Below are 56,893 nucleotides of genomic sequence, written 5' to 3' on the forward strand. Positions count from 1 at the left end.
CTGTTGGACGAGGCCGGATACACCTCCGTTGTCGCGACCAACGTCGAGCAGGAGTATTGCGCGGAGCTGAGCCCCGGTGACCACGTCACCGCGCATTTCACCATCGAAGCGATCTCGCCGTTCAAACAGACGGCTCTCGGTCACGGGTGCTTCATCACTCTGTTCAAGAAGTACGTGGACCAGGACGGAAAGACGCTGGTCGAAGAGCGCTTTCGACTGCTCAGATTCAAACCAGATGCCCAGACAGATACCAAGCCCGAAGCCCAGGAGGTAATCGCATGAGCGAGACTGGCTCCCGCCACACCGCGGTGCCGAGACTCACCGTCACCGACGACAACGATTTCTTCTTCTCCGCGGCCAAAGAGGGTCGCCTCGAGATCCAACGGTGTGCGGATTGCAAGACTCTGCGCCACCCGCCAGCGCCCGCCTGCCCGGAATGCCGCTCGTTCAGTTGGGACACAGTCGAATCCACGCGGCGATGCACGTTGCACAGCTTCACGGTCATCCATCACCCGAAGGATCTTGCTTTCGAGTACCCACTCGCCGTCGGACTCGTCGATCTCGAAGAAGGCACGCGTCTGGTTGCCGACATCGCGGGGATCGATCACGAGGAACTCGAATTCGGCATGGAACTCGAAGTGACCTTCTCCGAGCACGCTCACGGCGAGATGCTGCCGCAACTGAGGCGACGGGGTTCGGTGCAATGACGAAACTGATTGACTGCGAAGTGGGTTCGGTCCTCCCCAGCCTCGAATTGCCGTTGGATCGAACGCTGATCGTCGCCACCGCGATCTCTTCTCAGGATTTCGAGGACGTGCATCACGATCCGGGCAAGGCACGGGATCGCGGAACTCCCGACATCTTCATGAGTATCAACACCACCAACGGGCTCATCGACCGCTACATCACCGACTGGTCCGGCCCGGCGTCACGGATCGTCAAAACATCACTACGGCTTGGTGTTCCGAACTTCCCCGGAGACACCATGACATTCACCGGCAAGGTCACCGCCACAGACGGCCGGGCGCTCACCGTGACGGTTCTCGGGAAAAACGCCCGCGGAACACACGTGACGGCCGACGTGACTCTCGAACCGGTGGAAAGGGTAATCGCATGACACGAGGATTTTCGAGGCAAGCAGCCATCGCCGGAATCGGCGCCACCGAGTTCTCCAAGAACTCCGGCCGCAGCGAATGGCAGTTGGCGTGCGAATCCGTGATCGCCGCACTCGACGACGCTCACATCGAGGCAGAAGAGGTGAACGGATTTGCGCTGTTCACCATGGAGAACAATCCTGAGATTGCGGTCGCACGCGCCCTCGGGATCCCGGAATTGACGTTCTTCAGTCGAATTCCACACGGCGGCGGCGGTGCCTGCGCACCGGTTCAACAAGCAGCGCTTGCCGTCTCCAGCGGAGTTGCCGACGTTGTGGTCGTCTACCGTGCCTTCAACGAAAGATCAGGTCACCGATTCGGCGCCGGCCCGCCACCTTTTGCGTACAACGCGTCGACGGACCAGGAGTATCGGAACTGGATCAACCCGTACGGGCTTCTGACCCCGGCGCAGCAGGAAGCCTTCCTCGCCAAGCTGTACATGCACAAGTACGGGGCAACAAGCGCCGACTTCGGCCAGATCTCGGTCCTCTCACGCAAGCATGCGGCGAACAACCCCAAGGCCTGGTTCTACGAACGCCCGATCACTATCGAGGACCATCAGAACTCACGCATGATCGCCGATCCCATCCGCCTGCTCGACTGCTGCCAGGAAAGTGACGGCGGACAGGCGCTGGTGATCGTCAGTGCGGAGCGCGCCCGCGACCTGCCGCACAAACCTGCGGTCATCAGTGGCGCTGCGCAAGGTGTAGGTCCGCAACAGATTTCGATGAGCAGCTACTACCGAGACGACATCGACAGCATGCCGGAAGTCGAACTCGTGGCGCGCCAACTGTGGGACCAGGCCGGTATCGGGCCGGACGACATCGATGCCGCAATTCTCTACGACGCTTTCACCCCGATGGTTCTGCTTCAACTCGAGGAGTACGGATTCTGCGGTCGGGGCGAGGCAAAAGACTTCATCTCCGACGGCAATCTCGAGCTGGACGGTCGCCTGCCGATCAACACCCACGGCGGTCAACTCGGTGAGGGATACATCCACGGCGTCAACGGTATTGCCGAAGGTGTTCGCCTGATCCGCGGCACCTCCACCAATCAACCGACCAAAACTCTGGACAACGTGCTCGTGACCGGCGGCTCTCCCGTCCCGCACAGTGCGCTCGTCCTCTCGGCAGATCGCTGAATCTGCCGCCTATTCGAGAAAGCAGGAACAAGATGAGCGAGCGGATCACCTACGCCAGGGCCACCCACGGCGAGGAAGAAATACAGGCTGTTGTCGACGTCTTGCGCAGCGGGCATCAAGGATTGCGCATCGGCAAGAACGTCTTCGAGATGGAAGAACGTATCGCGGCCTTGGCCGGCAAGAAGTTCGGCGTCATGTGCAACTCGGGATCCTCGGGTTTGTACTTGGCAGTCGAGCTGCTCGGACTGCCTGCCGGCAGTGAGATCATCACGTCGCCGTTGACGTTCTCCACCGACATCGCACCGATCGTGCGTGCCGGTCTGGTGCCGGTGTTCGTGGACGTGGAACCCAACACGTTCAACGTCGACGTCACCAAGATCGAGGCAATGGTCACCGAGAAGACCGGTGCCATCCTGATGCCGAACCTCGCCGGCAACTGCCCGGACTGGGACGTCATTCGTGATATCGCTGATCGCCATGGACTCAAGGTGATCGAGGATTCGTGTGACGCGATCGGCGCCACGCTCCGCGGTACTCCCACCGGGTCTCGGGCGGACATCGTCGTCACCAGTTTCTCGATGGCACACATCATCACGTGCGCGGGAACCGGTGGAATGGTGTGCGTCGACGACGAAGCCAGCCGTGACAAGGCGTTGCTGCTTCGCCGCTGGGGCCGTCGTAGCGAGCCGAACCTGTTCGGCAGTACCAAGTCCGGCCGAGTCTTCCGTGAAGAACTCGACGGCGTCGACTACGACAACGACTTCATCTTCGAGCTCATGTCGTGGAACTTCGAGCCCTCCGAACTTGGCGCAGCTTACGGCGTCGTGCAGCTCGACAAGCTGGAACAGAACTACAAGACGCGTAAGGCAACATTTGCGGCCTTCTCGGCGGCATACGGCGCCCATCCTGAATTCTTCACGACGCCGGTAGAACTCGACGGTCTCGACACGGCGTGGCTGTGTTACCCGGTGATGATCAACGAGAACGCCCCCTTCACGCGCAGCGACCTGCAGGAAGCCATCGAGGCCGACGGCATCGACACCCGAACCGTGTGGAGCGGCAACGTCACTCGTCACCCCATGATGAACAACATCGAATTTCGCCAGCCGGCCGAAGGTTTGCCGGAAGCGGACGCAGTTTTTGCCCGCGGCATGACACTCGGCATGAGCCACGGTTTGCGTGACGACGAAGTTGCTCGGATTGCGGAGAGCATCAATCGCTTCGCCGCGAAGTGGAAGTAGCATGACCGATCGCTTCGAAGGACGCCGAGCGCTTGTCACCGGTTCCAGCCGCGGAATCGGTGCAGGCGTCGCAGAGAGGCTGGCAGCGGAAGGCGCTGACGTCGCTCTCGTGGCCCGGACGCTCGGTGCACACGCAACCCTGCCGGGCAGTCTCGAAGAGACTGCGGCTCGAATTGCCAAGTACGGAAACAAAGTCGAGATAGTTGTCGCAGATCTGACGGACGAGCAGCAGCGCGACACCGTTGTGCCGCTGGCGATCGAGAAGCTTGGCGGGACGATCGACATCCTGGTGAACAACGCGGCAGCGGCGATCTATCAGCCGCTCTCGGATTACCCACTGCGGCGGCGACGGTTGATGTTCGAGGCAAATGTCCATGCACCGCTCGATCTGATGCAAGCCGTGGTGCCGGGGATGGTGGCAAACGGATACGGCTGGATCGTGAACGTGTCCAGTGGCACCGTCAAGCCGTGGCATGGCCCGCCGTTCACGTGGGTCGAACCGGGAACTGCCATGACCGTGTACGGCGCGTCCAAAGCAGCGCTCAACAGGATGAGCAACGGCATGGGCGTGGAACTCTACGGCCAGGGGGTTCGCGTCAACACGGTTCAACCGCGGGCAGCGGTGCTCAGTGAGGGCGCCAGAGTCCTGGTCGGTGAGACTATCCGGCCGGATCAGGTCGAATCTATGGAAGAAATGGTGGAAGCGGTCACAGCGCTGTGTGATTGCGACACCGAGTTCACCGCGCGCTCGAGCGTCAGCTTGGACCTGATCGACGAGTGGTCCCTGACCGTGCGTGGTCTGGACGGCGCAGCATTACCGGAGAACCCAGCATTACGAACCGAGGAGTTGGCATGAAGCCCGTCATCGTGGACGCAGCACGAACGCCGTTCGGCAAGCGTGAGGGTTGGCTGTCCGGAGTCCACGCGGCGGAACTGTTGGGTTATGCGCAGAAAGGCGTGCTGGATCGGGTGGGCGTGGATCCTGGCGCGGTCGACCAGGTCATCGGCGGCTGTGTGACGCCTCTCGGTGAGCAGTTCGGAAACATCGTGCGTACGTCCTGGATGCATGCGGGCCTTCCGTTGGAAGCGGGCTGCACCACGATCGACGCGCAGTGCGGAACCGCGCAGCAATCGGTGCAGTTGATTGCCGGGCAGATTGCCATCGGTGCAGTCGACGTGGGTGTGGCGTGCGGTGTGGAACTGATGTCGCGGGCACCACTCACCTACAAGGTGGGTACCGGCCTCGGAACACCACGTCCGGAGTCGTGGTCACTCGATACCGTCGACCAGTACACCGCAGCGGATCGGATTGCTGTCAAGCGCGGTTTCAGCCGCGAGGATCTCGACTCCTTCGGGCTGCGCTCGCAGCAGCGAGCCGCAGCAGCATGGGAGGCAGGACGCTTCGACTCGCACATCATCGATGTGGTCGCTCCGGGCTCTGACGCTCCGGTTCATCGGGATCAGGGTCTGCGCGAATCGAGTCTCGAAGGACTCGCGAAACTGCGGACCGTTCAAGAGGGCGGATTGCACACCGCTGGAACGTCTTCGCAGGTCTCGGACGGTGCGAGTGCCGCTCTGCTGATGTCCGAGGATCGAGCCAGGATGCTCGGGGTGCGGCCGCGGGCAAAGATATTGGCGCAGTGCGTCATTGGCGGAGACATCGAGTTCATGCTCGACGGTCCCGTGGACGCGGCAAACATCGTGTTCGGCCGCACCGGTCTGACGATCGACGACATCGACCTGTTCGAGGTCAACGAGGCATTTGCTTCGGTACCGATGTCGTTCGCGCAGGTTCACGGCGTCGATCCCGAATTGCTGAACGTCAACGGTGGTGCAATCGCGCTGGGCCACCCGGCCGGTGCAACCGGAATCAGACTGTTGGCCAATGTCATCGACGAACTGGAGCGCCGGGACAAGTCCATCGCACTGATCGCGATCTGCGCGTCCGCCGCAACAACCTGCCTGATTCTCGAACGCATCTGACAAGAACCGAAGATTGAGGAACCTGCCATGGCACTGCCCCTGCTCGAAGATCACCGTGACCTGGCGGAAGCGGTAGCCGCATTCGCGAACCGCTTCGGTGGAATCGCCGATACGCGGAGCAACGTCAAGCGGTACGCCGCCGGTGATCGGCCGGACTCGTGGGATGGATTGGTCCGTCAGGGACTGCACGCAGTGCACCTGCCGGAGCAGTACGGCGGTGACGGGGCAGGGCTTGCCGAACTGGCGGTGGTAGTCGAGCAATTGGGTGATGCGCTTTACCCGGGGCCGTACGTTCCGACGGTCATCGCCAGTGGGATCCTCGCGAAAGCTGCCGGCCCGGCTGCGGAATCAATGCTGATCGAATTGGCCACCGGCGCAACCGGAGCAGTCTGCACCGGCGTGGGATTGCGCGCGGCTCGCAGCGATGCAGGGTGGACCGTGAGCGGTTCTGCCGACCCGGCTCTAGGTCTGCCCGGAGCCGATGTCGTTCTTGTGCAAGCGAACAGCGAAGACGGCGAGTTGTGGTTCCGGCTCGAGCAGTCGTCTTCCGCTGCGGTGGAGGTCGAAGACGGAGTGGATCTGACACGCTCGATCGGGACGCTGACGTTGACCGATCACAAGGTCGACGCTGGGCTGATCGTCGAGGGTCTCCAGGCGCACCGAGTCGAACTGATCGTCAACACGGTGTTGGCTGCGGAGGCGAGCGGTATCGCCGGGTGGGCGCTACGCACCGCGGTCGACTACGTGAAGTCCCGGCAGCAGTTCGGCCGTCCGGTCGGAAGCTTCCAGGCAGTTCAGCACAAGGCGGCCATGATGCTGGTCCGCTCCGAGATTGCCTGTGCCGCAGCGTGGGACGCAGCTCGGTCCGAAGAGCACGGCGAGGATCAGCAGAGACTTGTCTCGGCTCAAGCTGCGTTGGCCGCTTTGCCCGTCGGCATCGAGAACGCCCTCGAATGTGTCACGTTGCTCGGCGGAATCGGATTCACTTGGGAGCATGACGCGCATCTGTACTGGCGCCGGGCAATCAGTATCGCTGCGGTGGCGGGTTCCGAGGTGAAGTGGGCACACACGTTGGGAGACCGGTCTGCCGATTCGGAACGGGATTTCTCCTTTGTAGACCCGGACATGCTGCCTGAACTACGAGAGCAGGTTCGCAGGGTTCTGGACGAGGTTGCGCTGCTGCCCGACGACGGAACCACCAGCGCCAGTTGGGCGCCGGCCAAGGGGAGCGCTCGACGCGCCCGATTTGCCGACGCCAAACTGGTAGCCCCGCACTATCGGGCGCCGTACGGGCTGGGAGCAGGACCGAGAGAACAGGCCGTCATCGCACACGAATTCGCGATGCGAGGTTGGGCTCAACCGTCCACGGTGATCGGGGAATGGGTGCTGCCCACGATTCTCGAACACGGCAACGCCGAGCAGCAGGACAGGTTCGTCGAGCCTTCGCTGCGCGCCGACATCATCTGGTGCCAGCTGTTCAGTGAGCCGGGCGCGGGATCAGACCTGGCCGGTCTGAGCACGAAAGCGCGCAAGGTCGACGGTGGCTGGGTCCTGTCGGGTCAGAAAGTGTGGAACTCGGGCGCGCACGAGGCCGATTGGGGAGTATGCCTGGCGCGTTCCGACGCCGACGCTCCGAAACATCGTGGGCTGTCGTACTTCCTGGTCGACATGACCTCGAAAGGTATCGACGTACGTCCGCTGAAACAAGCCACCGGTAAGTCGGAGTTCAACGAGGTATTCCTCGACGACGTCTTCGTCCCGGACGACTGCCTGGTGGCGGAGCCGGGGCAAGGGTGGAAGCTTGCTGCGACAACGCTGTCCAACGAACGCCTGAGTATGGGCAGCACGCTGCACCACGGTTCGAGTCGGCTGTTCCGTCAGGTTATCGCCGACGCGAGCCACGACTGCCCTCGCGAAGACGCAGTGGAGGGCCTCGGCCGCAGTATCTCTCGTGAGTTGGCACTGTCCGCGATGAATCTACGCGGGGTGTCGGCGCGACTGGCGGGTCAGGAACCGGGCGCCGAGATCAGCGTGTCGAAGGTGTACAACGCCCTGGCACAGCGTGAGGGCTCGCGGGATCTGTTGCGACTGCTCGGACCTCGTGCCGCCGTTGTCGACCCGTCGGCGAATTACGCGATAGACCACATCGGACTTCCCTCGATTCTGTTCGGCGGCGGAACCGTCGAAATTCAACTCAACGTCATCGCGCAGCGCGTACTCGGCCTGCCGCGTTCGTAGATCTTAGGAGTTTCACCATGTACTTGGATTTGTCGGAGGAGTCGAAGACTCTGCGCAAGGAATTGCGCGCGTACTTCGCGGAGATCATCAACGACGAAGACCGCCGTGCTCTCGTGGATCAGACCGAAGGCGGCCCCGTCTTCGATCGCATTCTGCGCCGAATGGGTAAAGACGGTTGGCTGGGCTTGGGGTGGCCGGAGGAATTCGGCGGCCGGGGTGAGAACCCCGAAGCTCTGTACGTGTTCTACGACGAAGTGATTCGCGCCAATGCGCCGCTGTCGCTGGTCACGCTGAACACCGTCGGACCCGCTCTGATCAAGCACGGGACGCAAGCTCAGAAGGACTTCTTCCTACGTCCGATCCTGGCGGGCGAATTGATCTTTGCCATCGGCTACACCGAACCCAATGCGGGCACCGATCTCGCGGCCCTCGAAACACGCGCCCGCATCGAGGGTGACGAGCTTGTCATCAACGGCAACAAGATCTTCACCAGCGCCGGTGTGTTTGCCGACTGGGTCTGGCTTGCCGTTCGCACCGATCCCGACGCGCCTACGCATCAGGGCATTTCCGTGGTCCTGGTGCCGACCAATTCGCCGGGGTTCTCGGTCACCGAAATTCACACCGTGGGCGGAATCAGCACTTCGGCAACCTATTACGAAGATGTTCGGGTGCCGATCACCAATGTCGTCGGTGAGCTCAATCAAGGGTGGAAGCTCATCACCAACCAGCTCAACCACGAACGTGTTGCCCTGGCGGCACGCGGTGGTATAGCCAACGAGCTCTTTGCCGAGGTGGTCGAATGGGCAAAGACCGAACCCGCCGGTGACGGCCACGTCTACGACATCGGCTGGGTACGTGAGAAATTGGCGGAAGTCTACGCGCTGCTCAGTGCTGCCGACCTGATGAACCTACGACTGGTGGCGGACGTCGCCGCCAATACCTTGGGCGGCGGGGATTCGGCCGCGGCCAAGATCTTCGGTACCGAAGCCGTCGTCAGTGCGTACGGCATGCTGCAGGAAGTGCTGGGCGCCAAGGGCTTACTGCGCCCCGGCACACCCGGAGCGGTACTGGAAGGGCGGGTCGAGAACCTGGGTCGACGCGCCCAGAACAACACCTTCGGCGGTGGTACCAACGAAGTGATGCGTGAAATCGTCGCCGCAAAATGTCTGGGCATGGCGCTTGCTGCGCGTCGCCGGCCCGCTGCACAGAACGAAAAGAGCTGACATGGAATTCGAATTCGACGACAACTTGTCCGCCGTGCGGGATCTGAGTGAATCGATCTTCTCGGCGAAGTCCGGAGTGGACCGCCTGCGGGAAGTAGAGGGCGCCGGCGGTTTCGACGCCGAACTGTGGAAGCTCCTCGCCGACTCCGACGTTCTGGGAATCCCTCTGCCAGAGGAAGTCGGGGGAGCGGGACTCGGAATGCTAGGCCTGGCAGCGGTGCTCGAACAACAAGGCCGCCGGGTCGCCCAGGTGCCGCTCTGGTCGGTGATTTCGACGGCAGCGCTGCCGATTGCCGAGTTCGGCAGTACGGAGCAGAAAGCGTCGTGGATTCCGGGACTGCTCGACGGCTCGGTGATCGTCACCGGCGCCTTCGACACCGGCTACAACGCCGAGACGGCAGTTCGCGCCGAGCCGGCTCCTGACGGCTGGGTTCTGTCGGGCCACGTCGACTCCGTACCGGCCGCCGAGTTCGCTGCCGCACTGGTGGTTCCGGTGACGATGCCGGACGGCGGTGTCACCGTGATGATCGTGCCGACGGACCGGGACGCGCTGGTGCGTACACCGCTTGCGGTGACGAACCGCGAGAGCAACAGCGCTGTGCAGTTCGACGGGGTTGCGGTTACTGCAGCTGACGCACTTCCCGCAGACGGCGCGGTGGTTCGAGACTGGACGTTACGACGTGCACGGGTGGCTCTGGCGGCCCTGGCTACCGGCGTCTGCGAGGAAGCGCTGGCGATGACGGCGAAATACACCTCCGATCGAGTGCAATTCGGACGTCCACTCTCGACCAACCAGGCAGTTGCCGTCCGGGCCGCCGACGCGTATCTCGACACCGAGAGCACCAGATTGACCACCCACCGCGCTGCCTGGCTGATGGACAGCGGAGTCGAGAGTGAAGCGGAAGCAGCGGCGCTGGTCGCCAAATGGTGGGCGTCGCGTGGCGGTTTGCGCGTGGTGCACGCGACCCAGCACATGCACGGCGGAATCGGCGCGGATGTCGACTATCCGATTCACCGCTATTTCCTGTGGGGACGGCAGATCGCCTTCACTTTGGGGAGCGCGGGGGCGATAGGCGCCGAACTCGCCGATCAGTTGGAGATCCGAGCCCAGATCGGGGCGTCGGCGTGAATATCTGAGACGACAGGTTCCAGTCACGGGCAGCGCGTCGGCAATCATCGCGCTACTCTGCCCTTCGTGAATCGCACCAGTTCGTTCATCAGGCCGTTGGTTCCGCGGGACCCGCACGAGCCGCACCGGGTGGCGACGCCGCTCGAACTGCTCACCGACCTCTGCTTCGTCGTGGCGGTCGCTCAAGCGGCCACCGGCCTGCACCACGCGATCAGCGAAGGGCACGCGGCTTCGGGCGTCGGGCACTTCGCGATGGCGTTTTTCGCGATCTGGTGGACGTGGCTGAATTTCACGTGGTTCACCTCGGCGTACGACAACGACGACGGAATCGCCCGGCTGCTGACCATATTCCAGATCCTCGGATCGCTGGTCCTTGCAGCCGGCATCGTCCGCTTCTTCAACGACGACGCCCTGCTGATCATCGTCGGCTACGTCATCATGCGAATAGCCCTGGTCATCCAATGGCTCAGGGTCTCGCGGAACGACCCCGAGCATGCGCTCACGGCGCGTCGATACGCTCTCGGAATCGTGTTGGTCCAGATCGGTTGGATCGGTTTCTACTTCGTGCCGTCCGCCGTTTACGTCCCGACGTTCCTGGTGTTGGTTCTGTGCGAATTCGCGGTACCGATCTGGTCGGAGAAGCCGGGCATGACGCCGTGGCACCCGCATCACATCGCGGAGCGGTACTCGTTGTTCTTCATCATCGTTCTGGGCGAGACGATCCTTTCGACCACCATCGCGATTCAGGACGCCGTGGACGGTGAGCATCCGGCAGCGCAGGTCACCTACGTCGTGATCGGCGGCATTCTGATTGTCTTCAGCCTGTGGTGGTTGTACTTCCAACGCAATGCAGGCGAAGTGATCGGCGGTGACAACGTCTCACCCTTCGTCTGGGGGTTCGGTCACTACTTCATCTTCGCCGCCGCTGCCGCCATCGGTGCGGGGTTGGCCTCGCGCGTCGACTTCTGGACTCATCACGGTGACGGCAGCGCGTTGGTGACGGGTGCTGCCGTCACCGTTCCGGTCGCGGTCATCCTTGCCGCCTTGTGGTTCATCCACATTCGACTACACGACTCCTCGGTACGCACCCTCGTGCCGTTCTCGGTCGCGATAGTCGTCGTGCTCGGTGGTACCTACACCGCGGTGCCCGAACTGGTCGCGGGACTGGCCTGCGCCGCGCTGTTGGCCGTGGAACTGATTCTGACCGAGGGCAAATCCGAAACCGTCTGAGCGCTCATTCGGCGGCAAGGAATATCGCCTTGGTGACGGCGACGGTTTCCAACGGTCCCTTCGACGGTCCGACCAGCACGGTCCACCGATCTTCGGAACGATCTATCGGATAGCTGCTTTCGGACCACACGATGGGGGTATCCGTCCCTTGCCCTCGGCAGGAGTAGGCGCCCGCCAGGCTTGGGTTCGATTCGGGAGAGGGCCACGAACCGCCGTGCCGGACGCGGCAGAGGAGGCCGTTCTCGAGTTCGAGCCCGAAGGGAGTCGGGTCGGCGGGCGGCGGATAGGCCTCGACGCCGTCCACGCCTCGAGCGGTGATCAGTTCTGTTCCCCAGGGAAATTGCAGGCAGAGAATCGAATCGGGCTCCGGGCCGACCCAACACGCGTCCGCGCCGTCAGCGGTGATTCCGCAGGTGATGACTCCCGGCGTGACAGCCGACTGTGATGCTGCGTAGCACTCGCTGATCTTCATGGCCGGCGTTTGGACGCTCCAACCGGATTTGGGTTTGCCGGAACCGTCGACGGCAACAAGATTCACGATCTCGGTCGGGGTACCGCCTGCCGATGATCCCGCAGTCGCAGGCAAGCATCGGCAGAGGACTATGCGGATGATCGTTCCCTCATCCGCCTTCTTGCCTTCGGGTGTGAAGGTGATGCGATAGCCGGTTCCCGCTTCGGTGTCGGCCGGAAAGACTGCGACGGATTCCCCGTCGGAATTGGTTGTGGCAGTGAAGGGACCGTAAAGTTCGGCGGCACGCTGCATCTTCTGGCCGACGGTCAGTCCGTCCAGTGTGGCAGCGCCGGTCCGGGGCGCGATTTCGACGAGAACGCCGTCGGTGAAGGTCAATTCGCAGTCCTGCCATTGGACGACCACTGTTCCGGTCTTCGATACCGGCGCAAGGTCGTCGGCGGCTTTCCGCGTTTCCTCCTCTGTCATGCCGATCCGAAGGTTGCGGAAGCCACTGGTGGAGAGTCGCTCCCGTGCGGATTCGGGATCCGAGGCAACCGCCAGCCGTGCGGTGAGTTGCGCCGCGTTGGCAGCGTCGATCGCCATGCCCCCGGTTGCGTCGGCGATGCACTTCAGCTGGGCGGACGCAGCGGCGTCGAGCTTGAATCCGATGGTGTGGATGGTCAGGTCAGGATCGTGGGGCATCGCTTCGGTGGACTCACACGGAGGTTCGGTCGAGCAGGTGTCCTCCCCGTCGGAGACGAGGATGATCGTGCGCTCACCATCGGCGGGGAGTGCGGCGGCCGCTTGCTGAAGTGCAGACAGGATCGGCGTGTATCCCGACGCGGACAACCCGTCGATTCCCGCTGCGAATGCATTTCGATCGAGTGGTCCGAGTGGCACGACGGTCTTGATGTCGCGGCAACCCGCGACCTTCTCGGCGTCGCTGCTACCCGTGGCGGTGCCGTACGCGATCAGACCGAGCGCAGCCTCGTCTGGGAGGCCACTGACGAGAGTGTGAATCGCGTTCTTGGCGGCATCGATTCGAGGACCGGGAGCGTCGTCCTGCTTCATCGACCCCGAGGCATCCAGCACGATGACGGTAGGCGCCGTTGCGCTCACTTCTGAAGCTGGATCAGCAGTGACACTTACCTGCTGGGTCCCGCCTGCTTCTTTGGGCCCGCCACTGCCCTGCGTCGAACACCCGACGGCAATGATCGCAGTCGCCGCAATACAGATCGCCACACGAAGACGCATGGAACGAGGCTACGAGCTGACGTGGCCGGCCAACAGTCGTCCGAACGGACGACACTGGCTCAGCGAATCGCGAGTCGCTCCTTGCGGAGCTTGTCGACCTCGGGCAGATGCAGGGGTTCAAGCTCGTTCACACCCAAGGCGCGCATGAGCAGGAGGTCCGCGAGTTCCGGATTCCGGGCCAAGGCGGGTCCGTGCATGTACGTCCCGATCACCGAACCCTGCACGACGCCTTCGAATCCGTCACCGACGCCGTTTCCGACACCATGGGTGACACGTGCGAATCCAGAGGCCGAGCTACCCAGAGTTGTTCCGCCGCGATGGTTCTCGAACCCCGAGAGGGGCGCGGTGAGTCCGTCGATCAGCGGCTTCGTGATGACTTCGCCGATGGAACGCTTCTCCTGCGGCGAGGTCGTGACGTCGAGCATCGAGACACCTTCGACGCGTTCGCCGCTGGAGGTTTCGTACCAGTTGCCGAGCACCTGAATGGCCGCGCAGATCGCCAGAACCGGTGCGCCACGCTCGGCGGCACGTTGCAGGCCAGGGTATTTCGCGAGGTGACGCGTTGCGAGGCGCTGAGCAGAATCCTCGGCGCCACCCAACGTGTACACGTCGAGCGAATCGGGGACCGGATCGCTGAGGGTGATGTCCACGATTTCGGCGTCGTAGCCGCGCATCCGTAGACGCTGACGCAGGATCAGGGCATTGCCGCCGTCGCCGTAGGTGCCCATGACGTCGGGGAGTACCAGACCGATGCGAACTGTCGAGTCAGACATTGCGAGACTCCTTCGCGATGGCAGTGTTGAGGTCACGGAAGGCCGTGTAGTTCGCCAGTACCTCCACACGTCCGGGAGGGCAGGAAGCGATGGCGCGCAACGGGTCCGGGGCGAGAGTGTGCTCGACGCCCGCGTACGTGAGGCGAACTGCCAGATCTGTTCCGCGTTCACCGGCGGCCACTACCTTGACACCTTCGAAGTGCTCGAACTTCACGTCCCACAGCCAGGAGAGGTCCTCGCCGTCCGGCACCTGACCGTTCACCGCGATGACCAGACCGTCCACCGTGGGATCGATCATCGACAGCGCTTCCTGCCAGCCGGCGGGATTCTTCGCGAGCAGCATGTGAACGGAGTGCGGTCCGACCTCGACGGTGCTGTATCGACCTGCGACTTCTTGAACCGTCGATGCGGCGGCAACTGCCCCGACCGGATCTGCACCCAAAGCCGCTGCAGCCGCTACGGCCTGAGCTGCGTTGCCGCGGTTGGCTTTTCCGGGGAGGGTCAACGTCATCGGAATCTTCAGGCCGTCGGGGCCGTAGAGATTGTCGTCGTCGAGCCACCAGGTCGGCTCGGGCCGCGCGAAGTCGGAACCGATACTGCGCCAGTGCTTTCCCTCCCACACGATGGGTTCGCCGGTGCGCGGGCAGCTGACGGAATCGCCGGCCCAACCGCCGCCGGCAGCAACCCACACGACGTTGGTGGCGTCGTATGCCACGGAGGTGACCAGTACGTCGTCGCAGTTGGCGACGATCACCGCATTCGGATGCGCGTTGACGCACGCGCGCAGTTTCCGTTCGATCATGTTGATCTCGCCGACCCGGTCGAGTTGATCGCGGCTGAGGTTGAGCAGCACGATCACTTCCGGGTTCACGGCGTCGGCTACGTGGGGGACGTGCAGTTCGTCGACCTCAAGTGCCGCCAGCGTCGCATCGGTACGCGCGGCCAGGGCGGCCACGATCCCGGCATCCATGTTGGCGCCGTCGGCCTGCGTGGCGACGTCACCGAGTGTCGCGAGCGCTGCGGCGGTCATACGCGTGGTCGTCGACTTGCCGTTGGTGCCGGTGACCACGACGGTGCGCTTGCCGCGTCCGAGCTGAGTCATGAGCGTCGGGTCGATCTTGAGGGCGATCAGCCCGCCGATCATCGAACCCTTGCCGCGACCGGCCTTCTGCGATGCCCAAGATGCTGCTGCGGCAGCTCGCATGGCGAGCTTTCCGCGCGCTGTGATCGATAGTCCAGTTCCCACGGCCCGAGTTTGGCACAGGGCGTCGTCAGACGCCGAGTCGCGCCGGTGGTGAGGCTGCAGGTGTGTCCGAGAAAACAGTGTTCGCGGGCTTACGTCTCATCTGTGCGGCGCTCGCTCCGGCGATCACGATGACCGCCCCGACCAGTGACAACGGGCTCGGATCCTCGTGCAGGAACAGCCAGGACGCGCCGATTCCCACGACTGGCACCAGCAAGGAGAGCGGCGCCACCATGCCGGCGGGATAGCGGCCCATGAGCATCGTCCAGAGCCCGGATCCGGCGATGGTGCCGAGCAGAATGATGTAGGCCAGCCCGACCAGCGACGGCCAGGCGTCGGCGCTGAATGCGGTGCCGAGTGCGTGCCAGCCGACTGTGGGGCCTTCGACCACGGCTGACAGTGCGAGCATCGGTAACGGCGGGATGACACACATCCACAACATCAAGCGCATCGGTGCAGGCTCGCCGACGGTGTTCGCCGCAGCCAAGCGGCTGCCGAGATTGCCGAACGCCCAGGACAGGCCGCCGAGGAGCGTGAGGATGACGGGCAGCAGTGCCGCGTGGTGCGAGCGGTCCCAGCCGATCAAGGACATGCCGGCAACAGCGACGGCGATACCGGAGACCTGCCAGACGCTGAGCTTCTCGCGGAGCAGGAAAGCGCCGAGTAGGACGGTGAACGGTGCTGACGACTGCAGGACAAGTGATGCAAGGCCCGTCGGCATCCCCGAATGCATCGCCCAGAAGAGGAAGACGAACTGGCCGAATCCGAAACCGAATCCGTAGAGCAGCAGCCAACGGAGCGGTACCTGCGGACGCGGCACGAAGATGACCACCGGAATCGCGATGATCAGAAACCGCAGCGCTGCGAAGAAGAACGGCGGGAAATGATCCAGGCCGACGCGAATGGCCAGGAAGTTCAGACCCCACAAGACGATCACGGTCAGGCCGAGGAGACGGTCGCGGGGAGTCATGCCGTTAATCGTGAGCCTTACGAAGCATCAGAACAAGCGAATATAGATGCACTATCCATGTAGTTTTGCTACATGGATATTCGTCACCGTATGGATGCCACGCGCCTGCGAATCCTCCGCGAGCTCGCCGACCGAGGAACCGTCGGCGCTACTGCTCTCGCCCTCTCGATGACGCCGTCCGCCGTCTCGCAACAACTCAAGATCCTCGGACGAGAAGCGGGGGTCTCGCTCCTCGAACCGGACGGGCGCACGCTGCGCCTCACCGACGCGGGTCGAGCGCTGGTGCTTCGCGCCGACGACGTTGTGGCGGCGCTAGACCGGGCGGCGGACGAGATGGCGTCGTACCGAGGCTCGCCGCGGGGGAAGGTGCGAGTCGCGTTCTTTCCCTCCGGCGCGGCGCTCCTGCTGCCCGGTGTCCTGACGGCGCTGAAGAACTCGGACGTGGACATCGACGCCTACGACGTCGACAAACCGGCGTCGGCCGTCCCTGGGCTGTTGGCCGATCACGATGTGATCCTCACTCACCGTGACGAACGCGGAGCCGAGACGTCGTTTCCCCGGGTCAGCGTGCAACCGCTGATGCGTGAACCGATCGATCTGGTGCTGCGGCCTGATCATCCACTCGCCGAGCAGGATTCGGTCCGGCTGGAACAATTGGCCGACGAGAACTGGATAAGCGTGCGCGGCGGGTTTCCGGTCGACGACGTTCTGCTGTCGGTTGCGTCGGTAACCGGCGTCCAGCCTCGCGTCGCTCATCGGATAAACGATTTCCGCGTCATCGAAGAACTGGTGGCGGCGGGCCACGGCGTGGCTTTGATGCCGCGATACGCGATCACGCATCCCGGAGTGTCGAGGAAACCGGTGGCGGGAGTGCGCGCTGCACGAGTTTATGAATTGGCAACTCGGTTACACGCCAACCGCAGTCCGGCTATCGGAGTCGTGCTCGACGCCTTTCGTGACGTCGCGCGTGCTGTCGGTGAATGAAGGCCGTTGGTGAATGAACGGCTGTCGGTGAATGGGCAGCTGTTGGTGAATGAACACAAAACGGGAGCGACACGATTAGTGTCGCTCCCGTTTCGGTAGTGCAATCCTCACGGTTTAGTGAGGGTCGCTTAGTGAGGGCCGGTATCAGGCGAGAGCCTTGGCCTTCAGTGCTGCGAATTCTTCTTCACTGATGGTGCCGGCGTCGAGAAGTGCCTTTGCATCTGCGATGGATTCGGCCGGGGACTTTCCGGCAACCTCACGGATGTAGCTGTCCTGTGCGTTCTTGACCTGCTGCGCAGCCTCGAGGGACCGCTGTGCCATTCCGTCACTGCGAACGATCAGGTAGACGAGCGAGGTGAGCAGCGGAATGAAGAACAGGAAGACGATCCAGATTGCCTTCACCCAGCCGGAGGTCTTGTGATCGCGGAACAGGTCGGTGATGATCGAGAAGAGCAGGATCAAGTACGCGATGAACGCGAAGCTGATGATGATCAGCCAGAGGAAGTCCCAAAAGGAATCCATTGTCGAGCTCCATTTCACAAGTCGGATTTGTCTGAGCTGACTATCTCACGCGCACGTGGCGTCTGCATCATCCTCGATGGGTGAATTCTTTTTGTTAACTTCGCTAACCGACTCTTTCGGGACCAATGTCATGCCGAATCGAAAACATCGACCGAAAATCTTCAGTGCTCTGAAAACGACCCTGGCCCCACCCGAAAATCGGGTGAGACCAGGGATTGTTCACGAGTCAGGAGCTGAGTGTCAGCTGGCGCGGTTCACTGCCGAGACCACAGCGCGCAGCGAGGCCGTCGTGATCGACGTGGCGATACCCACACCCCAGACGACGGTGCTCTGACCCTCCGGGCCCGTCACGGCGCACTCGACGTAGGCCGCGGCCTGGGCGTCGTCACCGGCGGACATCGCGTGCTCGGAGTAGTCGAGGACACGAACGTCGAAGTTGATGCTTCCCAGCGCGTCGACGAAGGCAGCGAGTGGGCCGTTGCCGGTACCCGAGATCTCCTGCTCCTTGCCGTTCACCTTGACGATCGCGGTGATCGCATCGGTGCCGCCGTCCTCCTCGGACGCGGTGACCTTCTGCTTCATGCGCTCGAGCGGGGTGATGGGAGCGAGGTACTCCTCGTGGAAGACATCCCACATTTCCTTCGGCGAGACCTCGCCGCCCTCGCCGTCGGTGATCTTCTGGACCGACTGCGAGAACTCGACCTGCAGACGACGCGGCAGCACCAGACCGTGATCGGCCTTCATGATGTATGCGACGCCGCCCTTGCCGGACTGCGAGTTCACACGGATGACGGCCTCGTAGCTGCGGCCGACGTCCTTCGGGTCGATCGGCAGGTAGGGGACCTGCCAGAGAATGTCGTCGACGTCGGAGTTCTGGCTGTCGGCGTCGACCTTCATGGCGTCGAGGCCCTTGTTGATCGCGTCCTGGTGGCTGCCGGAGAACGCGGTGTAGACCAGGTCGCCGCCGTACGGATGACGCTCGTGGACGGGCAGCTGGTTGCAGTACTCGACCGTGCGACGGATCTCGTCGATGTTCGAGAAATCGATCTGCGGGTCGACGCCGCGCGTGAACATGTTCAGAGCGAGAGTGACCAGGCAGACGTTGCCGGTGCGCTCACCGTTGCCGAACAGGCAGCCTTCGATGCGGTCCGCGCCGGCCTGGTAGCCCAGCTCGGCTGCAGCGACACCCGTGCCGCGGTCGTTGTGGGGGTGCAGCGACAGGATGACCGAATCGCGGCGGGCCAGGTTGCGGTGCATCCACTCGATGGAGTCGGCATACACGTTGGGTGTAGCCATCTCGACGGTGGCGGGCAGGTTCAGGATGACCGGGTTGGCCGGCGTCGCACCCAGGGTTTCGGTGACGGCGTCACATACTTCCTTGGCGTACTCGAGCTCGGTGCCGGTGTAGGACTCGGGCGAGTATTCCCAGCGCCAGTTCGTGTCCGGGTACTTCTTCGACTCGGCGAGGACCAGTTCGGCGGCGTCGGTGGCGATCTTCTTGATCGTGACCTTGTCGGCGCGGAACACGACGCGGCGCTGCAGAATCGAGGTGGAGTTGTAGAAGTGCACGATCGCGTTCTCGGCACCTTCACAGGCCTCGAACGTGCGCTTGATCAGCTCGGGACGCGACTGCGTCAGCACCTGGATGGTGACGTCGGACGGGATGGCGCCGTCCTCGATGATCTCGCGAACGAAATCGAAGTCCGTCTGGCTCGCGGACGGGAAGCCGACCTCGATCTCCTTGTAGCCCATACGAACCAGGAGATCGAACATACGACGCTTGCGCGCCGGGCTCATCGGATCGATCAGCGCCTGGTTGCCGTCGCGCAGGTCAACGGCACACCACTGGGGTGCTCGGTCGATGATCTTGTCCGGCCAGGTGCGGTCGGGCAGCGTGACCGTCTCGACCTCTTCGGCGAACGGGCGGTAGCGGAACGTCGGCATCGACGAGTTCTTCTGCGTGTTCCACGCAGGCTGGTCGGACGGTGCCGGCTTCGTGGGCGGGGTGATGGTGCGAGTGCCGGTGGTGAATGCGTCAGCGGGGGACATGGGTGTGATCTCCAGGATTGTGGACCCGGCCTGTTGACCTGTTGGTCAAGACCATGAGTCCGGAAGGCTTGGTCGACCGGCGCACAAAAACCCCGCGGCGGGAGGCCAGTCTGGATCAGACCCCGTCGCGGCAACCAAGAAGGAGTGCGCGCTGCATGCACAGCACTCTACTCCTGGATTTCGCGAGAAATCGGTGGGGTTCGCCCTCATGTCCAATTTGTCGCCGAATTGTGCTGCCGTTTCGGCCCCGAAAATGGTGGACTGTCGTCCATGGATCCCCGAATCGCCGTGGCGAGGACGTACCTCGACGCGCTCCGCAGTCACGATGGCAGTTCCGTACCGCTGGCTCCGGACGCGGTACGCCACGAGGTCGGGCTCAAGACCGGATTTTCGGGGAATCATTTGCGGCGCAGCCTTTCCGGAGGTCCTCAGTATCGCGTGATCCGCGACATTCGTGAGGTGGAGTGGACGGTCGACGGGGACGACCTGACGGCTGACTACCTCCTCGACGCCGGGTTGTTCGGGCGGAACCTGATGACCGTTCGGGTTACCGAGACCTTCCGGATACCCGCTGACGATCACCGCATTCACCACATCACCGCGAAGATTCGACCGGCGCGCGCCAAGCACACGTGATGCGCTCGATCCGCTGGATCGTCTGTTCACTGCTGATCGTTCTCGCTGGTCTCGGTGCTGCCGGCTCGGTGCTCGCGCTGTTCGTCCACACCCAGGTGAACGACACCGACAGTTACGTCGAGACGGTTGCCCCGTTGGCTTCCGAACCTGCTGTCCAAGCGGCTGTCGTTGATCGGCTGACCGAGGAACTGACGCAGCGGTTGGACCGGTTTCCGCAGGTGGTGACGAGACAAGCCGAGAAACTTGTTCGGGAGGCGGCTCAGTCGTTGGTCTCCAGCGACCAGTTCGCGACGCTCTGGACCGCGGCCAACCGTCAGGCGCACGCGCAACTTGCTGCGATGGTGACCGGCAGAGCCACCGACGGCATCGTTCGGTCCGACGACAGCGGAACAGTCACCTTGTCCCTCGAGCCGATCATGACAGAACTGCGGACGAACCTCCGCGATCGCGGATTCACCGTCGTCGATCGTCTTCCGACGTTCGATCCGCAGTTCGAGATCCTGCAATCCGACGAGCTGGTGCGGGCCCAGGACCTCTCGAACACTCTCGACCGGGCAGCGGCCTGGCTGCCGTGGGTGTCGCTGGCCTGTGCGATCGCGGCCGTCGCAGTTGCGCCGAGGAGAATGCGCGCACTGTCCCTGGTCGGGCTGGCGACGGCGGTGGCGATGATCGCCCTGTTGGTGGCGCTGGCCGTCGTGCGGCGAGTCTATTTACAGAATTCAGACATACCGTCATCTGAGGCGGCAGTCGCGGTGTACGACGCGCTGGCAGTTTCGCTGGTCAGCAGTATCCGCGTGCTTCTCGCCTGCGGAGTTGCCGTCACGGTGGTCGGTTACGTTGCCGGTGGCTCGCGTTCTGCGACGTTGATGCGATCGCGGATCTCGCAACTGATCCCGCGCGGATCTGAGGCGAACAGCAGTACGCATCGGGAAGTCCCAGGACCACCTCGGTAAGCTCGACCTCTGGTATCTGTAAACAATTTCGACCTGGAGGTAGAAACGCGTGGCTCTCGTCGTCCAGAAGTACGGCGGATCCTCGGTGGCAACCGCCGAGCGCATCCGACGAGTCGCTGAACGGATCGTCGAGACCAAGAAGGCCGGCAATGATGTCGTCGTCGTGGTGTCAGCGATGGGCGATACCACCGATGAGCTGCTCGATCTGGCTCAGCAGGTGTGCCCTTCCCCGCCGGCCCGTGAAATGGACATGCTGCTGACCTCGGGTGAGCGCATCTCCAACTCCTTGGTAGCGATGGCAATTCACTCCCTCGGCGCCGAAGCTCGTTCGTTCTCGGGCTCACAAGCCGGAGTCATCACGACCGGCAGCCACGGAAACGCCAAGATCATCGACGTCACGCCGGGCCGTGTTCGCACTGCGCTGGACGAAGGCTCGATCGTTCTGGTCGCCGGATTCCAAGGCGTCAGCCAGGACAGCAAGGACATCACGACGCTCGGACGCGGTGGCTCGGACACCACTGCCGTGGCGTTGGCAGCTGCACTCAACGCCGACGTCTGCGAGATCTACACCGACGTCGACGGCGTTTTCTCCGCCGATCCGCGCATCGTCCCCGACGCTCACCGCCTCGAGACGGTTTCCTTCGAGGAAATGCTCGAACTCGCAGCGTGTGGTGCCAAGGTGCTCATGCTCCGGTGCGTCGAGTACGCCCGTCGTTACAACGTGCCTGTGCACGTCCGTTCGTCATACACCACCAAGCCCGGAACAATCGTGTCCGGATCGATGGAGGACATTCCTGTGGAAGAGGCCCTGATCACCGGAGTCGCGCACGATCGCGGCGAAGCCAAGATCACCGTTGTCGGATTGCCGGACACACCGGGACACGCTGCCAAGGTGTTCCGCGCAGTCTCCGATGCCGAGATCAACATCGACATGGTGCTGCAGAACATCTCCAAGGTGGAGACAAACAAGACGGACATCACCTTCACGCTTCCGACGGCCGACGGCCCCCGCGCCGTCGAGATCCTGACCAAGCGTCAGGAAGACATCGGCTTCACGCAGATCTTGTTCGACGACCACATCGGCAAGGTTTCCCTGGTCGGCGCCGGAATGCGGAGCCACCCGGGCGTCACCGCCACGTTCTGCGAGGCGCTGGCCAAGGCAGACATCAACATCGACCTCATCTCGACCTCTGAGATCCGCATCTCAGTGCTGGTCAAGGACACCGAATTGGACGACGCTGTACGTGTCATCCACGACGCTTTCGGGCTCGGTGGCGAAGAAGAAGCAGTAGTACACGCTGGAACGGGACGGTAATTTCTCATGACGACTATCGCTGTTGTCGGTGCGACCGGTCAGGTCGGCATCGTCATGCGCACTTTGCTCGAAGAGCGGAACTTCCCCGCGGACAAGGTGCGGTTCTTCGCATCTGCACGCTCCGCCGGTAAGAAGCTGCCCTTCCGCGGCGAAGAGATCATCGTCGAGGATGCGGCCGCCACATCGGATGAGGACCTGAAGGGCATCGACATCGCCCTGTTCTCAGCCGGTGCGACGCTCTCGCGCGCCCAGGCTCCTCGCTTCGCTGCTGCCGGCGCGACCGTTGTCGACAACTCTTCGGCATGGCGCAAGGATCCCGAGGTTCCCCTCGTGGTCAGCGAGGTCAACCCGCAGGACACGAAGAACCTGGTCAAGGGCATTATCGCGAACCCCAACTGCACCACCATGGCAGCGATGCCGGTGCTGAAGGTTCTGCACGACGAAGCCGGTCTGCAGCGTCTGATCGTCTCCAGCTACCAGGCCGTGTCCGGTAGCGGCATCGCCGGCGTCGAGGAACTCCTCGGCCAGGTGCGCGCCGTAGTCGGAGACGCGGAGAAGCTGGTTCACGACGGCAGTGCCGTCGACTTCCCGGCCCCGAACAACTACGTCGCCCCCATCGCGTTCAACGTCCTGCCTCTCGCAGGTTCGCTGGTCGACGACGGAAGCGGCGAGACCGACGAGGATCAGAAGCTCCGCAACGAGAGCCGCAAGATCCTCGGACTTCCCGATCTGTTGGTTTCGGGTACGTGCGTGCGCGTTCCCGTCGTGACCGGGCACTCGCTCGCGATCAACGCAGAGTTCGCCAACCCGCTCTCGGTTGCTCGCGCCAAGGAGATCCTCGCCGACGCTCCGGGCGTCGAGCTGGTCGAGGTTCCGACGCCGCTGGCCGCTGCCGGTGGCAACGCGTCGCTGGTCGGTCGTATCCGTCAGGATCCGGGTGTCCCGGAGGGACGCGGACTCGCGCTCTTCGTTTCGGGCGACAACCTGCGTAAGGGTGCCGCGCTCAACACGATTCAGATTGCCGAGCTGTTGGTCGGCTAGATCTTTCGTTCGGTACCGGCCCCGCACCTAGGTGTGGGGCCGGTGTCGTTTCGACAGGCGCTCTAGTCGAGTTCGGAAATGGCGACCAGGCCACCGAGGTACTCGGCATCCGAATACGCTTTGGCGAGTAGCGCTCCGAGCTCACCGAGAGCTCCGTTGTCGCTGCCGTACGCAACAAACATGCCCGCTTCGGGATCGGTGCCGAAGCGGCCCTCCAGATGCGGTGCATCGCGGCCTACCACTGCGTAGGCGACCGACGCCCAGTCGTAACCGGAGCCTTCGAAACCCTCTACCTGCTCGAATATCGATGCCACCTTGCCGAAATGCTGGTCGGTGAGCATCAGTGACCAGTTGCCCGGAGACGTTTCGAAAAGCTGTAGCGGTTCGATCGATGGTGATGTCATGCGTGTATTGAAGCAGATCCGACCGACAGGTTTCAGTCGGCCGCTAACGCCCGACCGATTGTGCGAGAGCCACGGCAAAACTGGAAAGTCGTTCTCGGGTATAGGTTTCGGGATCACTGACGGCCAGTCGTCCGAGCATTTCGGCGAACGACATCATGGTGTGTGCGAGGAGAACCGGATCAAGGCCTTCGAGCTTCGACTCGAGGGCAATCCCGGCGCGGGCCAGTTCTTCGGCGCGGGCGAAGACAGCTCCGCGAGAGAGCTTCAACAAGCCGTGATACTCGCTGGGGGCGTTCTCGACAGACGTCAGAATCAGGCGCCAGCGCGTCGGGTTCTCCAGTACGGCGTCGACGAAGGCGCCGACGGTCCCGGTGTACGACGCCGCTGGGCCGAGTTCGCTCAGATCTGTCGGCATGGTTTCGAGCACCTGAGCGATGGCTCGCTCGTGCTCGCGGCGCAGCAGTGCAGCGACGAGATCGGTCCTGGTATCGAAAATCGTGTAGAGGACGGGCTTGCCGACACCGGCTTCGGCAGCGACGGATTCCATGCTGAGGTTGTGCAGGCCAACGCGGCCGGTGACCTCGAATGCTGCGTCGAGGAGCTGCTCGCGACGTTGCTCCGGCGCCATGCGAGGGGCGTACTTGCGCCGCGGTGTATCCGTTGCGTCAGCTTGTGACCTGGTCATCGTGTGCATCACCTCCGCTCTCACCCTAATCTGCCTGCCACTTCTTCGTGAATAATACGCAACCGTTGTATTCATCGTCTGCAATTGTTACGGTGGCGTTGTATTCGAATGGTGCTCAGTGAGGCGCCTCTGCCGAGATCTCGAGGAGAACAACCGCTATGACAGCGTCGACCTCTTTAGTGCCGAATGATCTGCTGCTCCATCCCTCCACGTACGATCGGCCGGAGTTCGACGCGACCACGCGGAGACTGCTGGGCGCGACCGTCGACTGGTTCGAGGCGCGTGGAAAGAACCGACTCCTGGCCGACTATCACGACAAGATCTTCTACTCCGATTTCCTCGATTTCGCGGCGAAGGAAGGTCTGTTCGCCACATTTCTGACGCCCGCCCGCGACAGTGGTGGCGACTCTGACAAGCGCTGGGATACCAGTCGTATCGCCGCGCTGTCCGAGATCCTCGGCTTCTACGGACTCAACTACTGGTACCCGTGGCAGGTGACCATCCTCGGTCTCGGGCCGGTGTGGCAGAGCGACAACGAGACGGCAAGGGCGCGAGCAGCTTCCGCTTTGGCTTCCGGAGGCGTTGCGGCATTCGGACTGTCCGAGAAAGAGCATGGCGCGGACGTCTACTCCACGGACATGGTCTTGACGCCCAACGGCAGCGGCGGGTACCTGGCCAGCGGTTCGAAGTACTACATCGGAAATGGCAACTGCGCCAACACGGTCTCTGTCTTCGGCCGTGTCGACGGAGTGGAGGGCACTGATCAGTACGTCTTCTTTTACGCCGACTCGGACCATCCGGCATTCACCGTGGTGAAGAACATCGTTCCGGCCCAGATGCACGTAGCGGAGTTCTCACTCGTCGACTATCCCGTTGCGGCAGAGGATATCCTGCATACCGGCGAGGCAGCATTCAGTGCCGCACTCAACACCGTGAACATCGGAAAGTTCAACCTGTGCTTCGGCGGAATCGGTATGTCGACTCATACCTTGTACGAGACGATTACCCACGCGCACAATCGAATCCTGTTCGGCAATCCCGTCACGGCGTTCCCACACGTACGACGTGAATTCGTCGACGCGTACGCGCGCCTGCTGGCGATGAGGCTCTTCTCGGATCGTGCGGTGGACTACTTCCGCACCGCATCGCCCGAGGACCGCCGCTACCTCTTGTTCAATCCCGTCACCAAGATGAAGGTGACAACCGAGGCACAGAAGGTGATCGGACTGCTCTCCGACATCGCTGCGGCAAAGGGCTTCGAGAAGGACAGCTACCTCGCGGTGGCCAAGATGGATGTCGACGGGCTGCCCAAGCTCGAGGGGACCGTCGCCGTCAATCTCGCCCTGATCGCCAAGTTCATGCCGGCGTACCTCTTTGCCCCCGAGTCATTTCCGGCGATTCCGACGCGCAACGATGCAGCCGACGACGAGTTCCTGTTCCGTCAGGGCCCGGCACGGGGGTTGTCGAAGGTTCGATTCGACGACTGGCGAGCGGTGTACGCGAAGTTCGCGGATGTTCCCAACGTTGCACTGTTCATGGAGCAGGCAGAAGCGCTCGTGACCCTTTTGGCCGAAGCTGCACCGGATGCGGCGCAGCAGGTCGACTTGGACTTCGGCCTGGCGATCACCGAACTCTTCACCCTCGTCGTCTACGGCCAGTTGATCCTCGAACAAGCCGAGATCTTGGGATTGAACGAGGGGCAGCGGAGCGGTGGGGTGCTGGATCAGATCTTCGATGTCCTGGTCCGCGACTTCAGTGCTGCAGCGGTGGAGTTGTACGGAAAACCCAGCGCCAGTGAAGATCAGCAACGGTTGGCACTGGCATCTATTCGGCGCCCCACGTTCGCGGCGGAGCGATTCGAGTACGTCTGGCAGCAAGTAGTCGCCTTGTCTGGTGCCTACGAAATGAACGGTGCCGGCTCAACGAACGGGGAGGAATGAAATGTCTGAACTGACGATGAATCGACCGCGTGAGGATTACGGCTTCTTCGGCCCAGGATCACCCAGTTGGAAGATCTGGGCCGCGCCGACAGCGCTGATCGGGTTCCAGCGGTCGGTGGTGCTCGAGCACTTCGACCCCTTCTTGGCTGCCGCAGTGGCAGACATGAGCGGGATTTACAGCGATCCGGCCGGGCGACTCGACCGAACCTTGGCGTACTTCCTGACCGTCGCCACTGCCGACGGGCGGACAGCACTGGCGCTGTCCGACCACCTCATGACAGTTCATGCTCAGGCTACGGGCGTTGAACCGATCACCGGAACTCGTTACAGCGCAAACAATCCGGCGTCACAACTCTGGATCCACGTGACGGGTTGGCATTCGGTGCTCAAGTGCTACGAGATGTATGGGCCGGGCCCGCTTTCAGCTGTCGAAGAGCAGCGGTACTGGGAAGAATGCGTGATCGCTGCCGAACTACAGACATGCAAGACCTCCGACGTTCCACGCTCCCGAGACGAGGTACGTGAGTACTTCGCTGAAGTCAGGCCCAGATTGTGTACCTCCGAGCGTGCCAACCGGGCGATGCACTACTTGTTGAGAACACCGAGAGCGCAGGGGAAGACGAAGTTCGCGACATTCAGCCGATTGGTCGCGCCGGCCACTATCGCGACTTTGCCCGGCTGGATGCGAACGATGGGTGGGTTCGATCAGCCAGCGTTGTTGGACAGAGCAATTGCGCCCGCGGTGCGAACGGCAGTCCGGTTGGGTAGTTCACCGAAGAACATGACCACTGCTCTGAAAGTCATTGCGCCGATGACGGGCAAGGTGTTGGAGCGCCACCTGCGTGACGAGCAACCCCTGGACCCGAGAGTTGTCACGCCAGCGGAGATTCGGGAGCGATTCCCGCGAGCCGCCAAGGTTGCGCAGGCCGTCTGACGGGTTCGCCACGGCCTGTTGGCACCGCATCGGGGGGATCCCTTCGATGCGGTGCTCGGCCGTGTTCTGTTGTGCCTGAGGTTCGTTCTCAGGTTTTGAATGTGGTGTTCGCTGGGCGCGGTTGCTGCCCGGGGTCGATCGAGGGCGGCGGGATGAACCAGGGTTTGTTGTCGACTCCTATTCGGATTTCCCATTTCCCGACGAACCCGGATTTGCGGTGCATCAGCCGGTGATGTGAACGGCACAGCAGGACCAGGTTGTTCATCACCGTCGGGCCACCGTTTGCCCAGTGCCGGATATGGTGCGCATCCGTCCAGGCGGGCACGCATGTGCAGCCCGGGAAGGCGCAGCCTTTGTCTCGGGCGATGAGGGCGACGCGTTGTTCGGCGGTGACCAACCTCTTCCCTGGTTGCGCATCCAAGGGCGCGCCGTGATCGTCGAGCAGAACGGTCGACAGGAAACAATCACACCCGAGAAGCCTGGTCTGCGACACCGAGAGTGGCCCGAGCCAGGGCATGTGCCCGACATCAAGATCCGACAGAGACTCTTCACCATCAGCAGTGGAGGGTGTGGCGGCGCAGTCTCGATGCTCAGCGAGATCATGGGCATTGATGTGCACGTTCACGTGCGGACGTTGGCCACCGTCTTTGCCGGTTTTGGCGCAGTCGAGGTACCGGCGGATCAGTTCGGTGAACCCGTCCGCGGTCCGCTTCGCTGCCGACCGGGCGTCGGGGGTTCCGTCCGGTGCCGGGGTGGGCATCGTCAGATTCGACAACGCGGAGAGCAGCATTTCGCCGGTGAGGGCGTCGAAATCGCCGCGCACCACCACCCGACCGTTCAATGTCGAGGCGATCCGCAACTCGTTCCGGTCGACATCTTCGGCGGGCGGGATCTCATCGGATTCGAACAACCGCTCCAAGGTCGCGATCACGTTCCGCACCTTCGTCGTCGTCGCCTCCACACCCGACGCAGCAGCGAGCAACAAATCGATGCACTTCGGGAGCGCCTCCTCCGGCATCCCCTTCGGTGGTGATTCACAGAACGCCACGATCAACACGGCATGATCGAAGGAGCAATCCCCGCCATCGAACCGAGCCGCCACCGCCGGAAACGGCCGCAAAGCCGCACCCAACGCGGCGATCTTCTTCCCGTCCCGAACCTGCAGCATCGTGTTGGCCGCCAACCAGGACCCCACACCGCGGCTGGCAATCACCTGATCATCCGGGCGCAACGACAACTCGTCCACCACCGTCACACGAACGGCTTCCAGGCGCAGAATCTCCGCACTCGCCGACACCGCAGCAGCGCGCAACTCGGCAGCAGTCAACTGCCACAACCGTCCGCGTAACCCCACCGCAGAACCAGACACCACGTCCGACAACAAGACACTCATTGAACCCCCCCGATCCCCTCCCCAAATCATACTCGAACATGCGTTCGAGTCAAGAGTGTTTTCGAATCCTCGATTCGATACCGTCAAGGAGGATCTGTAGGCCCTGAGTAAATGACTCTTCGGTTTCTCGTTCGAGATAGAAGTCGCCGCCCGGTACCGGTGGGGCCTCCCGACCCAACTGCATCGTGTGGGGGAAGTCGTCCGCGAAATCCGGTGCAGCATCGGCCAGTGCAGCAGAAGACTCTGCCCACCAATGAGATTCGGAATCTCCGATGGTCGAGGCGCTCCGGATCTCAGCTAAGGTCCGCGCGGACCCCCGGATGAAATGGAAAAGCATGCTCACCGATCTGCGGATGGTCGGAGCATCGAGACTTGTGGAGTAGAGAATGGACAGGAGTGATTCGAGTCCTGCCTGCTCGTGCGGACCTAGGACGGGGCGCGCCAACGAGACATCCAATGTCCACGGATGGCGTGTATTTAGGGCGAAGAGTGCGGCGGCCCAGTCGGAGAGTGCCATGCGCCAGTCGCCGGTGTCTGCGATCGGCGGTAGCTCGGCATGCACCCGGTCGTACATCAGGTCCAGCAGTTCGTCCTTTCCCGGTATGTAGGTGTACAACGACATCGCAGTGCGGCCGAGGTGGTCGCCGATCATGCGCATCGACAACGGTGTCGTGGGGTTGGCGTCGGCGACTTCGATCGCGGCGTCAACGACTGTGTCAGTGGACAGCGCGGGCTTCGGTCCTCGGCGGCCGGAAGGCGCCTCGGGTTGACGCCACAGAAGTGAAATCGTGCGTGCGATATCGCGTCGGCCTGCCTGTTTGTTCATCCTGTCGCTTTCGTGGAGTCGCGCTATTCTTAATTACTTTACAGTGTAAAGATTTGGGAGTGGGCATGGTTGAGGCAAGACTTCACGACGGGACAACTATCGAGGTCGAGGTTCTCGGACATGGCCCCGCCGTGCTGATACCCGTGAATCCGATTTCGGCTACCGGCATCAAGGCGGACGAACTTCGTGCCTGGGGCGTTGACCCCTCGCTCGGTCGAACATTCATGGAAGGGTTGGCGTCGAACTTCACTGTGGTTGCCTTCGACTACGAAGGGCACCGGATGGCGTCGCCCGCTCCGGACACGCTCACTCCCGACAACATCGCGTCCGACATTCTGGCTGTGGCGAATTCGGCTGGGATCGACCAGTTCGCCTACTACGGATACTCCTGGCTGGCACTGTGCGGATTGCAGTTGGCGCTGCGCACCGATCGTCTGACCGCACTGGTCATGGGTGGTTTCCCGCCGGTGGATGGGCCGTACAAGGCGATGCTCCAGGTTACCGAAGCTACACACCGCATGGCGAGTGAACCGCCCCAGCGCACATCACAGCCCACAGCATCATCAGACGAATTCGATTGGAACTCCATCGACATTGCGTTGACCGGAGCGCAGACCCGGCAGTTCGTGACGCTGTACCGCGCACTTGGTGAATTCGACGATCGAACGATTCAAGGGCGCATCCTTTGTCCGCGAATGTGTTTCGTCGGTTCGCGAGACGTCATCGAATACGGTGACCGATGGGGTGGGGTACGGGTCGCGCCGGCCGATCTCGACCTCGACGCCGTTCGGTCGGCAGGGTGGGATATCGAGGTACTCGACGGTCTGGATCACACGCAGGCAATGCAACCGACTCATGTTCTACCCATTCTCAAACCCTGGTTGGAGAAGGTGGTCGGTGTTTGACCGTGCGGGCACACGGGTAACCCGCTCCGGATGCCGTCAGCGTGAGGGGGCCGTGAGTGGACGAGTCACACAAGATCCGTCGCCGATCGTTTGTTCAAGGGCTTGGCCTGCTGGCCGGTCTGAGCGCGTTGTCCGCTGGATCAGCGACGGCTCGACCACCTGATGTCGATCCACTGCGCCCGTTCCAACTTCCGTCACCCCGGCTGGAACCGTTTCGGGAGACCCTTCCTGTCCTGCCGGGCATTTCGGGTGGCAACCTGGAGCTTCGCGCGGCTTCGTCGATGCACCGTTTCCATCCGGACCTACCGTCGTCGCCGTCGCTGGGTTACGGCGGAATGGATTATCTCGGCCCCACCATCGAAGCTCACGTCGATCAGCTCGTCACAGTCCGATATGCCAACGACATTTCTGCGTATCCGCTTGCCGCGGATGTCGATCCGGGTCTGCACGGCGTCAGCAACCTCGACCGCACACAGGTCCCCACCTCGCTTCACCTGCACGGGGGAGTTACTGCACCGCAGTTCGACGGGCATCCGGAGCTGATCCAGCGTCCGGGCGAAGGTTTGGTTCACGAGTACACGAATGGTCGTGCAGCCGGCAATCTTTGGTATCACGATCACGCCATGGGAATGACGCGCCTCAACGTCTACGCCGGGCTGGTCGGGATGTATTTTCTCCGTGACGACGCAGATACAGGCACCACCGGGAATTCTCTCGGCTTGCCGTCCGGCGAATTCGAGCTTCCGATGATTCTGCAGGACAAGGTCTTCACCTCCGACGGTCAACAGAGTGTCCGTTCCACGTGGCTCACTCCGCAGGGTTCCTGGGATCCGGCGACTCCCGGTGACGTGGGTGTAGTGAACGGCGTCGTATGGCCGAAAGTGGAGGTGGCTCGCGGACTGTACCGATTGCGACTGCTCAATGCCGCAACCTATTCGGTGTGGAATCTGCACTTCGCAAATCGTATGCGGTTCTGGGTGATCGGTTCCGAAGGAGGATTTTTGGCCGCTCCTGCGCCGACGGATCACGTCCGGCTGAGTCCGGGTGAACGCGCTGATCTGCTTGTCGACTTCAGTATGCTCGAGCCGGGCACGACGGTGGAATTGCGCAACGACGAACCGGTACCCCTTGCGGTGGCGCAACGCGGCACGCAGGTGATGCCGGTCTTCTGTCGGTTCGACGTGGGCAGCGCAAAGGGATTCACCGGCTCGATCCCGCAGCAGCTGAATTCCGTTGCTGCCGAACCGGCGTCCCCGGATGTGGTGCGAAATCTCACGATCATGCAGCTGTCGCGTCCCTCGGATTACCCGTCGATCACTATGTCGCTCAACAATTTGCGGTTCACTGATTCGGATATCGAACTGCCGCGTCAGGGAACCATCGAGCAATGGAATCTGATCAACATCACCACGGAACCACATCCGATTCATCTGCACCTGGTGGCGTTCCGCGTTGTGGGACGCCAAAGCCTCGACACTGCAGCACTGATGCAGCGGTATCCGGTGCCTGACTTGGGGGTCCGGTGGACGCCGTCGGCAGAGGAATTCGTGACCTCTTCGCTGCGGCCTCCCGAAGTGTGGGAAACGGGGGAGAAGGACACTGTCATCGTGGATGCCAACTCGATCACCCGCGTGATCGTGCGCTTTCCGACGGCCGACGAGTTGGGCTTCGATCCGGATGCAACTTTCGCGAGAGGTTCCATGGCAGACCACTCGGCACACGGAGAAGCCGGTATGGGGGACCTGCAGGGGTACGTCTGGCACTGCCACATGCTCGATCACGAAGACCACGACATGATGTTGCGATATCGGGTGGTGACGTAGCCTTCAAGGGGAGAAAAGTTCCCAGAGGAGGCAGCTGTGTCGGAAGGTGCGCCCACCGGGCCCCTGGACGGATATCGGGTGATTGAACTCGGAACCTTGATCGCCGGGCCCTTCGCCGGGAAACTGCTCGGCGACATGGGCGCCGACGTGATCAAGATCGAATCGCCGGACCGCCCGGACCCGCTTCGTACCTGGGGTCAGGCCGAGCAGGACGGTCATCGATTCTTCTGGACAGTTCACGCCCGCAACAAGCGGTGTGTGACGTTGGACCTTCGCGTCGACGCGGGACGAGACCTGTTTCTGAATCTGATCGAACATGCCGATGTGGTGGTCGAGAACTTCCGGCCGGGCACCCTCGAGAAGTGGGGCCTGGGATTCGACGTTCTCAGTGCGCGCAATCCGAAGTTGGTGTTGGCCAGGGTATCCGGTTACGGGCAGAGCGGACCGCAAGCCAAGAGCGCCGGCTACGCCTCGGTTGCCGAAGCGGTCAGCGGATTTCGGCATCTGAACGGTTATCCAGGGCAGGCGCCTCCGCGTATTGCCCTTTCGCTCGGAGATTCTCTCGGCGGGATGTTCGCCGTTCAGGGAGTGCTGGCGGCGTTGCTCTCACGAGAGCGGACCGGCCGTGGTCAGGTGGTCGACGTTGCCCTCACGGAATCCTGTCTGGCGGTGCAGGAATCCACGATCCCGGATTACGATCGGGGCGGGATCATCCGGCAGCCCTCGGGAACGAGATTGGAGGGTATTGCGCCGTCCAACATCTATCAGACCTCTGAAGGAAACTGGGTGGTGATAGCAGCCAATCAGGACACGCTCTTCGTGCGTCTGTGCACCATCATGGGGCGACCGGAACTAGCGCATGACGACCGCTTCTCCAATCATGTTGCGCGTGGCAAACATCAGGACGAGCTCGACGAACTGATCAGTGCCTGGGTCGCGCTCCAAGATCCCACCAGCCTGGTGGAACGCCTCACCGAAGTGGGAGTTGTTGCCGGGCCGATCAATACGGTTGAAGATGTCGTCAAGGATCCGCAGCTGATCGAGCGGGGGATGCTCGTCGACCACTACGACGAGCGGATCGGTGAAAACGTCCTCGGCCTGGGCGTCGTGCCTACCTTCAGTGAGACACCCGGATCCGTGCGCAACGCGGGAGCGTCGGCGCCGGGTCACGACAACTCCTCGGTGTGGGGCGGGCTCCTCGGACTCTCGGACGACGAGCAGGCAGAACTGAAGATGAAGGGCGTGATCTGACATGTCGGTACCTGGCGTGGGTATTCCAGCAGTCAGTATTCGTGAAGTCGGACCACGGGACGGGTTGCAGATCGAAGACCCGGTGTCGCTGGCCGAGAAACTTCGTCTTGTCGACGCTCTGGCTGCGACGGGTGTTTCGCGTATCGAGGCGACGTCGTTCGTCTCACCGCGCGCTGTGCCGGCGTTGGCCGACGCGGAATTGTTGGCAGCAGAACTGCACCAGTGGCCCGGCATCGAGTTCTCGGCATTGGTCGCCGGAATCGGTGGAGCGAAACGGGCCGTCGCCGCAGGAATGAAAACCGTCGAATATGTTGTGTCGGCATCGAATGGCCACAGCGAGGCCAACACTCGGTCGACGACGGAGCAAGCGACCGAACGTATCGGAGAGGTCGTCCGGATCGTCCACGACGCCGGAGGACGGGTGGAGGTCATCGTGGCCACAGCCTGGGACTGTCCGTTCGACGGTCCAACCGACCCGGATCGTGTTCTGCGGATTGCGGAGCAGGCCAAGGAGTTCGGTGCTGATCAATTCTCGATCGCAGATACCATCGGCACTGCCACGCCGGGGCGTGTCGGACGATTGATCGACGCTGTGGGCGAAAGAGTAGGTGACTTCGGCTTGGGTGCGCACTTCCACAACACGCGTGGCGCTGGTCTTGCTTGCGCGTTTGCGGCTGTGCAGCACGGTGTTCGAAACCTGGACGCGTCCACCGGAGGTCTCGGTGGTTGTCCGTTCGCTCCCGGTGCCAGTGGCAACATCGCGACGGAGGAACTGGTCTACATGCTCGAAGACATGGGCATCGCGACAGGTATCGACTTGGATGCGAGCATTCGTGCCGCTGCCGTTGCAGAGGAGATAGTGGGCCATACGGTTCCCAGTAATCTTCTCCGCGCCGGCGATCGGAAGCGGTAGGGACCTATACTCTTCTCGGTTGGGTGATACCAGCTGCAGTCTGACCAGCTGCTCGTGCGCCGCCGGCGGCCAACCGATGCGCTGCTTCTCCAGATACCAGGCACCGGCGGCAAATGCGATCGCGAGGACGATCCAGATCGAGACGCTTCCGATCTGAGAGCCCAGGTCGCTCGACGAGGACACTTCGCCTGTGCTGTAGTCGTATTCCGTTGTCCTGGTGATTCCCTCTACTGCGAAGGTCCACAGAATCGGAAGGGCACACAGTGCGGCGAGGGCACGTGCGACATGCGCTGGACGCAGTTCGAAGATCATTCATTTCTCCTGGTGATCGACCCGGTGAATCTCACTCTCCTCGAAAGCTATTCGGGTTCGACGGCGCTGTCTGTAGTCGGATCGACGGACATGGACGAGGTGCCGAGCTCTCCCCGGCCCCCCTGCCGTAGCAGCTGCATTCCGTTGTGATCGAACTCGATTCGTCGAACGTCTTCAGTATCGACCAGCATCGTGGCCATAGCGGTACGCCGAGGTGGAAGGATCCGTATGGTCACTTTTCCTCGCGTGATCGCGGTGAGTTCCCGGACGATGCTCGAGTGGATTCGGTCGCGCACGTCGGCGTTCGCGCCATCCATTCCGTGGTCGTCGAGCAGGACTACTTCGACGCCGCGGTTTCGAGCGGCACGCACAGCATCGATGACATCTGTCTGTTGTAAGCCTGTCGCCCTCAGTGAATCTCGGAGTTGCGCCTCGAGGAGTTCGCATTCTTGCCGCTCGGTGGTTGTCAGTGGAACCCCGGAAGCGACCCGTTCGAGGAGCGGGCGTGCAAGGACATCGAGCCTGTCGAGTTGAGCGTCGCGTTCCTCGAGAATCGCAGCACTGGCGGATGCAGAGGCAATTCGTTGGGTGGACTGCTCACGAAGTTCGTAGATAACCCTGGCTTGAGGACGGATGGTGTATGCGAAGAAGGTCGACATCAGAACAGGGCCCGCGTTGATGACCGTCAACGACACTCCGTACATGGCCCCCTGGCCGGTGGTGGAGGACCAGATGGCGGTCACCAACACCATGAGTCCAAGCCCGAGCCACGCGAGTGCTGTACGCCCACGAACGCACATGAAGGTGAAGACTGCCGTCGACATCCCGAACATCCAGAGTTGAGTCATGTCGTTGACGGGGACTGGAACCACTGACAACACCAGGCCGCTCGTGACGGCGCCGGTCAGAGACACCAGAACGCTCTGCCCCAGCGGCATCGGGTCGCCTCTGCTCAGAACGAGTGTGAAAGCCGCAGTCGAGCACACGATAATTGCCAAGATCATCGGCCAGACTGCGCGGACGTCGGACGACGTGTAGGCGACCGAGATCACGCAGGTGAGCGCGAAGCATGCAGCCATGAATCGAGCAGCACGGCTGTGCATGCCGAGAAGATCGCGGACATCTCGTCCGTCCGGTCTGGTCATGTCATCACCGCTACGGGCAAGCTCAACGTCAGAGTCACCGAAGTGCCGCGGCCGGGTGACGATCGAATGGTTGCCGATCCGCCGTCGAGTTGACGCATTCTGCCGCGGATGCTGACAGTGATTCCGAGGCGATGCGTCTCGACGGAGCTCGGATCGAAGCCGACGCCGTCGTCGGTGACGACTACTTCGAGGTGGGTGGCGGTTGCCGTGACCGTGACCGAACGCCGTGCACTGCTTCCTGCGTGTTTGACGCTGTTGCGCAGTGCCTCGGCCATCGCACCGGCCATCGCACGAATCGAGTCGGGTGCGTATCCGCTCGGATCAGACCCGTCGGAGAGGGCGGTCTCGAACGTGATGTTTTCGTCCACTTCCGAAGCGGCTGAACGCAACTGAGCGAGGATTCCGTCGAAGTCGAAACTCGTCTCGTGGTCGGTTCCGGAGCGCAGTTCGTCGAGTCTTGCCACCGTCGTTCGCGCCTGAGCGACGACCGAGGGATCGGCATCGTTTCTCGAAGCAGCGAGCAGAGTCGACATCACGGTGTCGTGGATGAGTGCGTCGAATCTCTCGCGTTCGACGGATTTGGCCTCGGCCGCGGCGGCGCCGGCGGCAGCGGCATGAGTGGTGGCGATGGTCGCATCCAGTACTCGTCCGGTTCGCAAGGCCATGACGGCCGCTGCTACGAAAACCGCGCAAAATGTCCAGGCGAAGGCGAGGTCGGGAACCAACAGGTGCGTCGTGGGACTCGTCCGGATTATGTGATTGGTCAACTGTGCGAGTGTTGCCACTACGAAAAGGTGCACGACGGCAGCGGCCGGTCGCCAAGCTGCAGCGGCAGCAAGGCTGGCGACGCCGGGGAAATTGGAAATCCACAAGGTGAAATCTGTGACGTGGTCACCATTCCACGCCGGCCACCACAGGAGGATGACCACGACGTAGAGAACCGCATTTGCGCTCGCAGTTCGTTTCACCCATCGGGTGTCGGCGTGGAACGTCGATGCTCCCAGCGCCAGCCCACTACCGAAAGTCGTGACCACCGCCAGTGGAGTCCACCACGACGCAGACATCGTGGTGGCTTCTGCAATCGCAGGGGCAAGCAATATCAAATAGCAGACATAGCCGGCGCCGATGAAGCGGCCGAAGAGCCTCAGAATTTCGTCAGTAGCACTGGCTGTTTTGTCGAAAGCAACTCTGTCGATCAGAGTTCGTCGATCGTCACTATCTGATCTTGTATCGCTCGCACGAGTAATTCGCATTTCGTCGGTGCGTTCCTTCCAACGTCGGCATACTTCTCGCGAATCCGCGACAGGTGGGTCCCCACCGTTCCCACGCTGATGTAGAGGTTTTGAGCAACGCGTGACTTCGAATCACTCAGTAGCCATTCCCTGAGAACCTCGATTTCGCGCTCCGAAAGGTGCGGTCCGACGGGATCCTGTGCCATGCAGTTTTCCACAGTGACTGTCATGAGTTTCGTCCTTACTTCTCTGTAGCGGAATGACAGACCCCCGACAGTGCCGTCTTCTTGTCAGATGAATGTAATTCGAAGAGGGAAATTTTTCCCAGACATCAATTCCTCTGCCCATATTTTCAGGGGCAGCGCTGTGAGAGTTATTGTTGCCGAACCTCATTGTTAGTCAAAGTCAGCTTTTTTCCGGAAGTAGGCCGTTCAGGAATTGGTAATACCCCGTCTTCGACCGCGCGTTTGTACAAATCCGTTTTTGTCGGTGCGGGTCGTCCGACAGCCGCATATTTCTGCCTGATGCGCTGGAGGTAGTCGTTAACCGTCTGCGGCGCCAAACCGGTGAGTCGCGCAACTCGATCCGCCTTCTCTCCGGATGCGTAAAGTTCGAGGACCTCGAGTTGTCGAGGGCTCAGACCCACTTCGTCGAGACCTGGATCCCCGTCGATTGCGGCAGCCCACTCTGTCGTCACCACCTGCCTTCCCGACGCGGCGGCGCGTATCGCATCAACCACGACGGCAGTCGGTTCGGACTTGCGTACAACACCCAGCACGCCGGCACGGGCGGCCGAGCGAACGAGGTACGGGTTTTCCGCCCCGGTGAAGATCAATGTCTCGAGCCCGGCGGACCGCAGTTGCTCGACATTGCTCTTGGGCGATGACCCGTCGGCCAGTCGGAGGTCGAGGATTGCCAGATCCAAGGCGACGTTCTGAGCGAGCATCTCGGACACAGTGGTCGCGATGCACACCAATTCGAGGTCCGGCTCGTCCTCGAGCATCACAGACACGCCGATTGCTACCGACTCGTGGTCTTTCACCAACCCGACACGGCGGTGTGGAAATGCTGTTTGCTCTGGCATAGCGATTGTTTCCCTCCGCTCGATGCGAGGACGTTATCAGGCAGAGCTGACTGACCGGTATGTTACGTGTCAAGATTTGAAGTCAGCCTGGACTGTTTTACGTTTCGGCTCTACAGTTGTCTTGTGACCGAGACCACTTCCGATGCGAAAGTAAGCCGTACCCAGGCCGAACGTACAGCGGCGATGCGTGGGCGCCTCCTCGACGCCGCCGTCGAATCGTTGGTCGAGCTGGGCTACGCACGGACCAGCACGCAAGAGATCGCCCGCCGCGCAGGCGTCTCGCGGGGTACGCAACTGCATCATTTTCCGACCAAGGAATCGCTGGTCGTCGCGGCCGTCGAGTATCTGGTCGACAAGCGGCTGGAAGAAATCCTCACCGCTGAAGTGGATCGTGGTCGAGGCCTCGAGGTCCTGTCGGACGCGTTCTCCGGGCCGCTGTTCTATGCCGCCCTCGAATTGTGGGTCGCGGCGCGGACCGATCCCGTTCTGCATGCGGCGACGGTGCCCCTCGAACGCAAGGTGAGTGAGGCGCTCGAGTTCGGCAGCGCCGAGTTGTTCGGTGATCGGTTCGATTCCGAGTCGGTCGAACTCACCATCGAACTCGTTCGTGGGCTTGCCGTCTCAGCCCTGTTTCGTACATCCGAAGCCGACGACGCGCTCAGAGCGCGACTGTTGCCGGCCTGGCAATCCCGAGTGGAGAAGAAGTGAAGCTTCCCGAACATGTCGAAACGCTGATCGTCGGTGCCGGATTTGCCGGTATGGGCTTGGCGGCCAGAATGCTTCGCGACAATCGCGCTGCAGACGTCGTGTTGATCGAGCGTGGAGCTGACATCGGCGGCACTTGGCGCGACAACACCTATCCAGGCTGTGCCTGTGACGTGCCGACGGCGTTGTACTCGTATTCTTTTGCGCCGAGCGCCGATTGGAGTCATACCTTTGCTCGTCAACCCGAGATCTACAACTATCTGAAGAAGGTGGCCGCAGACACCGGCATCGTGGAACGCGTAGTCCTGAACTGCGAACTCGAAGCTGCTGTGTGGGATGAGGATGCGGCGCTGTGGCGTATTCGGACATCTCGAGGGTCGTTGACGGCCAAAGCTCTGGTCGCCGCGACCGGAGCGTTGTCGACGCCCAAGATTCCGGGTTTTCCCGGTCTCGACCAATTCTCCGGGACCACTTTCCATTCGGCGACGTGGAACCACGAACACGAACTGCGTGGTGAGCGCGTAGCCGTGATCGGAACGGGAGCGTCGGCGGTTCAGTTCGTTCCCGAAATTGCCGACCCTGCTGCCCATGTCACCGTGTTCCAGCGAACTCCGGCTTGGGTGATCCCTCGGATGGATCGCACCCTGCCTGCTGCACAGAAGGCCGTGTACTCGCGGATTCCCGTTACACAGAAGGTGATTCGAGGGTGGGTTTACGGCTTCCGCGAGCTACTCGGTGCCGCGATGTCGCACGCGACGTGGGTGCTGCCTGCCTTCGAGGCGGCCGCGCGCCTTCATCTGCGCAGACAGGTGAAAGATCCGGAGTTGCGCCGGAAACTGACTCCCGATTTCACGATCGGTTGCAAGCGCATGCTTCTGTCCAACGACTGGTTGCGCACCCTTGACCGCGCGGACGTGAGTCTGGTCGACAGTGGGCTCGTCTCGGTCACCGAAAACGGAGTGGTCGACGGAAGCGGCGTCGAGCACAAGGTCGACACCATCATCTTCGCCACGGGGTTCACGCCGACGGAACCGCCTGTTGCGCATCTGATCACCGGAAAACGTGGCGAGACGCTGGCCGCACATTGGAACGGTAGTCCCAACGCGTACAAGGGTACTGCGGTCAGCGGGTTCCCGAATCTGTTCCTCATGTACGGTCCGAACACCAACCTCGGACACAGTTCGATCGTGTACATGCTCGAGTCCCAGGCCGAGTACGTCAACGACGCCGTGAACACCATGAAGCGAGAGCGGATCGATGCCCTCGACGTGAACGAGACGGTGCAGGTGCACTACAACAAGGGAATTCAGCACGAGTTGCAGCACACGGTGTGGAACAAGGGCGGATGCTCGAGTTGGTACATCGATCCGGAGGGGCGCAACTCGGTGCAGTGGCCGACGTTCACTTTCAAATTCCGTTCGCTGCTGGAGCATTTCGATCGGGAGAACTACTCCGCTCGCAAGATCGAAAGCGTCGAGGCATGACCGCGACGCACTACGACGTGGTGGTTATCGGTTCGGGATTCGGTGGCAGTGTCGCCGCTCTTCGCCTGACGGAGAAGGGCTACCGCGTCGGGGTGCTCGAAGCCGGTCGACGGTTTGCCGACGACGAGTTGCCTGAAACCAGTTGGAGACTTCGAAAGTACCTGTGGGCGCCGTGGATCGGATGTTATGGGGTTCAGCGCATCCATCTTCTTCCGGATGTGCTCGTGATGGCGGGGGCCGGCGTCGGAGGTGGGTCGTTGAACTACGCCAACACGTTGTATCAGCCACCCAATCGGTTCTTCGAAGACCGTCAGTGGGCGCATATCACTGACTGGCACGACGAACTGGCGCCGTACTACGACCAGGCCAAACGGATGTTGGGTGTTCGCACCAATCCGTCCTTCACTCCTGCCGATGCGGTGATGAAGGACGTAGCCGAAGAGATGGGCGTGGGGGAGACCTTCACGTCCACCCCCGTCGGGGTTTTCTTCGGGGAGGCAGGAGTTTCCGTGCCGGACCCGTTCTTCGGCGGAAAAGGACCCGAACGCACAGGTTGCACGGAATGCGGGGGATGTATGACCGGGTGCCGAGTCGGTGCGAAGAACACGCTGGTCAAGAACTACCTCCATCTCGCCGAGCAAGCGGGCGCCAGGGTTCATCCGCTCACGACCGTCACCGACCTTCGGCCGGCGGCAAGCGGTGGTTACCGCCTGCTCGCGAGGCGAACGGACGGCGTCCGCCGGCGAGAAGTTCGGTTCACCGCCGATCAGGTGGTGGTTGCCGCCGGAACGTACGGAACGGCGAGACTGCTGCTCGGTATGAAGGAATCCGGTGCCCTGCCGGGCCTGTCGGACACTCTCGGCACCGTCGTACGTACCAATTCCGAAGCCGTACTGGCCGCAACGTCGAAGTCGCGTCGACGGAACTTCACGCAGGGCGTAGCCATCACGTCGTCCTTTCACCCGGATGATCACACGCACATCGAGCCGGTGCGATACGGCAAGGGCAGCAATGCAATAGGACTTCTGCAGACCGTCCTGAGTGACGGCGGTGGGCGAACTCCCCGGGTGCTGAAGACTCTGGCAGTCGCGGCCCGGCACCCAGGAGCGTTCTTGCGATCGTTGTCGGTACGGAACTGGTCCGAGCGAACCGTCATCGCGCTGGTGATGCAGACCGACGACAACTCCCTCGAACTTTCCAAGAACACCAAACGATTCGGGCGCTCCCTCACCAGTAGACCGGGACCGGGCGATCCACCTCCTCAGTGGATTCCGCAGGGTCATACAGCCATTCGCAAGGTCGCCGAGAAGATCGACGGCGACCCGGGTGGTTCCATCGCCGAGATCGTGAACATCCCGATGACGGCACACTTTCTGGGTGGCTGCGCGATCGGTGACAGCGCGTCGAGTGGCGTCGTCGATCCGTATCTGCGTGCATACGGTCACGAGGGACTGCACGTCATGGACGGTTCGGTGGTGAGCGCAAATCTCGGAGTGAATCCTTCCCTGACCATCACTGCGCAGGCGGAACGAGCGTGCGCGATGTGGCCGAACAAGGGTGGCGCGGACGCCCGCCCGAAGACCGGCGAGCCATACGTACGTATCGATCCGACTTTGCCGTCCGATCCGGTGGTGCCGACGCATGCACCAGGCGCTTTGCGGCTTCCCCTGACCATTCGAGCTGAGAAGGTGTCCGATGTGGAGCGTGCCTGAATCGACAAGTGACCGCGTCGACTGGCCGGTGAGTGATCCGCCGCCGTGGCCGGCTCGCGTTCGCGCGACACTGTGGTGGCACCGCAGTACGTCGGCGGCACGCGAGCTCGGCCCGGATGGTCGAACGATTCCGATGACGGTGGCCATGATGGTGGACTACCTCGCTTCGCCGGTCGGCCCGTATCGCGAGATCCTCGCCAGTCCGGTCTTGCATGCGCCAGGGAAACGGATCGGGCCTATGCCGCGGATGGCGGTCCCTTTCATCGCGGTGGATTCGGAACCGTCGGTGCACGGTGGGCGAGTCCACTGGCAACTACCCAAGGTTCTGGCCGAGTTCGACGGAGACGTGCAGCAGAAATTTACTGCGACCGGCGACGGATGGCGGGTGCGTTCGGATACGCGGATGCTCGGGCCGCGTCTGCCGATTGCCGGGGCGTTGGGATTTGCGCAGCCGGAGTCCGGTGGAGGTCTGGCGATCGCGTCGGCAAGGCTGACGGGATCGTTCCGATACGCGCGCGTGAGCGTCGAGGCAGAGGGGCAGACCCTGCCGGACTGGTTGGCTGCGGGCACCCATCACGGCGTCGTGATTCTGGGCGGAAAAATGACTACGGGAGCGGCCAGGCGTCGGTAACGGGGGTTTGACCTGCGAAAAGCGACCAAGGCCGCCCGTCAGTGACCGGGCGGCCTTGGTCGTGTGGTGTGAAAGTCAGGTGTCGACGTCCCACAGGCGCCTCTCGGCGGGTGGTCGCTCGCAGCGACAAAAGGGGTGGGGCCCGGGGCTTGTTCGGACGCCGACAGGGTGTTCAACGGCGGTCTCCCCGGATTTGTTCCCGTCCTTGATATGTGACACCGGTCTCGATTCAACTTAGGCAATCCTTTTCTTGACTAATTCCAGAAAAGCGGCATACTGGGAAACATGCGAGACGGAGAGCATGACTTCGACCCCCGAGCGCAATTGCGCGCCGTCGGGTTGAGGGTCACTGCTCCGCGCCTCGCCGTGCTGGATGCGGTTACAGCCCAACCGCATTCAGACGCCGATTCTGTTGCAGCACTCGTGCGGCAGCAGCTCGGATCGGTATCCACACAGGCCGTTTACGACGTGCTGAAGGCATGCGTGAACGCAGGATTGCTGCGACGCATCGAGCCGGCGGGTTCGCCCGCACGGTTCGAGACGAGGACTGGTGACAACCACCATCACCTCGTCTGTCGCGGCTGCGGCAAGGTCGTCGACGTCGATTGTGTTGTCGGCCAAGCTCCCTGCCTCGAACCTTCCGATAATCACGGCTTCGAAATCGACGAAGCCGAGGTCGTGTTCTGGGGCCGTTGCGAAGATTGCCTGAAGAATTCTGCCGAATCCGACACCGAGTCGGACGCGGTCTCGCAGAATCGAATTGATGCGTCCAGAACCTCCGAGTCAGCCACCTCGCATGCAGCCCATGCGTTCGACTCGGATGCAGCCCCGCTCCTCTGACGCCCAGCCCACAACGCTAGGAGGCTTCGCCATGACCAAGCCCACCACCAACAATTTCGGTATCGCGGTCGCAAGTGATGACGAATCGCTGACCGCGGGTATTCAGGGGCCGGTGCTCCTTCACGACCACTACCTGATCGAGAAGCTCGCGCAGTTCAACCGCGAGCGTGTCCCGGAGCGCATCGTCCACGCCAAGGGCGGCGGCGCTTTCGGTGAACTCGTCATCACACACGACGTCAGCAAGTACACCAAGGCCGCGTTCCTGCAGCCGGGTAAGAAGACCGAGTCACTCGTCCGCTTCTCCACCGTCGCCGGTGAGCAGGGCAGCCCGGACACCTGGCGCGATCCGCGCGGTTTCGCGATGAAGTTCTACACCGAAGAGGGAAACTACGACCTCGTCGGCAACAACACCCCGGTGTTCTTCATCAAGGACGCCATCAAGTTCCCCGACTTCATTCGTTCGCAGAAGCGACTGCCCGGCTCCGGTCTTCGTGACCACGACATGCAGTGGGACTTCTGGACTCTGCGTCCCGAGACCGCTCACCAGGTGACCTGGCTGATGGGTGACCGCGGTATCCCGAAGACCTGGCGCAACATGGACGGCTTCGGATCGCACACCTACCAGTGGGTCAACGCTGCGGGTGAACGCTTCTGGGTGAAGTACCACTTCAAGACCGATCAGGGCATCGAGTTCCTGACGCAGGCCGAAGCAGACAGCCTCGCCGGTAGCGATCCCGACTACCACCGCGCGGATCTGTACAACGCCATCGAGGCCGGTAATTTCCCGAGCTGGACACTCAAGGTTCAGATCATGCCGGTCGACGAGGCCGAAGGCTACCGCTTCAACCCGTTCGACCTCACCAAGGTCTGGTCCCAGAAGGACTACCCACTGATCGAGGTCGGCAAGTGGACGCTGAACCGCAATCCGGAGAACTTCTTCGCGCAGATCGAGCAGGCTTCGTTCGAGCCGTCGAACGTGGTGCCCGGCATCGGATTCAGCCCGGACAAGATGCTTCTCGGCCGCGTCTTCTCCTACGCCGACGCACATCGTTACCGCATCGGCACCAACTACGCCGACCTGCCGGTCAATGCCCCGAAGAACGAGGTGAACTCCTACTCCAAGGAGGGCGCCATGCGTTACAGCTTCAATTCCCCGTCGACGCCGGTGTACGCACCGAACTCGTACGGCGGACCGCATGCCGATCCGTCGGTTGCCGGTGACGAAGGACTGTGGGCGTTCGACGGCAAGGCAGTGCGCGCCGGATACATCGAGCACGCCGAGGACGGCGACTTCACGCAGGCCGGAACGCTGGTCCGTGAAGTTCTCGACGACGCAGCTCGTGAGCGCCTGGTGAGCAACATTGTCGGCCACGCCCTTGCCGGCGTCAGTGAGGAAGTTCTGTTGCGTGTCTTCGAGTACTGGAAGAACGTCGACGCAGATTTGGGCAAGCGCGTCGAAGAAGGTGTACGCGCAGGTCAGTGACCCGCTGACATGAGCATCGCCTAGGTCTACCGAATGCGGACCGCTGCAAGGGAAATCACTTCCCGGCAGCGGTCCGTTTCCGTCTACCCAACTACAGAAGCGCAAACCAATAGACGAAGCATGCGAGAAGGAATACAACGACTGACTCCATGACGACACCCCTGTTCGACGTGCACTTCTGCTGTTCGCACTCTCCATGATCCGCTTCTCGAGCTGAGAATGCTCGGGGCACAAGTTTCGCGAACCGAGGTGTTGGGCAGTCAATTCCCATGGCAATAGGTGCGGTTCTCTTCGACATCGACGGAACGCTCGTCGATTCCAACTATCTGCACGTAGAAGCGTGGTCGCGAGCTTTCTTCGAGGTAGGTCGCCCGGTCGACGCGTGGCGGGTACACCGCAGCATCGGCATGGACGGAGACCAACTACTGGAGTCCTTGCTCGGCGAAGACATCGACGGGTGCGGACCGCGAGCCAAAGAACTTCACACCACGTACTACCGGCAGTCGGCCGACCGTCTCCGAGTACTGCCGGGAGCGCGCGAGTTGATCCGCCGAGTTCACTCGCTCGGACTGCATGTGGTGCTCGCTACCTCGGCGCCGGACGACGAACTGAAGTTGCTACGCCGGACGCTCGACATCGACGAAATGATCTACGCCGCCACCTCTTCGGAATCCGTCGACGAGGCCAAACCTGATCCGGACCTGATCGAGGTCGCGCTCGCGAAGGCAGGTGTCGACGCGGGCAATGCGGTCATGGTCGGGGATGCCGTCTGGGACATGAAGGCGGCGACATGGGCGGGCGTTGTGGCTGTGGGAGTGCGCAGCGGCGGCATGTCGACCGACGAACTCGAAGGTGCGGGTGCGGCTGCCGTGTACGACGACGCCCGCGACCTTCTCGACCACCTCGACGGCAGTGTGATTTCCGAACTCGTTTCAGGCCTAGATACCGGGAGTTGATCAGTGATGGCACGATTCGGCTACACCTTGATGACGGAGCAGGCAGGTCCGAAAGAACTGGTTCGCCATGCAGTTCGGGCCGAAGAAGTCGGCTTCGACTTCGAAGTGATGAGTGATCACTACTCGCCGTGGCTGACCGAGCAGGGGCATGCACCCTACGCCTGGTCGGTGCTGGGGGCAGTCGCCCACGCCACCGAGCGAGTCGGTTTGATGACGTACGTGACTTGTCCGACCGTGAGGTACCACCCCGCCGTCGTCGCTCAGAAAGCTGCGACGATCCAGATCCTCGCGGACGGACGCTTCACCCTGGGATTGGGAAGTGGCGAGAGCCTGAACGAGCATGTGGTCGGCGAGGGTTGGCCGTCCATCGACACCCGCCAGGACATGCTGCAGGAGGCGGTGAGCATCATTCGCGCACTGCTCGCCGGAGATCTGGTGAGCTGGAAGGGGGAGTACTTCGACGTCCAGTCCGCCAGGATCTGGGATCTCCCCGAGAACCCGGTTCCGCTGGCGCTGGCCATGTCCGGAGACAAGTCCGTCGAGCGTTTCGGTCCGATGGCCGACGATCTGATTGCCGTGCAACCGGATTCGGAGCTAGTGCACTTGTGGAAGCACGTGCACGGCCGAGCATACGGATTGGCTCCCGCAGGCCGGACCATCGGTCAGATTCCGATCTCGTGGGACCCTGATCGCGACACGGCAATTGCACGAGCTCATCAGCAGTTCCGGTGGTTCGGCGGAGGGTGGTCCGTGAACTCCGAACTGCCGACGCCGGCGAGCTTCTCGGGTGCGACTCAGTTCGTGCGCAAAGAGGATGTAGCTGAAAGCATTCCGTGTGGTCCCGATCTCGATGTGATCGTCGAAGCGGTCAAGGCATACACGGACGCCGGATTCACCGATGTGGCACTGGTACAGATCGGTGGAGATACCCAAGACCGATTCTTCGACGAGGCGGCCAAGCCGCTGCTCGAGGCTCTGCACGTCGAATTGGGTTGATCGAGAAGATCAATCGAGTTCCGCCGAGTGGGCTCTTGTCGAGTCGCGCGCTACCGCCGTGCAGCCTCGCCTGCTGCGCGACGAGGGCCAGTCCCAAACCGCTTCCGGCGTCGCCCGCACCGGTACCACGAACGAATCTCTCGAACATAGCTTCGCGTTCCGAAGGCGCGATCACGGTGCCGTTGTCGTCGACGAAAACCGTCGCCGAACCCGTCGCAGCCCCTGATCGGACGGTGATCTCGACTTCGTCGGCATTGCCGTGCCGAACGGAATTGGTGACGGCGTTGGTCAGCACCAGACGGATACCCGCGGGAAAGGCCTGAACCGAAAGTTCTTCCGGTGCTTTCAAACGAACGTCGACCTGCGGGTGCAGACGGCCGGCGTCAGCGACGGCGCGATCGGCAACCTCGACGAGATCGACGTCGGCACAATCCTCGGGATCGGCCACGTCACCCAGGGCTAGAGTCTCGAGGTCGGTCAGGGTGCGCTCGATCTGGCGCTGCGCTTCCAACAATTCGCCGGACAGTTCGCGCCGTTGGCTTTCCGTGAGATCGAGTGTTGCGAGAACTTCGAGATCGGTACGCATCGACGTGAGAGGTGTGCGCAGTTCGTGGGCGGAGACGCGAGCGAAATCGCGTGCCGACTCCAACGCCTCCTCGGTGCGGCTTCGATCGCTTTCGATGCGACTGAGCATGCTGTGGATTGCCTCCGACAGTTCTTCGGCTTCTCGCGTTCCACGTACCGACGGTGCCCGGCGCGAGAGTCCGTCGACGTCGAGGTTGTTGCCGATCGAACTGGTGGTCTCGGTCAATTGCTGTAGTGGCCGGACGGCTCGGCCGGTGAGGAACCAACCGAGCCCGGCCGCGGCAAGGATGGCGACCACTGCTGCAGCGGCCACTTGGAACTGCTGCTCACGGATTGCCTGGGTCAGTGGGTCTTCGGGGATGCTGACGGCCAGTGCGGCGCCGCTGTCGCCGGGCACCAGAACATCACGACTGCGAACATCGGTGGTAGCCAAGGCGCTGACGGTCGCGGCGTTGAATCCGGGGCTGACCACGGATGGTTCTGTTGTTGCAGTTGGTGTTTCGATGAATAGCGGGCTCGGCGCACTCGCCGCGACGCCCAGGGTGACGGAATCGAGAGTGCGTTCGAGTTGTTCGGATCCGTTGACACGCAGAAAGACCGCGAACGCAATTCCGATCGCGGCAATCACGATTCCGGCGGCCAGGCCCGAGGCGATGGCTACGCGAGTCTGAAGTGACAGCGGCCGCTTCATCGTTCGGCCCTCAGGACGAAGCCCACCCCACGCACTGTGTGGATCACGCGGGGCGCTCCGTCGACTTCGAGTTTCTTGCGTAGGTAGGTGACAAAGACGTCGACGACATTGGTGTCGGCGGCGAAGTCGTAACCCCAGACGAGTCGCAGGAGTTGTGCGCGACTGAGTACGACACCGGCGTGCTCGGCGAGTACCGACAACAGGTCGAATTCTCTTTTGGTGAGTTCGATTCGTCTACCGTCGATGCGCGCTCGATGGCCACGGAGATCGACCGTCAGCGGTCCCACCGTGATCGGATGGTCGACCGACGGGGTGGCTCGCGTCGTGCGTCGAAGCAATGCGCGGAGTCTGGCGACGAGCTCGGCCAACTCGAAGGGCTTGGTGAGGTAGTCGTCGGCGCCCGCCTCCAGCCCCGCGATGCGATCACCCACGGAACTTCGGGCGCTGAGCACGCAGATCGGAACCTCGTTGCCGATCGCGCGCAGGGCGGTCACCACCCCGACGCCGTCGAGGCCGGGCATGTTGACGTCGAGAACGAGCGCGGCCGGGCATTGCTTGTTCACCGATGACAAGGCCGATCGTCCGTCGACGGCAGTTGCCGTGTCGAAGCCCGACAATCGGAGTCCACGTTCGAGCGAATTCAGAACCTTCGCGTCGTCGTCAACGATCAGGATGCGCTCGCGTGTACTCACCCCAGCCATGGTGCCATCGGATCAAGGCCTGGGGCCTCGCTCGGAGCGAGGGCCGTCGCATTCTCATCAACTCCTAAGAAACCGACAACAGATCTGCAGTGTTGGCTTCATAACCTCGGGTTTCTCGGATGCGACCGCGCCGAGAACTCGAGAACGTTCGATCAAGGAGAACAACGATGACGCGATTGAAAGTGAACGGCAAGCGGGCCCGCCGGACCGGTGTGGTGGTGGCGTCCGTGGCGGTCCTCGGTATGGCAGTGGCGCCGGGAATCGCCTGGGCTTCCAACCCGATTTCCGACGGGTCACCGGTGGCGGTGCGGTCGATCGCGACCGCTCCAGCCGAGTTGGGTGTGGCTCCCGAAGTAGCGTGTGGTGTCGCGGCGCCGATTTCCGACGAGGAGCTGCAGAAGCTCATCGACGAGGGGAAGGTCGTGCGCGCGGAGGAGGCCGGTACGGCCGCAGTCACTATCGAAGTGCCGAGCGAAGCTGCGACATTCGTTGCGCGTGAAGGGGTGCCGGCGTTGCCGACCGTCGAGTGGGCTCCGACGACCGAAGGTGTTCCGGCAGAGGTGCTCGACATGGCCGGTGTCGCTCCGCTGGAGGAGGGCGTTGCCCTGTCATGCACGGTTGCCGCGGGCTGACGAGCGAAAAAAGCTCCGCATGAACCGCTTTGACCTGGAACGGTACGGCCGTACTCAACTGGGTCTGGAGGTTGGTCAAGCCTGTCGGTAGCACTTGCTACGTTCGGGGCGGTCTCGGCGAGCATGCCGGGGCCGTCGCCGACGGCGTCATGTGTGTGGTGTCTTGCAGAGGTGCGGTACGGCCTGATGCGGGGCGCGTTTCGAAAGGTGTTGTGTTTCATGGTCATGGGCCCCACCCACGCGATGTCCGGTGCTGCTGTGGGGTTGGTGGTTGCGGAGTTGTTGCCTCTCGACTGGGGAGGGCCCACATCCACTGCGGAAACTTTGACCTTTGCCGGGGTGTGCGCCGGAGCCGCCTTGCTTCCCGACCTCGATACCGGTCAGTCGACGGTTTCGAGGTCATTCGGTCCGCTCAGCAAGGCTCTGGCCAAAGGCATCGACGCAATTTCGGTGACTTTCTACCGCATCACCAAAGGCAAGAAGGACGGCAAGCGTCGTGGTGGGCATCGGACGCTCACGCACACCGCGCTGTTCGCCGCCGGGTTGGGTGCCGGGGTCTCGGCGCTGGTTGTTCAGTTCGGGAAGCCAGCCATCATCATCACCCTGTTCTTCTGCCTCGGGTTGGCCATCCGAGGATTGGCGGGTGAATTGGCCAAGGAGAAGGGATGGCTCGCGGTCTCCGCCGTTGCGTTGGTGCTCTCTGCCCTCACCTGGCAGTGGTATCCCAGCGAGGCCGGATCCACGGGGCTAGGTGTTGCGGTGGCACTGGGCTGCGCCACGCACTGTCTCGGCGATGCGATCACCAAGGAGGGAGTGCCGTTTCTTGCACCTCTGATCCCGCTCGGCGGCAAGCGATGGTGGGAGCAACGGCTGCCGTCATTCCTGTCCATCCGTGCAGGTGGGAACCTAGAGAAGGTTCTGATCGGGCCGGCTCTGACGGTTCTGACTGCCTGGTTGATCATCAGTGCGTTCGACGGTGCCCCGGAAGCGATCTACGCGGTATTCGCTCCGATGGTGCAGTGAGCTTCGGAAAACTTTTATTACGGAACCACTGGCATCGTAATCATATTTGTTCTACGTTCGTCCCTGACATGAACCGAGTCGGCGGACGGAGTGAGCAGTGGTGCATCAAGCAGAGCGCATGGCAGAGCACAGCTCGAGCGAAGACGGTGTGAGCCGGCGCGGATTTCTCGCAGCGAGTGCCGGCGCAGCTGCTCTCGCGGGCATTTCCTGGGCACCGGCAGGAGCAGTTCCCTGGGGCTCGGCATCGACCATCGCGCCACCGCCCGGATATCCGTCGGACATTCCGTTGTCACAGTCGGCGTACGCGAACTGGTCGCGAGAAATCATGCTCGACAGCGTGTGGACGGCCACGGCACGTCACAGCGACGACGTCGTCACCCTCGCCAACTGGGCGTTCGACAACGGGTACACAGTGCGTGCGAAGGGAACGATGCACGGGTGGAGCCCGTTGACGGTGGTGCCCGGCGCGCCTTCGGATCGAGTTCTGCTGGTCGATACGATGGCCAACTTGAATTCGGTTGTGGTGCAGCACGGCACGCCCGCAACGGTCACGGCGGGCGCCGGCGCCAGTATCGAAGCGATTCTGACAGCGCTCGAGCGAGAAGGGCTCGGCTGGGCCAACTCTCCGGCGATCGGTGAGCTGTCCATCGCCGGCGCGCTGGCGATCGGTGCTCACGGGGCAACCTATCCGGCGGTGGGGGAGACGATCACCCCTGGTCAATCGTATGGTTCGCTGAGCAACCTGATCACCGAGATCACGGTGGTGGCGTGGGACGAAGGCATCAATCGGTACGCACTGAAGACATTTCACCGATCGGACGTCGAGAGCACCGCCTTCCTGACCCATCTGGGTCGAACCTTCGTCACCTCCGTGACGCTGCAAGCCGGGGAGAATTATCGGCTGCGGTGCCAGAGTTTCACCGACATTCCGTGGCAAGAACTCTTTGCTGCTCCCGGGTCGCCAGGGCGTACCTACGAGAGTTTCGTCGAGAAATCCGGACGGGTGGAAGCAATCTGGTTCCCGTTCACGCAAACACCGTGGCTCAAGGTCTGGACACCGACCCCGGTCAAACCGCCGGAGTCCCGAGAGGTGAGCGGGCCGTACAACTACTTCTTCTCCGACGCGATTCCCGAAGAAGTCACCACCCCGTTGGGGATGGTGGCACAGGGTCTCCAAGGTGCGACACCGCTGTTCGGCGCCTCTCAGTTCGGCGCTGTAGCAGCAGGATTGGTGCTGACCGACACCGACGATCTCTGGGGCTGGTCGAAAGACGTTCTGTTCTACCTCCGGCATACGACCTTGCGCGTCGTAGCCGGGGGCGGAGCCGTGATCACCAAGCGGTCCAACATCGGCCGAGTGGTCCACGAGATGACGAGTTGGCTGAACGAACGAATGACGCACTACGCGTCGTTGGGGCAGTATCCCGTCAACATGCCGTTCGAAGTGCGTCTCTGCGGTGTCGACGATGACGGCGAGGTGTTGGTCGACAGCGCCGGAGTGCCGGACCTGTCAGCGGTGCGGCCGCGGGCGGATCGTCAGGACTGGGACACAGCGATCTGGATGAACGTGGTCTCGATTCCCGGCACCGCGGGATTGCCTGCGTTCCTTCGCGAAATGGAACGGTGGATGGTCGCGAACTACTCCGGCGATTACGCGACCTTCCGTCCGGAGTGGTCCAAGGGGTGGGCATTCACCGATCAGGCGGCGTACCAGGACGACGAATTCCTCACCAGCACAGTGCCTGCCACCTTTCGTGCCGGTGGCGACGGGAATTGGGACTTCGCTCTCGCCACTCTCGACGAACACGACCCGCACCGCGTATTCAGCAATACGTTCCTCGACCGCGTATTGCCACCCAGCTGAATCTCCTACTGCGGAAGCGGTTTGCGCCAACATACGTCGGTGACACGGATACGCTGATTGTTGTCATCGTTCCAATCGACGCTCAGCCCCTGAGTTCGGAGTGCGTCGGCTACCTGGCGCCCGACGGTCTGATCGGTGTGCGCGATCATGTGTGCCTTGGCGGTTTCGTCGCCGCCGAAGGCAGCGGCGACCAGCGCGGGATCGAGATCGTGGGCCGGACGGAACGCACTGTAGGACAAGTAGAGATCGGACGGCTCGTCGCCGAGACGCTCCGCATCTTGCATGTGGAAGAACGTGTACGCCCACTGAGCAAAGGGATACCCGTTCTCGTCGGGTTCGGACGGCGTGCGTTCGTCGTCGATTTCGGTAGTGCCGCACTGCATGCAGCAGGTGAAGTTCATCCGGGCCACGATGCCGTTGCGTTCGAGTTCGGCGAAGGCTGCGGAGAGGCGCTCGAAGTCTCCGGGAGCCGTCCACTGGGTCTGCTCCTCGACTCTTCGGTCCCAGACCTCACGCACTACTGCGTCGATCTGTCTGCCGAGTTCGTCGTTCTCGAAGCCGCCCTCGACACAGTCTCGGGCGGCTTCGCAGATTTCGTCGAACGTAGCGAAACCTGGGACTACCAGTTCGCGTGCTTGCTCACGTACGGCGACGATGTCGGCCTCACTGAGCCCCGGTGCTGACCGTGACTGTGATGACCGTGACCAGGGCAATCGCATACCGGCACCGTACTGCACCGATCCGACCGTCAGGCGACGTCGGCTGCTGCTTTCGTTTCCTCCTCGTTTGACGGGGCAGGCTTGTTCGGGATGAGCGCCGTGGCGATCAGGCCCACCACGACAAATCCGGCCGCAAGGTATCCGCCGAGTGTGATGCCGTGAGTCATCGCAGATTGGGCAGCGTCGGCGACGAAGGCAGTGTTCGGTGAACCGGCCAGCGAGTCGATGGCGGCGCCTGCGCTGTCGGTGACTGCCCGCGTCAACTGATCAGCCTGAGCTTGGTCGATACCGGATCCGGTGAGGTCGTTGTTCAGCGTCGAATTGAGAGTGCTGAAGAAGACCGTGGTGAGGACAGCGATGCCCAGTGCGGATCCGAGTTGGCGGAACGCGCTCTGAATGCCGGAGCCTTGACCGGCGCTCTGCTCGGGAATCTCCTCGAGCACGACGTTGGTCACCTGGGCAGTCGCAAAACCGACGCCGATTCCGTAGAAGAACAGCACTGCGGCGATAGTCCACCAGGGGCTGTCTGTCGCAGCGATGAATCCGAGGCCGGCGAGACCGAGCGCTTCGAGAGCCAGGCCGATACGGACCAAGCCCAACGGCGAGACCTTCGATGCCAGCCCGAAGCTCGCACCACTGGCGACAAAGCTGCCGATGGCAATGGGAACCAGCGCGAGCCCTGCCTGGAGGGCGCTGTATCCGAGCGTGAACTGGAGCCAGAGAGGAAGCACCGCAACGATTCCGAACTCGCCGAGTCCGATGATCAGCGTCGCGATGTTGCCGTTGCGGAACGACGAGATGGAGAACAACCGTACGTCCATCAGTGCCCGCGACGGATCGGCGCTGCGGGTGAGCATGGTTTGACGGTAGGCGAACGCACCGAGCGACAGAACGGCGAGAACCAGCGCCACCAGAACCGGCGACGGGCCGCTGGACCATGACAGACCGAATAGATCGAAGGGTTCCTTCGTCGTCAGCCACCCGTACGTTCGTCCCTCGACGAGTCCGAAGGCCAGCAGGCCCAGGCCGGCGATGGACAGTGCCGCTCCGGTGGCGTCGACGCGCCCAGCGGTGCGCGGGGAGGGAGCGATGAACAGCACTGCGCCGATGAGAATGAGCGCAGCAAGCGGAATGTTGATCCCGAATGCCCAACGCCATGAGGCATGTTCGGCAAGCCAGCCGCCGAGCAATGGACCGAGGGCGGATGCAGCGCCGATGGTGGAGCCCCAGACCGCGAAGGCCTGGCCGCGCGCCTTTCCGGTGAACATCGCGTTCAGAAGCGACAGTGACGTGGGCAGGATCATGGCCGCGCCGGCGCCCTGCAGGAAGCGCGCCAGGATGAGCAGACCGCCGTTCGGCGCCAGTCCGGCCAGCAGGCTCGTTGCGCCGAACACGACGACACCGGCGATGAAGATACGACGGGCGCCGACCAGGTCGGCAACTCTGCCGACCAGAAGCAGGAGTGCCGCGAACACGATTGCGTAGGACTCTTGGATCCATTGAGCCTGAACGGAATTGATCCCGAGATCTTCGATGATCGAGGGAACTATGACGTTGACGATCGTGGTGTCGACGACGATCAGTGCCACGCCGAGTGCAATGGCGATCAGGCCCAACCACTTGCGGGTGGTGGGTGAGATGTTCACGAATAAACCTCCATTGTGAAGTAACTTTATTATGAAGGTATATTTGAGGCGGTAAGTTGTCAACGTGCGCGCTGGGCTCGACCGGCCGCCGTCTGGCACAGGAAAGGTGGGATCACCGAGGTGGAGGCACCGCGCGACATCTCCGTGGAGCGGGAGCGGCTGATGGACGAATTCCGCGCGTACGGTGGCACGTTCACCGAATTCAGCCATCGATTCGCGTCGTGGCTCGGCCTGCATTCCACCGACGCGACTGCCTTGATGGAAATCACCGCTGCCGAGGAGAAGGGGACGCCGCTCTCACCCGCCCGCCTCGGAGAGCGGATCTCGCTGACGTCGGGTGCAACCACCGCGTTGCTCAACCGCCTGGAGAAGGCGGGACATATCGTCCGGACCCGAGAGAATGCCGACCGGCGAGTGGTCACGCTGCACAGCAGTGCGCATGTGCAGGACCTGGCGGACGAGTTCTTCGGGCCCCTTGCCGTGCGACTCGACGCCATGATGGCGAAGTACCCGCCCGAACTGCTCAGTCGATTCGAGGAATTTCTCGTCGACCTTCACTCGACGATGAACGAACACCTCGAGCAGGACAACCGCTGAACAAAGAACGCCGCTCGACTCCGGAGAGTCGGGCGGCGTTCTTTGTGTCGGTGACGGCTACTTGCCGAGCTTGGCTTGCAGGTCGTCGAGAACCAGGCCGGCACCTGTCGGGCCGAGGCCCAGGAACCAGGTCTCGTCGCTCACCTCGGTGGCGCGTCCTTCCTTGACTGCGTCCATGCTGGCCCACAGCGGTCCGGCAACAACCGTGGTCTGGCCCGTGTCGGCGGGATTTCCGTAGCTGGAGTAGAAGATTCGGTCACCCTCCGCCTCGGTGATCGTTTCCGGGCTGACCTCGACGGCCAGTTCGTCGATGTCCTGGATCGCCGGGCGGGGCAGGCCGACGTCCTTCAAGATGACGCCGATGAACGACAGATTGCCGTACAGGCGCAGCTTCCCGGACATGAAACGAACCAGTGAAACGGTCGGGGAGCCGTCGATCGACTCACGTACCTTGTCGGCGTGCTCTTGGTAGTCGTTGAGAATCTGCTCAGCCTTGGTCTCCTCGCCGAGTGCGTCACCGGCAAGGAGGAAGTTCTCCTTCCACGGAAAGCCGGGGCGGATGCTGAAGACCGTCGGAGCGATTGCCGCGAGTTGCGGGTAAAGCTTGTCCTGGCGCAGCTTGCTGCCGAGGATCAGATCGGGCTGCAGTGCGGTGATCGCCTCGAGGTTGAGGTTGTTGGTCGTGCCGACATCGGGGACACCGACCAACTTGTCCGCCAGGTACGACGGCTGACCGGCGGCGCTTTCCGGGCTGGCGATGCCGACCGGGGTGATCCCGAGCGAGAGAACCTCGTCGAGTTCACCGCTGTCGAGGACGACGACGCGGGTCGGCTTGGCCTCGAGGGTGGTCTCGCCCAGGGCATGGGTGATGGTGCGAGGGAACTCGCCTGGCGCGGCATCGCTGCCGAGCTTCGCGGTTTCCGTGTCGGCGGTGCTGAACAGCTTGCCGCCGGTCGCGACATCGGTGTTGCCGTTTGCGTTGCCGCCGGCGTCGGAAGAGCCGCAGGCCGTAGCGGCAAAAACAGTCGCCAAGGCAACCATGGCGACCCGGACCGACGTGCGGCTCCGGAGAGTGGTGCGTGAGTGCATTAGGCTACCCTACCTTTTGGTTATCGGGCTTGGTCAGGGAGGTATCCGCACCGTTGACGCCAGGTGAGCGGCGCGTCAGGTCTCGCTCAGCGGGACCGCTACGCAATTCGGACTACAGGGTGCGACCAACGTGTTAGCTTCGCGAAAGACCTGTACTGGTAA

Annotated in this window: 51 protein-coding genes and 2 pseudogenes; 34 read left to right on the top strand and 19 right to left on the bottom strand. The window is 62.3% G+C overall.

All coding sequences use genetic code 11. The annotated features are described in order from the left end of the window. From ASU23_RS15755 to ASU23_RS15805, 11 genes and pseudogenes are all read left to right on the top strand, one after another. A pseudogene (locus tag ASU23_RS15755) lies at positions 1–282 on the top strand (MaoC family dehydratase N-terminal domain-containing protein); the annotation flags it as partial. Continuing rightward, positions 279–707 carry a Zn-ribbon domain-containing OB-fold protein gene (locus tag ASU23_RS15760; protein ID WP_058038227.1) on the top strand — a complete coding sequence of 143 codons (429 nt, stop codon included), beginning with the start codon at positions 279–281 and terminating at the stop codon, positions 705–707. The pseudogene ASU23_RS15755 and the gene ASU23_RS15760, both read left to right, overlap by 4 nt. Continuing rightward, positions 704–1,117, top strand: coding sequence for a hypothetical protein (locus ASU23_RS15765; RefSeq protein WP_054781276.1), 414 nt, complete (start codon positions 704–706; stop codon positions 1,115–1,117). Before ASU23_RS15760 ends, ASU23_RS15765 begins: the two co-directional genes overlap by 4 nt. After that, positions 1,114–2,295, top strand: coding sequence for a lipid-transfer protein (locus tag ASU23_RS15770; protein ID WP_042447777.1), 1,182 nt, complete (start codon positions 1,114–1,116; stop codon positions 2,293–2,295). Before ASU23_RS15765 ends, ASU23_RS15770 begins: the two co-directional genes overlap by 4 nt. A 32-nt stretch (positions 2,296–2,327) precedes the next feature. Then, positions 2,328–3,536, top strand: a complete 1,209-nt coding sequence (locus ASU23_RS15775; protein WP_047271586.1) for a DegT/DnrJ/EryC1/StrS aminotransferase family protein — start codon at positions 2,328–2,330, stop codon at positions 3,534–3,536. Position 3,537: 1 nt separating this feature from the next. Continuing rightward, the gene (locus ASU23_RS15780; RefSeq protein WP_042447783.1) at positions 3,538–4,392 is read left to right on the top strand and encodes an SDR family NAD(P)-dependent oxidoreductase; all 855 of its coding nucleotides are present in this window, start codon (positions 3,538–3,540) and stop codon (positions 4,390–4,392) included. Next, positions 4,389–5,519, top strand: coding sequence for a steroid 3-ketoacyl-CoA thiolase (locus ASU23_RS15785; RefSeq protein WP_058038228.1), 1,131 nt, complete (start codon positions 4,389–4,391; stop codon positions 5,517–5,519). The genes ASU23_RS15780 and ASU23_RS15785 overlap by 4 nt, the downstream gene beginning before the upstream one ends. Positions 5,520–5,546: 27 nt before the next feature. Next, the gene (locus ASU23_RS15790) at positions 5,547–7,757 is read left to right on the top strand and encodes an acyl-CoA dehydrogenase (RefSeq protein ID WP_058038229.1); all 2,211 of its coding nucleotides are present in this window, start codon (positions 5,547–5,549) and stop codon (positions 7,755–7,757) included. A gap of 17 nt (positions 7,758–7,774) precedes the next feature. Continuing rightward, the gene (locus ASU23_RS15795; protein WP_058038230.1) at positions 7,775–8,980 is read left to right on the top strand and encodes an acyl-CoA dehydrogenase family protein; all 1,206 of its coding nucleotides are present in this window, start codon (positions 7,775–7,777) and stop codon (positions 8,978–8,980) included. 1 nt (position 8,981) lies between these two features. Beyond that, positions 8,982–10,109: an acyl-CoA dehydrogenase family protein gene (locus ASU23_RS15800; protein WP_058038231.1), complete on the top strand. Its 1,128-nt coding sequence runs from the start codon at positions 8,982–8,984 to the stop codon at positions 10,107–10,109. Positions 10,110–10,175: 66 nt separating this feature from the next. Next, positions 10,176–11,339, top strand: a complete 1,164-nt coding sequence (locus tag ASU23_RS15805) for a low temperature requirement protein A (protein ID WP_047271595.1) — start codon at positions 10,176–10,178, stop codon at positions 11,337–11,339. A gap of 4 nt (positions 11,340–11,343) precedes the next feature. Here the strand turns inward: ASU23_RS15805 and ASU23_RS15810 are convergent, their stop codons facing one another. The 4 genes from ASU23_RS15810 to ASU23_RS15825 are packed head-to-tail and all read right to left on the bottom strand — an operon-like array spanning position 11,344 to position 16,030. After that, entirely contained in the window at positions 11,344–13,044 is a 1,701-nt protein-coding gene (locus ASU23_RS15810) for a VWA domain-containing protein (RefSeq protein WP_058038232.1), read from the bottom strand. 59 nt (positions 13,045–13,103) lie between these two features. Next, positions 13,104–13,817, bottom strand: coding sequence for a type 1 glutamine amidotransferase (locus ASU23_RS15815; protein ID WP_003943465.1), 714 nt, complete (start codon positions 13,815–13,817; stop codon positions 13,104–13,106). Next, complete coding sequence (locus tag ASU23_RS15820; RefSeq protein WP_058038233.1) at positions 13,810–15,063, bottom strand: MurT ligase domain-containing protein; 1,254 nt, start codon at positions 15,061–15,063, stop codon at positions 13,810–13,812. Before ASU23_RS15820 ends, ASU23_RS15815 begins: the two co-directional genes overlap by 8 nt. A 25-nt stretch (positions 15,064–15,088) precedes the next feature. Next, on the bottom strand, positions 15,089–16,030 hold the full coding sequence (locus ASU23_RS15825) for an EamA family transporter (RefSeq protein WP_058038234.1): 942 nt from the start codon (positions 16,028–16,030) through the stop codon (positions 15,089–15,091). A gap of 90 nt (positions 16,031–16,120) precedes the next feature. On the opposite strand from ASU23_RS15825, the gene ASU23_RS15830 reads away from it, so the two are divergent. After that, positions 16,121–17,014: a LysR family transcriptional regulator gene (locus tag ASU23_RS15830; protein WP_003943476.1), complete on the top strand. Its 894-nt coding sequence runs from the start codon at positions 16,121–16,123 to the stop codon at positions 17,012–17,014. Positions 17,015–17,158: 144 nt separating this feature from the next. Here the strand turns inward: ASU23_RS15830 and ASU23_RS15835 are convergent, their stop codons facing one another. Then, the gene (locus tag ASU23_RS15835) at positions 17,159–17,536 is read right to left on the bottom strand and encodes a PLDc N-terminal domain-containing protein (RefSeq protein ID WP_003943489.1); all 378 of its coding nucleotides are present in this window, start codon (positions 17,534–17,536) and stop codon (positions 17,159–17,161) included. A 240-nt stretch (positions 17,537–17,776) separates the two neighbouring features. Beyond that, positions 17,777–19,585: a 2-isopropylmalate synthase gene (gene leuA / locus ASU23_RS15840; protein ID WP_058038235.1), complete on the bottom strand. Its 1,809-nt coding sequence runs from the start codon at positions 19,583–19,585 to the stop codon at positions 17,777–17,779. Between the two features lie 270 nt (positions 19,586–19,855). Between leuA and ASU23_RS15845 the strand changes: the two genes are divergently transcribed. From ASU23_RS15845 to ASU23_RS15860, 4 genes are read left to right on the top strand one after another with little or no spacing between them, the layout of a single operon-like run. Continuing rightward, entirely contained in the window at positions 19,856–20,221 is a 366-nt protein-coding gene (locus ASU23_RS15845; RefSeq protein WP_042922809.1) for a hypothetical protein, read from the top strand. Beyond that, positions 20,221–21,174 (top strand): hypothetical protein, encoded by a 954-nt coding sequence (locus ASU23_RS15850; RefSeq protein ID WP_007731502.1) that lies wholly within the window; start codon positions 20,221–20,223, stop codon positions 21,172–21,174. The genes ASU23_RS15845 and ASU23_RS15850 overlap by 1 nt, the downstream gene beginning before the upstream one ends. 49 nt (positions 21,175–21,223) lie before the next feature. Continuing rightward, complete coding sequence (locus ASU23_RS15855; RefSeq protein ID WP_003943494.1) at positions 21,224–22,489, top strand: aspartate kinase; 1,266 nt, start codon at positions 21,224–21,226, stop codon at positions 22,487–22,489. A 6-nt stretch (positions 22,490–22,495) separates the two neighbouring features. Further along, positions 22,496–23,530, top strand: a complete 1,035-nt coding sequence (locus ASU23_RS15860; protein ID WP_042447794.1) for an aspartate-semialdehyde dehydrogenase — start codon at positions 22,496–22,498, stop codon at positions 23,528–23,530. Between the two features lie 62 nt (positions 23,531–23,592). On the opposite strand, the gene ASU23_RS15865 is transcribed toward ASU23_RS15860, so the two are convergent. Together ASU23_RS15865 and ASU23_RS15870 are read right to left on the bottom strand one after the other, a co-directional pair. Continuing rightward, entirely contained in the window at positions 23,593–23,934 is a 342-nt protein-coding gene (locus ASU23_RS15865; RefSeq protein ID WP_054800956.1) for an Imm51 family immunity protein, read from the bottom strand. A gap of 43 nt (positions 23,935–23,977) precedes the next feature. Then, positions 23,978–24,619 (bottom strand): TetR/AcrR family transcriptional regulator, encoded by a 642-nt coding sequence (locus ASU23_RS15870; protein ID WP_037130914.1) that lies wholly within the window; start codon positions 24,617–24,619, stop codon positions 23,978–23,980. A 158-nt stretch (positions 24,620–24,777) separates the two neighbouring features. Between ASU23_RS15870 and ASU23_RS15875 the strand changes: the two genes are divergently transcribed. Both ASU23_RS15875 and ASU23_RS15880 read left to right on the top strand, forming a co-directional pair. After that, positions 24,778–26,559 carry an acyl-CoA dehydrogenase gene (locus tag ASU23_RS15875; RefSeq protein WP_058038236.1) on the top strand — a complete coding sequence of 594 codons (1,782 nt, stop codon included), beginning with the start codon at positions 24,778–24,780 and terminating at the stop codon, positions 26,557–26,559. Position 26,560: 1 nt separating this feature from the next. Then, positions 26,561–27,493 carry an oxygenase MpaB family protein gene (locus tag ASU23_RS15880; RefSeq protein WP_081557256.1) on the top strand — a complete coding sequence of 311 codons (933 nt, stop codon included), beginning with the start codon at positions 26,561–26,563 and terminating at the stop codon, positions 27,491–27,493. Positions 27,494–27,581: 88 nt separating this feature from the next. Here the strand turns inward: ASU23_RS15880 and ASU23_RS15885 are convergent, their stop codons facing one another. After that, the gene (locus ASU23_RS15885; protein ID WP_058038237.1) at positions 27,582–28,886 is read right to left on the bottom strand and encodes an HNH endonuclease signature motif containing protein; all 1,305 of its coding nucleotides are present in this window, start codon (positions 28,884–28,886) and stop codon (positions 27,582–27,584) included. Between the two features lie 49 nt (positions 28,887–28,935). Next, complete coding sequence (locus tag ASU23_RS15890; RefSeq protein ID WP_058038238.1) at positions 28,936–29,712, bottom strand: TetR/AcrR family transcriptional regulator; 777 nt, start codon at positions 29,710–29,712, stop codon at positions 28,936–28,938. Between the two features lie 65 nt (positions 29,713–29,777). On the opposite strand from ASU23_RS15890, the gene ASU23_RS15895 reads away from it, so the two are divergent. From ASU23_RS15895 to ASU23_RS15910, 4 genes are read left to right on the top strand one after another with little or no spacing between them, the layout of a single operon-like run. Continuing rightward, entirely contained in the window at positions 29,778–30,617 is an 840-nt protein-coding gene (locus ASU23_RS15895) for an alpha/beta fold hydrolase (protein WP_058038239.1), read from the top strand. Positions 30,618–30,673: 56 nt separating this feature from the next. Further along, a complete protein-coding gene (locus tag ASU23_RS15900) occupies positions 30,674–32,440 on the top strand; it encodes a multicopper oxidase family protein (protein ID WP_058038240.1) in 1,767 nt (588 codons plus the stop codon). A 36-nt stretch (positions 32,441–32,476) separates the two neighbouring features. Continuing rightward, positions 32,477–33,691 (top strand): CaiB/BaiF CoA-transferase family protein, encoded by a 1,215-nt coding sequence (locus ASU23_RS15905; RefSeq protein WP_007732303.1) that lies wholly within the window; start codon positions 32,477–32,479, stop codon positions 33,689–33,691. Between the two features lies 1 nt (position 33,692). Continuing rightward, on the top strand, positions 33,693–34,604 hold the full coding sequence (locus ASU23_RS15910; protein ID WP_003943493.1) for a hydroxymethylglutaryl-CoA lyase: 912 nt from the start codon (positions 33,693–33,695) through the stop codon (positions 34,602–34,604). Between the two features lie 359 nt (positions 34,605–34,963). Here the strand turns inward: ASU23_RS15910 and ASU23_RS15915 are convergent, their stop codons facing one another. The 4 genes and pseudogenes from ASU23_RS15915 to ASU23_RS15930 all read right to left on the bottom strand — a co-directional run bounded on the left by ASU23_RS15915 (position 34,964) and on the right by ASU23_RS15930 (position 38,377). Then, the gene (locus ASU23_RS15915; protein WP_058038241.1) at positions 34,964–36,061 is read right to left on the bottom strand and encodes a hypothetical protein; all 1,098 of its coding nucleotides are present in this window, start codon (positions 36,059–36,061) and stop codon (positions 34,964–34,966) included. After that, positions 36,058–37,125 (bottom strand): sensor histidine kinase, encoded by a 1,068-nt coding sequence (locus tag ASU23_RS15920; RefSeq protein WP_058038242.1) that lies wholly within the window; start codon positions 37,123–37,125, stop codon positions 36,058–36,060. Before ASU23_RS15920 ends, ASU23_RS15915 begins: the two co-directional genes overlap by 4 nt. Before the next feature lie 131 nt (positions 37,126–37,256). Then, positions 37,257–37,478, bottom strand: a pseudogene (locus tag ASU23_RS15925) (LuxR C-terminal-related transcriptional regulator); the annotation flags it as partial. Between the two features lie 188 nt (positions 37,479–37,666). Further along, entirely contained in the window at positions 37,667–38,377 is a 711-nt protein-coding gene (locus ASU23_RS15930) for a LuxR C-terminal-related transcriptional regulator (protein ID WP_058038243.1), read from the bottom strand. Between the two features lie 183 nt (positions 38,378–38,560). Here ASU23_RS15930 and ASU23_RS15935 point away from each other — a divergent pair, with 183 nt between their 5' ends. The 8 genes from ASU23_RS15935 (at position 38,561) to ASU23_RS15970 (ending at position 47,184) form a co-directional block, all read left to right on the top strand. Next, positions 38,561–39,085, top strand: coding sequence for a TetR/AcrR family transcriptional regulator (locus tag ASU23_RS15935; RefSeq protein ID WP_202427151.1), 525 nt, complete (start codon positions 38,561–38,563; stop codon positions 39,083–39,085). Next, a complete protein-coding gene (locus ASU23_RS15940; RefSeq protein WP_058038244.1) occupies positions 39,082–40,566 on the top strand; it encodes an NAD(P)/FAD-dependent oxidoreductase in 1,485 nt (494 codons plus the stop codon). Before ASU23_RS15935 ends, ASU23_RS15940 begins: the two co-directional genes overlap by 4 nt. Continuing rightward, positions 40,563–42,278 carry a GMC oxidoreductase gene (locus ASU23_RS15945; protein ID WP_007732329.1) on the top strand — a complete coding sequence of 572 codons (1,716 nt, stop codon included), beginning with the start codon at positions 40,563–40,565 and terminating at the stop codon, positions 42,276–42,278. Before ASU23_RS15940 ends, ASU23_RS15945 begins: the two co-directional genes overlap by 4 nt. Further along, a complete protein-coding gene (locus tag ASU23_RS15950; RefSeq protein ID WP_058038245.1) occupies positions 42,262–42,909 on the top strand; it encodes a hypothetical protein in 648 nt (215 codons plus the stop codon). The genes ASU23_RS15945 and ASU23_RS15950 overlap by 17 nt, the downstream gene beginning before the upstream one ends. Before the next feature lie 285 nt (positions 42,910–43,194). Next, a complete protein-coding gene (locus tag ASU23_RS15955) occupies positions 43,195–43,749 on the top strand; it encodes a Fur family transcriptional regulator (protein ID WP_003943517.1) in 555 nt (184 codons plus the stop codon). 31 nt (positions 43,750–43,780) lie between these two features. Further along, the gene (locus tag ASU23_RS15960; RefSeq protein ID WP_003943483.1) at positions 43,781–45,232 is read left to right on the top strand and encodes a catalase; all 1,452 of its coding nucleotides are present in this window, start codon (positions 43,781–43,783) and stop codon (positions 45,230–45,232) included. Between the two features lie 269 nt (positions 45,233–45,501). Continuing rightward, positions 45,502–46,188: an HAD family hydrolase gene (locus ASU23_RS15965; protein ID WP_003943463.1), complete on the top strand. Its 687-nt coding sequence runs from the start codon at positions 45,502–45,504 to the stop codon at positions 46,186–46,188. A gap of 6 nt (positions 46,189–46,194) precedes the next feature. Then, positions 46,195–47,184: an LLM class F420-dependent oxidoreductase gene (locus tag ASU23_RS15970; RefSeq protein WP_007732341.1), complete on the top strand. Its 990-nt coding sequence runs from the start codon at positions 46,195–46,197 to the stop codon at positions 47,182–47,184. On the opposite strand, the gene ASU23_RS15975 is transcribed toward ASU23_RS15970, so the two are convergent. Both ASU23_RS15975 and ASU23_RS15980 read right to left on the bottom strand, forming a co-directional pair. Then, positions 47,081–48,460, bottom strand: coding sequence for a sensor histidine kinase KdpD (locus tag ASU23_RS15975; RefSeq protein ID WP_042446646.1), 1,380 nt, complete (start codon positions 48,458–48,460; stop codon positions 47,081–47,083). The genes ASU23_RS15970 and ASU23_RS15975 overlap by 104 nt on opposite strands. Beyond that, positions 48,457–49,161, bottom strand: a complete 705-nt coding sequence (locus tag ASU23_RS15980; RefSeq protein ID WP_058038246.1) for a response regulator transcription factor — start codon at positions 49,159–49,161, stop codon at positions 48,457–48,459. Before ASU23_RS15980 ends, ASU23_RS15975 begins: the two co-directional genes overlap by 4 nt. Positions 49,162–49,328: 167 nt before the next feature. Between ASU23_RS15980 and ASU23_RS15985 the strand changes: the two genes are divergently transcribed. From ASU23_RS15985 to ASU23_RS15995, 3 genes are all read left to right on the top strand, one after another. Continuing rightward, positions 49,329–49,793: a hypothetical protein gene (locus ASU23_RS15985; RefSeq protein ID WP_003943487.1), complete on the top strand. Its 465-nt coding sequence runs from the start codon at positions 49,329–49,331 to the stop codon at positions 49,791–49,793. 219 nt (positions 49,794–50,012) lie between these two features. Then, the gene (locus tag ASU23_RS15990) at positions 50,013–50,816 is read left to right on the top strand and encodes a metal-dependent hydrolase (RefSeq protein WP_047270024.1); all 804 of its coding nucleotides are present in this window, start codon (positions 50,013–50,015) and stop codon (positions 50,814–50,816) included. A gap of 118 nt (positions 50,817–50,934) precedes the next feature. After that, positions 50,935–52,680 carry a cholesterol oxidase substrate-binding domain-containing protein gene (locus tag ASU23_RS15995; protein ID WP_058038264.1) on the top strand — a complete coding sequence of 582 codons (1,746 nt, stop codon included), beginning with the start codon at positions 50,935–50,937 and terminating at the stop codon, positions 52,678–52,680. Positions 52,681–52,685: 5 nt separating this feature from the next. Here ASU23_RS15995 and ASU23_RS16000 read toward each other — a convergent pair whose 3' ends face one another. Further along, positions 52,686–53,399 carry a hypothetical protein gene (locus ASU23_RS16000; protein WP_058038265.1) on the bottom strand — a complete coding sequence of 238 codons (714 nt, stop codon included), beginning with the start codon at positions 53,397–53,399 and terminating at the stop codon, positions 52,686–52,688. 29 nt (positions 53,400–53,428) lie between these two features. After that, positions 53,429–55,045 (bottom strand): DHA2 family efflux MFS transporter permease subunit, encoded by a 1,617-nt coding sequence (locus tag ASU23_RS16005; protein WP_058038247.1) that lies wholly within the window; start codon positions 55,043–55,045, stop codon positions 53,429–53,431. Positions 55,046–55,165: 120 nt separating this feature from the next. On the opposite strand from ASU23_RS16005, the gene ASU23_RS16010 reads away from it, so the two are divergent. Then, on the top strand, positions 55,166–55,642 hold the full coding sequence (locus tag ASU23_RS16010; RefSeq protein ID WP_003943458.1) for a MarR family winged helix-turn-helix transcriptional regulator: 477 nt from the start codon (positions 55,166–55,168) through the stop codon (positions 55,640–55,642). Between the two features lie 57 nt (positions 55,643–55,699). Here ASU23_RS16010 and ASU23_RS16015 read toward each other — a convergent pair whose 3' ends face one another. Next, on the bottom strand, positions 55,700–56,731 hold the full coding sequence (locus tag ASU23_RS16015; protein ID WP_058038248.1) for an ABC transporter substrate-binding protein: 1,032 nt from the start codon (positions 56,729–56,731) through the stop codon (positions 55,700–55,702). Positions 56,732–56,893 lie beyond the last annotated feature (162 nt).

Origin of the sequence: Rhodococcus sp. KB6 (assembly GCF_001445685.1) — a bacterium.
Lineage (GTDB): Bacteria > Actinomycetota > Actinomycetes > Mycobacteriales > Mycobacteriaceae > Rhodococcus_F > Rhodococcus_F qingshengii.

What these genes read in the sequence shown, in the direction of transcription:
- ASU23_RS15760 (WP_058038227.1), top strand. Translation starts at nt 279, where the DNA reads ATGAGCGAGACTGGCTCCCGCCACACCGCGGTGCCGAGACTCACCGTC.
- ASU23_RS15765 (WP_054781276.1), top strand. Translation starts at nt 704, where the DNA reads ATGACGAAACTGATTGACTGCGAAGTGGGTTCGGTCCTCCCCAGCCTC.
- ASU23_RS15770 (WP_042447777.1), top strand. Translation starts at nt 1,114, where the DNA reads ATGACACGAGGATTTTCGAGGCAAGCAGCCATCGCCGGAATCGGCGCC.
- ASU23_RS15775 (WP_047271586.1), top strand. Translation starts at nt 2,328, where the DNA reads ATGAGCGAGCGGATCACCTACGCCAGGGCCACCCACGGCGAGGAAGAA.
- ASU23_RS15780 (WP_042447783.1), top strand. Translation starts at nt 3,538, where the DNA reads ATGACCGATCGCTTCGAAGGACGCCGAGCGCTTGTCACCGGTTCCAGC.
- ASU23_RS15785 (WP_058038228.1), top strand. Translation starts at nt 4,389, where the DNA reads ATGAAGCCCGTCATCGTGGACGCAGCACGAACGCCGTTCGGCAAGCGT.
- ASU23_RS15790 (WP_058038229.1), top strand. Translation starts at nt 5,547, where the DNA reads ATGGCACTGCCCCTGCTCGAAGATCACCGTGACCTGGCGGAAGCGGTA.
- ASU23_RS15795 (WP_058038230.1), top strand. Translation starts at nt 7,775, where the DNA reads ATGTACTTGGATTTGTCGGAGGAGTCGAAGACTCTGCGCAAGGAATTG.
- ASU23_RS15800 (WP_058038231.1), top strand. Translation starts at nt 8,982, where the DNA reads ATGGAATTCGAATTCGACGACAACTTGTCCGCCGTGCGGGATCTGAGT.
- ASU23_RS15810 (WP_058038232.1), bottom strand. Translation starts at nt 13,044, where the DNA reads ATGCGTCTTCGTGTGGCGATCTGTATTGCGGCGACTGCGATCATTGCC.
- ASU23_RS15815 (WP_003943465.1), bottom strand. Translation starts at nt 13,817, where the DNA reads ATGTCTGACTCGACAGTTCGCATCGGTCTGGTACTCCCCGACGTCATG.
- ASU23_RS15825 (WP_058038234.1), bottom strand. Translation starts at nt 16,030, where the DNA reads ATGACTCCCCGCGACCGTCTCCTCGGCCTGACCGTGATCGTCTTGTGG.
- ASU23_RS15830 (WP_003943476.1), top strand. Translation starts at nt 16,121, where the DNA reads ATGGATGCCACGCGCCTGCGAATCCTCCGCGAGCTCGCCGACCGAGGA.
- ASU23_RS15835 (WP_003943489.1), bottom strand. Translation starts at nt 17,536, where the DNA reads ATGGATTCCTTTTGGGACTTCCTCTGGCTGATCATCATCAGCTTCGCG.
- leuA (WP_058038235.1), bottom strand. Translation starts at nt 19,585, where the DNA reads ATGTCCCCCGCTGACGCATTCACCACCGGCACTCGCACCATCACCCCG.
- ASU23_RS15845 (WP_042922809.1), top strand. Translation starts at nt 19,856, where the DNA reads ATGGATCCCCGAATCGCCGTGGCGAGGACGTACCTCGACGCGCTCCGC.
- ASU23_RS15850 (WP_007731502.1), top strand. Translation starts at nt 20,221, where the DNA reads ATGCGCTCGATCCGCTGGATCGTCTGTTCACTGCTGATCGTTCTCGCT.
- ASU23_RS15860 (WP_042447794.1), top strand. Translation starts at nt 22,496, where the DNA reads ATGACGACTATCGCTGTTGTCGGTGCGACCGGTCAGGTCGGCATCGTC.
- ASU23_RS15865 (WP_054800956.1), bottom strand. Translation starts at nt 23,934, where the DNA reads ATGACATCACCATCGATCGAACCGCTACAGCTTTTCGAAACGTCTCCG.
- ASU23_RS15870 (WP_037130914.1), bottom strand. Translation starts at nt 24,619, where the DNA reads ATGACCAGGTCACAAGCTGACGCAACGGATACACCGCGGCGCAAGTAC.
- ASU23_RS15875 (WP_058038236.1), top strand. Translation starts at nt 24,778, where the DNA reads ATGACAGCGTCGACCTCTTTAGTGCCGAATGATCTGCTGCTCCATCCC.
- ASU23_RS15880 (WP_081557256.1), top strand. Translation starts at nt 26,561, where the DNA reads ATGTCTGAACTGACGATGAATCGACCGCGTGAGGATTACGGCTTCTTC.
- ASU23_RS15885 (WP_058038237.1), bottom strand. Translation starts at nt 28,886, where the DNA reads ATGAGTGTCTTGTTGTCGGACGTGGTGTCTGGTTCTGCGGTGGGGTTA.
- ASU23_RS15890 (WP_058038238.1), bottom strand. Translation starts at nt 29,712, where the DNA reads ATGAACAAACAGGCAGGCCGACGCGATATCGCACGCACGATTTCACTT.
- ASU23_RS15895 (WP_058038239.1), top strand. Translation starts at nt 29,778, where the DNA reads ATGGTTGAGGCAAGACTTCACGACGGGACAACTATCGAGGTCGAGGTT.
- ASU23_RS15910 (WP_003943493.1), top strand. Translation starts at nt 33,693, where the DNA reads ATGTCGGTACCTGGCGTGGGTATTCCAGCAGTCAGTATTCGTGAAGTC.
- ASU23_RS15915 (WP_058038241.1), bottom strand. Translation starts at nt 36,061, where the DNA reads ATGACCAGACCGGACGGACGAGATGTCCGCGATCTTCTCGGCATGCAC.
- ASU23_RS15920 (WP_058038242.1), bottom strand. Translation starts at nt 37,125, where the DNA reads ATGTCTGCGTCGTGGTGGACTCCACTGGCGGTGGTCACGACTTTCGGT.
- ASU23_RS15930 (WP_058038243.1), bottom strand. Translation starts at nt 38,377, where the DNA reads ATGCCAGAGCAAACAGCATTTCCACACCGCCGTGTCGGGTTGGTGAAA.
- ASU23_RS15935 (WP_202427151.1), top strand. Translation starts at nt 38,561, where the DNA reads ATGCGTGGGCGCCTCCTCGACGCCGCCGTCGAATCGTTGGTCGAGCTG.
- ASU23_RS15945 (WP_007732329.1), top strand. Translation starts at nt 40,563, where the DNA reads ATGACCGCGACGCACTACGACGTGGTGGTTATCGGTTCGGGATTCGGT.
- ASU23_RS15950 (WP_058038245.1), top strand. Translation starts at nt 42,262, where the DNA reads ATGTGGAGCGTGCCTGAATCGACAAGTGACCGCGTCGACTGGCCGGTG.
- ASU23_RS15955 (WP_003943517.1), top strand. Translation starts at nt 43,195, where the DNA reads ATGCGAGACGGAGAGCATGACTTCGACCCCCGAGCGCAATTGCGCGCC.
- ASU23_RS15960 (WP_003943483.1), top strand. Translation starts at nt 43,781, where the DNA reads ATGACCAAGCCCACCACCAACAATTTCGGTATCGCGGTCGCAAGTGAT.
- ASU23_RS15965 (WP_003943463.1), top strand. Translation starts at nt 45,502, where the DNA reads ATGGCAATAGGTGCGGTTCTCTTCGACATCGACGGAACGCTCGTCGAT.
- ASU23_RS15970 (WP_007732341.1), top strand. Translation starts at nt 46,195, where the DNA reads ATGGCACGATTCGGCTACACCTTGATGACGGAGCAGGCAGGTCCGAAA.
- ASU23_RS15975 (WP_042446646.1), bottom strand. Translation starts at nt 48,460, where the DNA reads ATGAAGCGGCCGCTGTCACTTCAGACTCGCGTAGCCATCGCCTCGGGC.
- ASU23_RS15980 (WP_058038246.1), bottom strand. Translation starts at nt 49,161, where the DNA reads ATGGCTGGGGTGAGTACACGCGAGCGCATCCTGATCGTTGACGACGAC.
- ASU23_RS15985 (WP_003943487.1), top strand. Translation starts at nt 49,329, where the DNA reads ATGACGCGATTGAAAGTGAACGGCAAGCGGGCCCGCCGGACCGGTGTG.
- ASU23_RS15990 (WP_047270024.1), top strand. Translation starts at nt 50,013, where the DNA reads ATGGTCATGGGCCCCACCCACGCGATGTCCGGTGCTGCTGTGGGGTTG.
- ASU23_RS15995 (WP_058038264.1), top strand. Translation starts at nt 50,935, where the DNA reads ATGGCAGAGCACAGCTCGAGCGAAGACGGTGTGAGCCGGCGCGGATTT.
- ASU23_RS16000 (WP_058038265.1), bottom strand. Translation starts at nt 53,399, where the DNA reads ATGCGATTGCCCTGGTCACGGTCATCACAGTCACGGTCAGCACCGGGG.
- ASU23_RS16015 (WP_058038248.1), bottom strand. Translation starts at nt 56,731, where the DNA reads ATGCACTCACGCACCACTCTCCGGAGCCGCACGTCGGTCCGGGTCGCC.